This window comes from Streptomyces sp. NPDC002676 (assembly GCF_053592455.1).
The window spans coordinates 220,544-275,122 of sequence record NZ_JBSFVT010000007.1 but is presented as its reverse complement, the minus strand read 5'-3'; the positions used below and the strand labels follow the sequence as shown (position 1 = coordinate 275,122).

53 protein-coding genes, 7 tRNA genes and 2 pseudogenes (2 of these 62 only partly in view) are annotated in these 54,579 nt (G+C 71.9%); 26 read left to right on the top strand and 36 right to left on the bottom strand.

The window, feature by feature from the left end; translation table 11 throughout:
• Positions 1–209, top strand: the final stretch of a protein-coding gene (locus tag ACWD3E_RS22025; protein WP_451389226.1) for a hypothetical protein. 1,438 nt of this gene lie to the left of the window's left edge; 209 of the gene's 1,647 nt are visible here — the last part of the coding sequence; its start codon lies off the left edge, out of view; the stop codon is at positions 207–209.
• Between the two features lie 31 nt (positions 210–240).
• Here the strand turns inward: ACWD3E_RS22025 and ACWD3E_RS22020 are convergent, their stop codons facing one another.
• From ACWD3E_RS22020 to ACWD3E_RS22005, 4 genes are all read right to left on the bottom strand, one after another.
• The gene (locus tag ACWD3E_RS22020; protein WP_451389225.1) at positions 241–798 is read right to left on the bottom strand and encodes an HIT family protein; all 558 of its coding nucleotides are present in this window, start codon (positions 796–798) and stop codon (positions 241–243) included.
• Positions 799–916: 118 nt separating this feature from the next.
• Entirely contained in the window at positions 917–2,893 is a 1,977-nt protein-coding gene (gene thrS / locus ACWD3E_RS22015; RefSeq protein WP_451389224.1) for a threonine--tRNA ligase, read from the bottom strand.
• Between the two features lie 99 nt (positions 2,894–2,992).
• Positions 2,993–4,234 carry a hypothetical protein gene (locus ACWD3E_RS22010; protein WP_451389223.1) on the bottom strand — a complete coding sequence of 414 codons (1,242 nt, stop codon included), beginning with the start codon at positions 4,232–4,234 and terminating at the stop codon, positions 2,993–2,995.
• Positions 4,231–4,797, bottom strand: a complete 567-nt coding sequence (locus ACWD3E_RS22005) for a DUF4365 domain-containing protein (RefSeq protein ID WP_451389222.1) — start codon at positions 4,795–4,797, stop codon at positions 4,231–4,233. The genes ACWD3E_RS22010 and ACWD3E_RS22005 overlap by 4 nt, the downstream gene beginning before the upstream one ends.
• Before the next feature lie 168 nt (positions 4,798–4,965).
• Between ACWD3E_RS22005 and ACWD3E_RS22000 the strand changes: the two genes are divergently transcribed.
• Complete coding sequence (locus ACWD3E_RS22000) at positions 4,966–5,691, top strand: exonuclease domain-containing protein (protein WP_451389221.1); 726 nt, start codon at positions 4,966–4,968, stop codon at positions 5,689–5,691.
• A gap of 38 nt (positions 5,692–5,729) precedes the next feature.
• Here the strand turns inward: ACWD3E_RS22000 and ACWD3E_RS21995 are convergent.
• From ACWD3E_RS21995 to ACWD3E_RS21980, 4 genes are all read right to left on the bottom strand, one after another.
• Positions 5,730–5,801, bottom strand: a tRNA-Val gene (locus tag ACWD3E_RS21995).
• A gap of 39 nt (positions 5,802–5,840) precedes the next feature.
• Positions 5,841–6,296, bottom strand: coding sequence for an SRPBCC family protein (locus ACWD3E_RS21990; RefSeq protein WP_451389220.1), 456 nt, complete (start codon positions 6,294–6,296; stop codon positions 5,841–5,843).
• A 338-nt stretch (positions 6,297–6,634) separates the two neighbouring features.
• Positions 6,635–6,706, bottom strand: a tRNA-Val gene (locus ACWD3E_RS21985).
• A 61-nt stretch (positions 6,707–6,767) separates the two neighbouring features.
• On the bottom strand, positions 6,768–7,247 hold the full coding sequence (locus ACWD3E_RS21980; protein ID WP_451389219.1) for a TIGR02611 family protein: 480 nt from the start codon (positions 7,245–7,247) through the stop codon (positions 6,768–6,770).
• A gap of 191 nt (positions 7,248–7,438) precedes the next feature.
• Between ACWD3E_RS21980 and ACWD3E_RS21975 the strand changes: the two genes are divergently transcribed.
• Together ACWD3E_RS21975 and ACWD3E_RS21970 are read left to right on the top strand one after the other, a co-directional pair.
• A complete protein-coding gene (locus ACWD3E_RS21975) occupies positions 7,439–7,852 on the top strand; it encodes an SsgA family sporulation/cell division regulator (RefSeq protein WP_004002642.1) in 414 nt (137 codons plus the stop codon).
• Positions 7,853–8,161: 309 nt separating this feature from the next.
• Complete coding sequence (locus ACWD3E_RS21970; protein WP_451389218.1) at positions 8,162–8,734, top strand: CGNR zinc finger domain-containing protein; 573 nt, start codon at positions 8,162–8,164, stop codon at positions 8,732–8,734.
• A gap of 83 nt (positions 8,735–8,817) precedes the next feature.
• On the opposite strand, the gene ACWD3E_RS21965 is transcribed toward ACWD3E_RS21970, so the two are convergent.
• Positions 8,818–8,970, bottom strand: a complete 153-nt coding sequence (locus ACWD3E_RS21965) for a hypothetical protein (protein WP_167345734.1) — start codon at positions 8,968–8,970, stop codon at positions 8,818–8,820.
• A 176-nt stretch (positions 8,971–9,146) separates the two neighbouring features.
• On the bottom strand, positions 9,147–9,581 hold the full coding sequence (locus ACWD3E_RS21960; RefSeq protein ID WP_451389217.1) for a hypothetical protein: 435 nt from the start codon (positions 9,579–9,581) through the stop codon (positions 9,147–9,149).
• Positions 9,582–9,784: 203 nt separating this feature from the next.
• Between ACWD3E_RS21960 and ACWD3E_RS21955 the strand changes: the two genes are divergently transcribed.
• Entirely contained in the window at positions 9,785–10,306 is a 522-nt protein-coding gene (locus ACWD3E_RS21955) for a DsbA family protein (RefSeq protein WP_451389216.1), read from the top strand.
• Between the two features lie 3 nt (positions 10,307–10,309).
• Here the strand turns inward: ACWD3E_RS21955 and ACWD3E_RS21950 are convergent, their stop codons facing one another.
• Genes ACWD3E_RS21950 through ACWD3E_RS21940 form a run of 3 tightly spaced genes read right to left on the bottom strand, consistent with a single transcriptional unit; the run spans position 10,310 to position 13,062 of the window.
• Entirely contained in the window at positions 10,310–11,134 is an 825-nt protein-coding gene (locus ACWD3E_RS21950; protein ID WP_451389215.1) for a GNAT family N-acetyltransferase, read from the bottom strand.
• A 54-nt stretch (positions 11,135–11,188) separates the two neighbouring features.
• Complete coding sequence (locus ACWD3E_RS21945; RefSeq protein WP_451389214.1) at positions 11,189–12,010, bottom strand: aminotransferase class IV; 822 nt, start codon at positions 12,008–12,010, stop codon at positions 11,189–11,191.
• Positions 12,007–13,062: a chorismate-binding protein gene (locus ACWD3E_RS21940; RefSeq protein WP_451389213.1), complete on the bottom strand. Its 1,056-nt coding sequence runs from the start codon at positions 13,060–13,062 to the stop codon at positions 12,007–12,009. Before ACWD3E_RS21940 ends, ACWD3E_RS21945 begins: the two co-directional genes overlap by 4 nt.
• Positions 13,063–13,240: 178 nt before the next feature.
• Between ACWD3E_RS21940 and ACWD3E_RS21935 the strand changes: the two genes are divergently transcribed.
• The 5 genes from ACWD3E_RS21935 to ACWD3E_RS21915 all read left to right on the top strand — a co-directional run bounded on the left by ACWD3E_RS21935 (position 13,241) and on the right by ACWD3E_RS21915 (position 13,718).
• A tRNA-Gly gene (locus ACWD3E_RS21935) sits at positions 13,241–13,313 on the top strand.
• A gap of 38 nt (positions 13,314–13,351) precedes the next feature.
• Positions 13,352–13,425 (top strand) — tRNA-Cys (locus ACWD3E_RS21930).
• 1 nt (position 13,426) lies between these two features.
• Positions 13,427–13,498, top strand: a tRNA-Val gene (locus ACWD3E_RS21925).
• A gap of 47 nt (positions 13,499–13,545) precedes the next feature.
• Positions 13,546–13,617, top strand: a tRNA-Val gene (locus tag ACWD3E_RS21920).
• A 29-nt stretch (positions 13,618–13,646) separates the two neighbouring features.
• A tRNA-Val gene (locus ACWD3E_RS21915) sits at positions 13,647–13,718 on the top strand.
• A gap of 47 nt (positions 13,719–13,765) precedes the next feature.
• Here the strand turns inward: ACWD3E_RS21915 and ACWD3E_RS21910 are convergent.
• The 4 genes from ACWD3E_RS21910 to ACWD3E_RS21895 all read right to left on the bottom strand — a co-directional run bounded on the left by ACWD3E_RS21910 (position 13,766) and on the right by ACWD3E_RS21895 (position 16,302).
• On the bottom strand, positions 13,766–14,074 hold the full coding sequence (locus ACWD3E_RS21910) for a TFIIB-type zinc ribbon-containing protein (RefSeq protein ID WP_451389212.1): 309 nt from the start codon (positions 14,072–14,074) through the stop codon (positions 13,766–13,768).
• Positions 14,075–14,154: 80 nt separating this feature from the next.
• Positions 14,155–15,159, bottom strand: coding sequence for a phosphotransferase (locus ACWD3E_RS21905; RefSeq protein ID WP_451389211.1), 1,005 nt, complete (start codon positions 15,157–15,159; stop codon positions 14,155–14,157).
• Positions 15,156–15,953, bottom strand: a complete 798-nt coding sequence (locus ACWD3E_RS21900; protein WP_451389210.1) for a hypothetical protein — start codon at positions 15,951–15,953, stop codon at positions 15,156–15,158. The genes ACWD3E_RS21905 and ACWD3E_RS21900 overlap by 4 nt, the downstream gene beginning before the upstream one ends.
• A 172-nt stretch (positions 15,954–16,125) precedes the next feature.
• Positions 16,126–16,302, bottom strand: a complete 177-nt coding sequence (locus ACWD3E_RS21895) for a hypothetical protein (protein WP_451389209.1) — start codon at positions 16,300–16,302, stop codon at positions 16,126–16,128.
• 605 nt (positions 16,303–16,907) lie between these two features.
• Between ACWD3E_RS21895 and ACWD3E_RS21890 the strand changes: the two genes are divergently transcribed.
• Positions 16,908–18,392 carry a serine/threonine-protein kinase gene (locus tag ACWD3E_RS21890; RefSeq protein ID WP_451389208.1) on the top strand — a complete coding sequence of 495 codons (1,485 nt, stop codon included), beginning with the start codon at positions 16,908–16,910 and terminating at the stop codon, positions 18,390–18,392.
• Here ACWD3E_RS21890 and ACWD3E_RS21885 read toward each other — a convergent pair.
• The 9 genes and pseudogenes from ACWD3E_RS21885 to ACWD3E_RS21845 form a co-directional block, all read right to left on the bottom strand.
• Positions 18,359–19,177 carry a TrmH family RNA methyltransferase gene (locus ACWD3E_RS21885; protein WP_451349476.1) on the bottom strand — a complete coding sequence of 273 codons (819 nt, stop codon included), beginning with the start codon at positions 19,175–19,177 and terminating at the stop codon, positions 18,359–18,361. The genes ACWD3E_RS21890 and ACWD3E_RS21885 overlap by 34 nt on opposite strands.
• Before the next feature lie 88 nt (positions 19,178–19,265).
• Positions 19,266–20,498, bottom strand: coding sequence for a uroporphyrinogen-III C-methyltransferase (gene cobA / locus ACWD3E_RS21880; protein WP_451389207.1), 1,233 nt, complete (start codon positions 20,496–20,498; stop codon positions 19,266–19,268).
• A 154-nt stretch (positions 20,499–20,652) separates the two neighbouring features.
• Entirely contained in the window at positions 20,653–24,615 is a 3,963-nt protein-coding gene (cobT, locus tag ACWD3E_RS21875; RefSeq protein ID WP_451389206.1) for a nicotinate-nucleotide--dimethylbenzimidazole phosphoribosyltransferase, read from the bottom strand.
• A 347-nt stretch (positions 24,616–24,962) separates the two neighbouring features.
• Positions 24,963–26,180: a precorrin-6y C5,15-methyltransferase (decarboxylating) subunit CbiE gene (gene cbiE / locus ACWD3E_RS21870; RefSeq protein WP_451389205.1), complete on the bottom strand. Its 1,218-nt coding sequence runs from the start codon at positions 26,178–26,180 to the stop codon at positions 24,963–24,965.
• Positions 26,181–26,299: 119 nt separating this feature from the next.
• Positions 26,300–26,938 (bottom strand): GNAT family N-acetyltransferase, encoded by a 639-nt coding sequence (locus ACWD3E_RS21865; protein ID WP_451389204.1) that lies wholly within the window; start codon positions 26,936–26,938, stop codon positions 26,300–26,302.
• 143 nt (positions 26,939–27,081) lie between these two features.
• A complete protein-coding gene (locus ACWD3E_RS21860; RefSeq protein ID WP_451389203.1) occupies positions 27,082–27,915 on the bottom strand; it encodes a MetQ/NlpA family ABC transporter substrate-binding protein in 834 nt (277 codons plus the stop codon).
• A gap of 67 nt (positions 27,916–27,982) precedes the next feature.
• Complete coding sequence (locus ACWD3E_RS21855; RefSeq protein WP_451389375.1) at positions 27,983–28,705, bottom strand: methionine ABC transporter permease; 723 nt, start codon at positions 28,703–28,705, stop codon at positions 27,983–27,985.
• A gap of 20 nt (positions 28,706–28,725) precedes the next feature.
• Positions 28,726–29,760 carry a methionine ABC transporter ATP-binding protein gene (locus ACWD3E_RS21850; RefSeq protein WP_451389202.1) on the bottom strand — a complete coding sequence of 345 codons (1,035 nt, stop codon included), beginning with the start codon at positions 29,758–29,760 and terminating at the stop codon, positions 28,726–28,728.
• 351 nt (positions 29,761–30,111) lie between these two features.
• Positions 30,112–30,210, bottom strand: a pseudogene (locus ACWD3E_RS21845) (HAD family hydrolase); the annotation flags it as partial.
• A gap of 76 nt (positions 30,211–30,286) precedes the next feature.
• Between ACWD3E_RS21845 and ACWD3E_RS21840 the strand changes: the two are divergent.
• Both ACWD3E_RS21840 and ACWD3E_RS21835 read left to right on the top strand, forming a co-directional pair.
• Positions 30,287–30,646, top strand: a complete 360-nt coding sequence (locus ACWD3E_RS21840) for a hypothetical protein (RefSeq protein ID WP_451389201.1) — start codon at positions 30,287–30,289, stop codon at positions 30,644–30,646.
• Between the two features lies 1 nt (position 30,647).
• Positions 30,648–31,067: a hypothetical protein gene (locus ACWD3E_RS21835; RefSeq protein ID WP_451389200.1), complete on the top strand. Its 420-nt coding sequence runs from the start codon at positions 30,648–30,650 to the stop codon at positions 31,065–31,067.
• On the opposite strand, the gene ACWD3E_RS21830 is transcribed toward ACWD3E_RS21835, so the two are convergent.
• The 3 genes from ACWD3E_RS21830 to ACWD3E_RS21820 form a co-directional block, all read right to left on the bottom strand.
• Positions 31,057–31,554, bottom strand: a complete 498-nt coding sequence (locus tag ACWD3E_RS21830) for a GNAT family N-acetyltransferase (RefSeq protein WP_451389374.1) — start codon at positions 31,552–31,554, stop codon at positions 31,057–31,059. The two genes, ACWD3E_RS21835 and ACWD3E_RS21830, sit on opposite strands and share 11 nt — an antisense overlap.
• A gap of 45 nt (positions 31,555–31,599) precedes the next feature.
• Complete coding sequence (locus ACWD3E_RS21825) at positions 31,600–32,106, bottom strand: RNA polymerase sigma factor (RefSeq protein WP_451389199.1); 507 nt, start codon at positions 32,104–32,106, stop codon at positions 31,600–31,602.
• Between the two features lie 144 nt (positions 32,107–32,250).
• Positions 32,251–33,426, bottom strand: coding sequence for a glycerophosphodiester phosphodiesterase (locus tag ACWD3E_RS21820; RefSeq protein WP_451389198.1), 1,176 nt, complete (start codon positions 33,424–33,426; stop codon positions 32,251–32,253).
• A 352-nt stretch (positions 33,427–33,778) separates the two neighbouring features.
• Here ACWD3E_RS21820 and ACWD3E_RS21815 point away from each other — a divergent pair, with 352 nt between their 5' ends.
• Together ACWD3E_RS21815 and ACWD3E_RS21810 are read left to right on the top strand one after the other, a co-directional pair.
• Positions 33,779–34,450, top strand: a complete 672-nt coding sequence (locus tag ACWD3E_RS21815; RefSeq protein WP_451389373.1) for a lysophospholipid acyltransferase family protein — start codon at positions 33,779–33,781, stop codon at positions 34,448–34,450.
• Between the two features lie 167 nt (positions 34,451–34,617).
• Positions 34,618–36,285 carry a multicopper oxidase family protein gene (locus ACWD3E_RS21810; RefSeq protein ID WP_451389197.1) on the top strand — a complete coding sequence of 556 codons (1,668 nt, stop codon included), beginning with the start codon at positions 34,618–34,620 and terminating at the stop codon, positions 36,283–36,285.
• Between the two features lie 19 nt (positions 36,286–36,304).
• Here ACWD3E_RS21810 and ACWD3E_RS21805 read toward each other — a convergent pair whose 3' ends face one another.
• From ACWD3E_RS21805 to ACWD3E_RS21785, 5 genes are all read right to left on the bottom strand, one after another.
• Positions 36,305–37,828 (bottom strand): MFS transporter, encoded by a 1,524-nt coding sequence (locus ACWD3E_RS21805; protein ID WP_451389196.1) that lies wholly within the window; start codon positions 37,826–37,828, stop codon positions 36,305–36,307.
• The gene (locus ACWD3E_RS21800) at positions 37,825–38,376 is read right to left on the bottom strand and encodes a TetR/AcrR family transcriptional regulator (protein ID WP_451389195.1); all 552 of its coding nucleotides are present in this window, start codon (positions 38,374–38,376) and stop codon (positions 37,825–37,827) included. Before ACWD3E_RS21800 ends, ACWD3E_RS21805 begins: the two co-directional genes overlap by 4 nt.
• An 84-nt stretch (positions 38,377–38,460) precedes the next feature.
• Complete coding sequence (locus ACWD3E_RS21795; protein WP_451389194.1) at positions 38,461–39,432, bottom strand: aldo/keto reductase; 972 nt, start codon at positions 39,430–39,432, stop codon at positions 38,461–38,463.
• Positions 39,433–39,529: 97 nt separating this feature from the next.
• Positions 39,530–40,957, bottom strand: a complete 1,428-nt coding sequence (gene argH / locus ACWD3E_RS21790; RefSeq protein ID WP_451389193.1) for an argininosuccinate lyase — start codon at positions 40,955–40,957, stop codon at positions 39,530–39,532.
• A gap of 47 nt (positions 40,958–41,004) precedes the next feature.
• Positions 41,005–42,222, bottom strand: coding sequence for an argininosuccinate synthase (locus ACWD3E_RS21785; protein ID WP_451389192.1), 1,218 nt, complete (start codon positions 42,220–42,222; stop codon positions 41,005–41,007).
• Positions 42,223–42,335: 113 nt separating this feature from the next.
• On the opposite strand from ACWD3E_RS21785, the gene ACWD3E_RS21780 reads away from it, so the two are divergent.
• From ACWD3E_RS21780 to ACWD3E_RS21770, 3 genes are all read left to right on the top strand, one after another.
• A complete protein-coding gene (locus tag ACWD3E_RS21780) occupies positions 42,336–42,923 on the top strand; it encodes a pyridoxamine 5'-phosphate oxidase family protein (protein WP_451389191.1) in 588 nt (195 codons plus the stop codon).
• Between the two features lie 105 nt (positions 42,924–43,028).
• A complete protein-coding gene (locus tag ACWD3E_RS21775) occupies positions 43,029–43,796 on the top strand; it encodes an HD domain-containing protein (RefSeq protein WP_451389190.1) in 768 nt (255 codons plus the stop codon).
• Positions 43,797–43,811: 15 nt separating this feature from the next.
• A complete protein-coding gene (locus tag ACWD3E_RS21770) occupies positions 43,812–44,027 on the top strand; it encodes a hypothetical protein (RefSeq protein WP_451389189.1) in 216 nt (71 codons plus the stop codon).
• Positions 44,028–44,867: 840 nt separating this feature from the next.
• Here ACWD3E_RS21770 and ACWD3E_RS21765 read toward each other — a convergent pair.
• Positions 44,868–46,331, bottom strand: coding sequence for a sensor histidine kinase (locus tag ACWD3E_RS21765; protein WP_451389188.1), 1,464 nt, complete (start codon positions 46,329–46,331; stop codon positions 44,868–44,870).
• Positions 46,332–46,336: 5 nt separating this feature from the next.
• Positions 46,337–47,077 (bottom strand): response regulator transcription factor, encoded by a 741-nt coding sequence (locus ACWD3E_RS21760; RefSeq protein WP_451389187.1) that lies wholly within the window; start codon positions 47,075–47,077, stop codon positions 46,337–46,339.
• A gap of 140 nt (positions 47,078–47,217) precedes the next feature.
• Here ACWD3E_RS21760 and ACWD3E_RS21755 point away from each other — a divergent pair, with 140 nt between their 5' ends.
• The 8 genes and pseudogenes from ACWD3E_RS21755 to ACWD3E_RS21720 form a co-directional block, all read left to right on the top strand.
• Positions 47,218–48,570: a ferredoxin reductase family protein gene (locus tag ACWD3E_RS21755; protein WP_451389186.1), complete on the top strand. Its 1,353-nt coding sequence runs from the start codon at positions 47,218–47,220 to the stop codon at positions 48,568–48,570.
• A gap of 10 nt (positions 48,571–48,580) precedes the next feature.
• A complete protein-coding gene (locus ACWD3E_RS21750; protein WP_451389372.1) occupies positions 48,581–49,159 on the top strand; it encodes an FMN-binding protein in 579 nt (192 codons plus the stop codon).
• A gap of 59 nt (positions 49,160–49,218) precedes the next feature.
• On the top strand, positions 49,219–50,601 hold the full coding sequence (locus ACWD3E_RS21745) for a ferredoxin reductase family protein (RefSeq protein WP_451389185.1): 1,383 nt from the start codon (positions 49,219–49,221) through the stop codon (positions 50,599–50,601).
• A 16-nt stretch (positions 50,602–50,617) separates the two neighbouring features.
• Positions 50,618–51,058, top strand: a pseudogene (locus ACWD3E_RS21740) (FMN-binding protein); the annotation flags it as partial.
• A 37-nt stretch (positions 51,059–51,095) separates the two neighbouring features.
• Positions 51,096–51,836, top strand: coding sequence for an FAD:protein FMN transferase (locus ACWD3E_RS21735; RefSeq protein ID WP_451389184.1), 741 nt, complete (start codon positions 51,096–51,098; stop codon positions 51,834–51,836).
• An 82-nt stretch (positions 51,837–51,918) separates the two neighbouring features.
• On the top strand, positions 51,919–52,104 hold the full coding sequence (locus ACWD3E_RS21730; protein ID WP_451389183.1) for a hypothetical protein: 186 nt from the start codon (positions 51,919–51,921) through the stop codon (positions 52,102–52,104).
• Positions 52,105–52,177: 73 nt separating this feature from the next.
• Positions 52,178–54,013 (top strand): ABC transporter ATP-binding protein, encoded by a 1,836-nt coding sequence (locus tag ACWD3E_RS21725; RefSeq protein WP_451389182.1) that lies wholly within the window; start codon positions 52,178–52,180, stop codon positions 54,011–54,013.
• Positions 54,010–54,579, top strand: the 5' portion of a protein-coding gene (locus ACWD3E_RS21720) for a serine/threonine-protein kinase (RefSeq protein WP_451389181.1). The gene runs 282 nt beyond the window's last position; the window shows 570 of its 852 coding nt (coding positions 1–570); its start codon is at positions 54,010–54,012; its stop codon lies off the right edge, out of view. The genes ACWD3E_RS21725 and ACWD3E_RS21720 overlap by 4 nt, the downstream gene beginning before the upstream one ends.

Below are 54,579 nucleotides of genomic sequence, written 5' to 3'. Positions count from 1 at the left end.
CCTGGGCCGACCAGCCCTGGCGGCACCGCTTCATGGCCGACGACGCGCTGCGCGCGGCCACGCCGGTGCTGCGGGTGGTGCACTCGGCCGCGATCAAGGTCCTGACGGAGAACGGCGTGGACACCGAGAAGTTCGGCTCCCGCTCGGCGTTCCTCAGCGGCCAGGTGCAGGACCCGACGCCGAAGAAGGCCGACCTCTACGACGCGTAGCGGTGCCCCTGGCGGAGGGCACCGGGCCCGTCTACGCGGGCCAGGCCTCCGCCAGCATCTTCCTGGTGTCGGCCAGCAGCTGCGGCAGCACCTTCGTGTGGCCCACCACCGGCATGAAGTTCGTGTCGCCGCCCCAGCGCGGGACGATGTGCTGGTGCAGGTGGGCCGCGATGCCGGCACCGGCCACCGTGCCCTGGTTCATGCCGATGTTGAAGCCGTGCGCGCCGGACGCGGTGCGCAGGGCCGACATCGCCTCTTTGGTCAGCTCGGCCAGCTCGGCCGTCTCCGGGCCGGTCAGCTCGGTGTAGTCGGCCACGTGCCGGTACGGCACGGTCATCAGGTGGCCGCCGTTGTACGGGTAGAGGTTGAGCACGGCGTACACGTGCTCGCCACGGCGGACGATCAGCCCGTCCTCGTCGGACTTGGCCGGGATCGAGCAGAAGGGGCAGCCGTCGCCGGCCCCCGGGCCGGTCGGCTTGTTCTCACCCTGGATGTAGGCCATCCGGTGGGGCGTCCACAGGCGCTGGAACGCGTCCTGCGTCCCCACTCCGATCTGCTGCTCCGGCTCACTCGTCATGCCATGCAGCATATGGCTTCGCCCGTTCGTGGCGTGTCGCCGGGGCGACCGGACGACGATCTCCGGACACGGGCGAGACGCAGGAGGGCCCCCGGGAACGCGGTGTCCCGGGGGCCCTGCCGTGCACGGGTCAGACCTGAGCCCGCTCCTCCACGACCTGCGCGATCTTCGCGATGGCCTCGTCGAACGGGATGCCGTTCTCCTGCGAGCCGTCGCGGTAGCGGAAGGAGACCGAGCCGTTCGACATGTCCTCGTCGCCCGCGATGACCATGAAGGGCACCTTCTGCTTCTGGGCGTTGCGGATCTTCTTCTGCATGCGGTCCGAGGAGGAGTCCACCTCGACGCGCAGGCCCTTCTTGCGGGCCGCCGCGGCGAACTTCTCCAGGTACTCGACGTGCGCGTCGCCGATCGGGATGCCGATCGCCTGGACCGGGGCCAGCCACGCCGGGAACGCGCCCGCGTAGTGCTCCAGCAGCACCGCGAAGAACCGCTCGATGGAGCCGAACAGCGCACGGTGGATCATGACCGGCTGCTGCTTGGAGCCGTCCGGGCCGGTGTACTCCAGGTTGAAGCGCTCCGGCAGGTTGAAGTCGAGCTGGATGGTCGACATCTGCCAGGTGCGGCCGATCGCGTCCTTGGCCTGGACGGAGATCTTCGGACCATAGAAGGCGGCACCGCCCGGGTCGGGAACCAGGGGCAGGCCCTGCTTCTCGGCGACCTGGCGCAGCGTCTCGGTCGCCTCTTCCCAGACCTCGTCGCTACCCACGAACTTCTCGGGGTCCTTCGTCGACAGCTCCAGGTAGAAGTCGGTCAGACCGTAGTCCCGCAGCAGGCCCAGGACGAAGGTGAGCGTCTTGTCCAGCTCCTCGGACATCTGCTCACGGGTGCAGTAGATGTGCGCGTCGTCCTGCGTGAAGCCGCGCGCGCGGGTCAGGCCGTGCACGACGCCCGACTTCTCGTACCGGTACACGGTGCCGAACTCGAACAGGCGCAGCGGCAGTTCACGGTACGAACGCCCGCGCGCGTCGAAGATCAGGTTGTGCATCGGGCAGTTCATGGGCTTGAGGTAGTAGTCCACGCCCTCGTCGAGCTGCATGGGCGGGTACATGCCCTCGGCGTACCAGTCCAGGTGCCCGGAGGTCTCGAAGAGCTTCCCCTTCGTCGCGTGCGGGGTGTAGACGAACTCGTAGCCCTCTTCCTCGTGCCGGCGGCGCGAGTAGTCCTCCATCACGCGGCGGACGATGCCGCCCTTGGGGTGGAAGACGGCGAGGCCGGAGCCGATCTGCTCGGGGATCGAGAAGAGGTCCAGCTCGGAGCCGAGCTTGCGGTGGTCGCGCTTCTCGGCCTCGGCGAGGAAGTCGAGGTACGCCTTCAGCTCGTCCTTGGACGGCCAGGCGGTGCCGTAGATGCGCTGGAGCATCGGGTTCTTCTCGCTGCCGCGCCAGTAGGCGGCGGCGTTGCGCATCAGCTTGAACGCCGGGATCAGGCGGGTGGAAGGCAGGTGGGGACCGCGGCAGAGGTCCTTCCAGCACAGCTCGCCGGTCTTGGCGTCCAGGTTGTCGTAGATCGTCAGCTCGCCGGCGCCGACCTCGACGTCCGCGCCGTCGTCGTGCGACGCCGAGCCCTTGAGACCGATCAGCTCCAGCTTGTACGGCTCGTTCGCCAGCTCCTCGCGGGCGGCCTCGTCGGTCACCACGCGGCGGGCGAACTTCTGCCCGCGCTTCTGGATCTCCTGCATCTTCTTCTCGATGGCCTTGAGATCCTCGGGCGTGAACGGCCGCTCGACGTCGAAGTCGTAGTAGAAGCCGTCCTTGACGGGCGGGCCGATGCCCAGCTTGGCCTCGGGGAAGATCTCCTGCACGGCCTGCGCCATGACGTGTGCGGTCGAGTGGCGCAGGATGCCCAGGCCGTCCTCGGAGGAGATCTCGACCCCCTCGACGGTCTCGCCGTCCTGGAGCTCGTACGCGAGGTCCTTCAGCTCGCCGCCCACACGCGCGGCGATGATCGAGCGCTCGCCCGCGAAGAGGTCGGCGGCCGTAGTGCCCGTCGTCACCACGCGTTCTTCCCGCTCGGAATCGCGTTGGATGATCACACGGACGTCTGACACCGGTCTCTCCTGACTGAAGGTGGAATGCGGCGCCATACCAGGAGCGCGCGCACTGGCGATCGTACCGACCCGACGGCACCGACCGCGAAACGGTCACCCTCAGTCCTCGGCCCCGTACGCCTCCCCGCACGCCTCCTCGAAGAAAGCCCCTTCCTCGACGGTCCCCTGCAGGAACTTCATCAGCCGGTCCCGCTCCGCCTCGTCCACCTGTACCGGTACGACACCCGAGGCGCCGGTGAGCCTGCGGAAACCGCCCCGGCGTTCCAGTCGGCCGTGCACCCGCACCGGGAGGCCGACGAGGTGGGCGTGGCCGGCGATGCGGTAGTCCTCCTCGCCGAGGGTGACGCGGACGTGCGGTATCTCGGCGCCGGCGAGCACCCGGAGCCGGACGGTGCCCTCGCCGCGCGGCGCGGAGCGGCGCATGCGGACCACGGTCCCGGTGATCCGGACCGGCACGGACGGTTCGTCGCGCAGATAGCGGGCGCCGGCCGCGTGCAGCGCGGGCAGGTCGCCGGGGGAGAACTCGACGGGTTCGGCGGGGGCGGTGCAGCCCTCGGGGACACCGGCCGCGGGCGCCCACTCGACGGCGATCCGGGCGCCCTCCGTGCCCCGCACCAGGACACCGATCGCCTCGGTCAGCTCGCGGCTGACGCCCGCCTCGACGGCGCCGTCGAAGGCGTCCATGCCGCCGGTGGCGCGCTGGTAGTCGATGGCCTCGCGGACCGCGTACAGCGCCTGGTGGAGACGGACGGCGAGCGGGCGGCCCGCGTGCACGGGCACGAAGGCGGTGAGCCGGCGGCCCTCGGCGGCGGGGCCGACGAGGGCGTTCTCCAGCAGGGCGGCGGCGGGGCGGCGGTGCCGGGCGCCGTAGTAGCCGGCCCGTGCGCGGGTGGCGAGGGCGGCGGCGAGCATCATCTGCCGGGCGGCGCCGCGCAGTTGCTCGTCGACGCTCCAGGGCGCGGCGCCCACGGGGCCGCTCGGGGTGTCGCGCCACCAGCGGATCTCGTCGCTGGGCACGGCGAGGGAGATCAGCACTTCGCGCGCGGAGGGCGTCTCACTGCGGGCAAGGGCGTCGAGCGCCTCGCCGAGCAGGTCGTCGCTGTCGGGGAAGGAGCGGCTCTCGGGCACCAGCAGGCTGGTGGCGCCGCCGGAGGGTCCGGGCGGGGTCCAGCGGCCGTAGCGCCCGGCCGCTCCCCCGCGACGCCGCCAGCCGTGCCGGTGCAGCAGGGCGCCGAGCACGGCGGGGTCGACCTCGCCGGGCTCGGGGGGCCGGTTCCAGGGGAGGCCGTCGGGGTGCGGGCGCACCAGCCGCACCGGCTCGTCGTAGGGACGGCTTCTCATGGCCTGCCTCCCGTCCCGGCCCGCGTCATGATCTCGCACAGCGCCCGGTCGTCGAAGATGCGTGAGGTCGGTATCCGCACGGTGGTCCGGTGCCGGCCGGTGACGGGGTGGCCGGCGAGGTTGACCCAGTAGCAGCAGTGCCTGAGGTCGAGGCGGTCGTGGCTGGCGCGCAGCCAGTCGTCCTGGGAGCGCGGGACGAGCATGACGACCAGGATCTTGTGCACCGAGACCGGGGTGCGGGCGAGTTTGCGCAGGTGGTCGTTGTCGAGCGTGAAGGAGAAGAAGCGGCCCGGGGGGTTGGGCGCGACCTGGTAGGTGGCCTTCAGCTGGACCTTGATGGTGACCTCGTCGTCGACCGTGTGCCCGGGCGCGCTGTGGCTGACGTGCCAGTCGATGCCGTTGTCCGGGAAGGGCTGGGACAGCGAGCAGCCGGCCGCGGCGGCGACCGCGTGCAGATAGCCGACCTGGAGTGTCTCCATGCACGCGGTGGTGGCGAGCGTGCCGCGAAGGAGGCCCGTGCGTTCGGGCAGCAGCCCGCCCCGCTCGGGCTGCGCTATGGCCATGACCAACAGCCTTCCAAGCAATGAGTTTCCCCGCTGCGGGCCGCTGAACTGCAAAGACCCGTACTCCTGTTGTGTCCTTCCGGCGTACGGCGCAAACGGCCCGGGTATCACCAAACAGGCAGAAGACGGAACGTCATCTGCCCGAGGTGAACGAGGAGTTGGATTGCGATGACGTGCTGGTACGAGGGGCCGCTGGCCGCCTTCGACACGGAGACGACGGGCGTCGACGTCGAGACCGACCGGATCGTGTCGGCCGCCGTCGTCGTCCAGGACGCGCCGGGCACCCGGCCTCGGGTGACCCGCTGGATGGTGAACCCGGGGGTGCCGGTGCCGGAGGCGGCGACGGCGGTGCACGGGCTGACGGAGGAGCAGTTGCAGCGCAACGGGCGCTGGCCGGCGCCGGTGATGTACGAGATAGCCGAGCAGCTGGCGGAGCACGCGGCGATGGGCCGGCCGCTGGTGGTGATGAACGCACCGTTCGATCTCACGCTGCTGGACCGGGAGTTGCGCCGGCACCGGGCGTCCTCGCTGGACCGCTGGTTCGAGGCGAGGCCGCTGCACGTGCTGGATCCACGGGTGCTGGACAAGCACCTCGACCGCTACCGCAAGGGCCGGCGCACGCTGACCGACCTGTGCGCCCACTACGACGTGACGCTGGACGGCGCGCACGACGCGGCGGCGGACGCACAGGCCGCGCTGGAGGTCGTACGGGCCCTGGGCCGCCGCTTCGCGACCCGGCTGGAGCGCCTCTCCCCCGCCGAACTGCACACGCTCCAGGCGAACTGGCATGCGGCGCAGGCGCGGGGGCTGCAGGCGTGGTTCGCGCGCAGCGGCTCGGAGGAGACGGTGAGCACGGACTGGCCGCTGCGCCCGGAGCTGTCGACCGCGGCATGAAGAAGGCCGGCCCGCTGCTGCGGACCGGCCTTTCCCGGTGGGCGATACTGGGTTCGAACCAGTGACCTCTTCGGTGTGAACGAAGCGCTCTCCCACTGAGCTAATCGCCCGGGAACGCACTGAACAATACAGGTACCGGCGCGCTTCCTTCAAATCCCTCCCGGCACTTCCAGCCGCCGCAGCAGCCCGCGCCGCCCGGCGCGCATCATCAGCCGGTGGTTGACGCGGAAGACGGGCCGCCCCGGCACGGCCAGCCGTCTGAGCAGTGGCTTGTTGACGTGGACGGCCTGGTCGTAGCGCACCAGCGTCCCCGCCCCCTCGGGCGTGACCGTCCAGCGGGCCCAGCCCTCGATGTCCCCGGACACAGCGATCTCCAGGACGCCGGCGGCCGGATCATGGCGGGTCTCGCGGGCGGTGAAGGTCATGGCGTACGGCAGCACGGAGCGGATGGTGAGGACGCCGGTGCCGTCGTCGCGCCGGGTCACCGACCGTACCTGTGGCCACCAGCGGGGGTAGTCCTCGGCCCGTTCGAGCACCGCGAACACGGCGGCGGGCGGGGCGGGCAGGGACCACAGGGTGCGGAAGCGGTAGTGGGTCCAGTCCATGGACAGAGTCTGCCCCCTCGCACGGAAGTGATTCAGCCTCAGATTGGCGGCTCGTCCTTGTGAGTTGAGGACGAGAAGAATTCCTCGCTTGTCGTACTTCCGAAGGAAAGTGACGGCGTTTTGGAAAAGGTCCGGGGGATTTCCGCCGCGCCTGCGTCCGGAACTTCCCCCAGAACGATTGGCACGCCTGAAAGTCGGTCTCGACGTAACGGATCGTTACCGTCCGTTCCCGGAGACCGGGCTGCGGGCACGGGCACAGGCACAGGCACAGGCACAGGCACAGGCACGCAAACACCGGCGGCCCGCCTGCTTCTCGCAGACGGGCCGCCGGTTCCGGGTGGGCGATACTGGGTTCGAACCAGTGACCTCTTCGGTGTGAACGAAGCGCTCTCCCACTGAGCTAATCGCCCGGGCGCAGGAAGAACATTACCCCATGTCAGGGGGTGCCCATGACCACTCCGGGGCGCCGGATCACTGGCTCTTGATCTTCCACGGCATCACGATGCCGAACTTCCACACGTAGACCCCGACCAGCACGGCCACGATCACCAGGCCGATCACGGTCAGGGTGATGTTGCGACGCCGGACCTGGGGGTCGAGAGCCCGCTGGGCCGCCTCCGTGACCTTGCGCTTGGTCCAGCGGAGCACGAGCTGGGCCCAGACGAACTCGGTCGCCCAGATCGCCATGCCCGCGAAGATCACCACCCAGCCGGGTCCCGGCAGCGGCAGCATGATGATGCCGGCGACGACAACCGCGAGACCGACAACGAAGACGCCGACCTGCCAGCTCAGGTGCAGGACCCGGCGGGCCTTGATGAATTCCGGCGCACGGGAGCCGAGCCCTCGCTCCGGCCGCTCCCCGTCCGCCTTCACCTGATCCGCCCTCGCCTGATCCGCCCTCGCCTGATCCACCACGGCAATCTCGCCCGGATCGTCACTCCCCGTATTCATGCCGACAAACCCTACCGGAGTGAATCCGGTCACTGGAATGGTGGCAGGTCTCGTACGAGTTCTCGGCCGGAAGAGTTACGTAAAGGCACGCAAAACCCTCAGAGGGGTTTACAACGGCACCGTAGGTGGCATGTCGATTTCGCCGACGTGCGAATCCCCGAGCGCACACTGAGCGAAAGGCCCTGGCGCTTATGAACACCACGGTCAGCTGCGAGCTGCACCTGCGCCTCGTTGTGTCGAGCGAGTCCTCCCTGCCTGTCCCCGCAGGCCTGCGGTACGACACGGCCGACCCCTACGCCGTGCACGCCACCTTCCACACCGGAGCCGAGGAGACCGTCGAGTGGGTGTTCGCCCGCGACCTCCTCGCCGAAGGCCTTCACCGGCCGACCGGCACCGGCGACGTCCGCGTCTGGCCATCCCGCAGTCATGGTCAGGGCGTCGTATGCATCGCCCTGAGCTCCCCGGAGGGGGAGGCACTGCTCGAGGCCCCGGCGCGGGCCCTGGAGTCCTTCCTGAAGCGAACCGACGCCGCCGTGCCGCCCGGCACGGAGCACCGGCACTTCGACCTGGATCAGGAGCTCTCGCACATCCTGGCGGAAAGCTAGGCCCGCCCCCAGAACCGCCCGGCGCCGTCCACTCGGGGAGACGGCTCGGGCCAAAACAACCGCATACGGCCCGGACCGGCGTCGTCACCGTGAGCACTCACGGGACGGCGCCGCTCTGGCGTGCCGCCCCGGAGGCCGGTTCCAGCCCCTGCGGCCGGTTCGTGGGCCGCTGTCCGGGAACCCTTGTGGGTGCGGAGGCGTCTTACGGGCGACCACGGATCGGGGGGCCCGGTGCGGTGGGCGCGGTTGTCGCTACCATCGGCCAGCATCGGCGGGCGCCTGCCCGACCCCCAGGCCAGGGAGCGAAACGTGCTGATCACCCACGACACCCGGTGCGCCCTCGACACCGTGGTGGATCTGGTGAACACCGCGCCGGAGAACGACGCGGCGGCAGAGGGACTGCCCGATGTCCCGGCTCTCACCGATTTCGTACAAAGGCACAAGATAAGCGATGTCGGGGTGCTCTCGGAGTTCGACCTGTCGGCGGTGCGCAGGGTCCGGGGACGCTTCGCCGCGATCTTCGCCGCCCCGGACGCACGGTCCGCCGCCGGGTTGATCAACGAGCTGGTGGCCGCGGCGGGCACCACCCCGCGCCTGACGGACCACGACGGTTACGACTGGCATGTGCACTACTTCGCGCCCGGTGCCTCCGTGGCCGATCACCTCGCCGCCGACTGCGGGATGGCCCTCGCCTTCTTCGTGGTGGCCGGGGAGGAGGAGCGGCTGCGCCGCTGCGAGGCACCGGACTGCCGGCGCGCCTTCGTCGACCTCTCCCGCAACCGCTCCCGCCGCTACTGCGACAGCCGCACCTGCGGGAACCGGCTGCACGTGGCCGCCTACCGGGCCCGGCGCAAGGAAGCGACGGAAGCGACGACGGGCTGATCCCGCGGTGCTCGCGCCGGTCGGACCGCGGGCGCGGGGCGACGCCGGTCCCGGCGGGTGGCGCCGGGACGGACGTGTACGGCTCACAGCAACAGCAGGTCGTGCAGCGCGGCCATGAGGAGCAGACACCCGATCACCGCAAGGAAGATCATCAGCGGTGGCTGGGAAAGGGCGAAGAGGCACCCGCGCGGCTCGTCCTTCGGCGGCGCGGCCTCGCTCTGTGTCGTGTCCAGCATCTCGCGGTGATGATGACCCAGGCAGCACCCCGTACGCGATCAACACGCCCGTGAAGTGCGGGAGTTCGCCGAATTCAGCGCTGTCCCGTCCGACTTGCGTCGGGTTGTGAACGGTTTCCGTGTACGCGGAGTCGGTCTGTGTCGTTCAGTCCGTCATGCACTCGGCATCTGCCTGGTCATATGCCGTGCTTCTTGAGGATGGCCTCGATGTCGCTGAAGTCCTCGGCGGAGCCCGTGCCGCGCGAAGCGGAGCCCTTCGAACGGCCCCCCGCACCCAGGGAGGGCGCCGAGGCCGCCGGGGCCACCGCGCCGGTCCCGCCGCCGCGGGCCGCCTTGCGCTCGGCACGGGTGCCCAGGCGCCGGCGCTCGGCGGCGCGGGTGCCCGCGAACAGCACCCAGGCCAGGCCGAGGACGCCGAAGCCCGCCCAGGCCGTGGGGCTGAAGGCCTTGTCGGCGACCCAGCCGACGATGCCCGTCATCACCAGGCCGACCGGCACCAGCGCGTAGGCCGCGATGCGGAGGGCGGACAGGAAACGCTTGCGGTAGGCCGTGACCCCCGCGATGCCCAGGCCGGTCGCGGAGACGGCGGAGCAGACGGTCTCGGCAATCATCCGGTCCTCCTGGCGGGCACGGTCTGGTGAGGCGGGGCGCAGGGGTGCGCTTCGTCCCTTCCATCCTGCACCGCCCGGTCCTCGCGATGCCATGCCGCGGCCCGACATCAGGGAGATCTCCGGGTCGTCTCCTCCCGAGGTGCCGGTGGATGCCGTACCGTCCCGATTCGGTCACCGGGGTCACGCCTGGAAGACTGGTACGCATGAGTGACTCCTCCCCCGCCCGCGCCGAAGCCCTCGTCCTCGACGTCTGGTGCGAACTCCAGTGCCCCGACTGCCGCAGCGCCCTGGACGACGTCCGAGCCCTGAGGGCCCGCTACGGGGACCGGCTGGAGGTGCGGCTGCGGCACTTCCCGCTGGAGAAGCACAAGCACTCCTTCGCCGCCGCACAGGCCGCCGAGGAGGCGCTGGAGCAGGGGCAGGGCTGGCCCTACGTCGAGGCGGTCCTCGGCCGGGTCGAGGAGCTGGACCGTGAGGGAGAACCCTTCCTGGTCGAGATGGCCCGCGAACTCGGGCTGGACGCCGAGGAGTTCGACACCGCACTGATCGACGGCCGGCACATCCTGATCGTGGACGCCGACCAGGCCGAGGGCAAGGCGATCGGCGTCACCGGCACGCCGACGTATGTCATCGGCGGCGAACGCCTCGACGGCGGCAAGAGCCAGGACGGGCTGCGCGAGCGCATCGAGGAGATCGCGGACCGGCTGCTGGCCGAGGGTACGTGACACTCAGAGCAGGCCCTTGAACAGGTTGTAGTGCGTCGTCTCGTAGCCGAGCGACTCGTAGAGCCGCTCGGCCGGGGTGTTGTCCGCGAAGACATGCAGGCCGACCCGGTCCTTTCCGCCTTCGGCCGCCTGGATCTCCGCGAGCAGCATCAGCGTGCGGCCGTGGCCATGGCCCCGCCAGTCGGCGTAGACCTCGACGTTGAAGACGTACGCGGTCTCGGGCAACAGCCCGACCCACACGGTGCCGACCGGGACGCCCTCCTGCTCCAGGACGCTGATCAGCGTGTTCTCGGTCGCCAGGCCGTCCGGCAGGAGCCGGTCGTGACCCTGCTCGGCCTTGGCGTACGCCTCGGCCTCGGGCACGCCCCGCTCGATCAAGCCGGCCGCGAAGCGGGCGCCGTCCGAGGCCAGCCAAGGCCCGTACTCGGCCTCGGTCATGGGCCGGGCGGCACTGCCGGCCGGCAGCCGGGGCAGTGCCCCGGTGGACCGCTTGGCCATGTTGCGGCTGCGCAGGACGTACCCCAGCGCGGTGGCGAGCCGGAAGGCTGCCCCGGCGTCGCCGGGAACACTCACCTCGACCCGCTTGCAGCCCCAGCCGCGCAGGACCTCCTCGGCGGCCAGCGCGGCCACCGTGCCGCGGCCCCGCCCGCGGTCCGGTTCCTCGATGTGCAGCTCCGTGACCTTGCCCACGGCCGGGCCGTACTCGGAGTGCGTGGAGAGTCGTATCCCGCCCACCGGACGGCCGTTCACGCACACCTCGTAGCGGCGTGAACGCGTCCCGTCGGCGTTGTCCTGAAGCGGCTCGGCCGGCCGCAGGGTCGTCGTCATCACGGGTGTTCTACCCGCTCCGGAGCCCCGGGTCAGCCGAATTTCCCGAGTCTGTCAGGGATCCAGGTCCTCCCCCGACCGCTCGTCGAAGATCCGCATCGCCTTGGCGGTCACCGGGCCCGGCGCACCCGGCAGTTCGCGGTCGTCGACCCGGTGCACCGCCTGGACGTCCCGGAGGGTGGAGGTCAGGAAGACCTCGTCGGCCCGCTCCAGGACGTCCAGCGGCAGGTCGGTCTCCTTGGTGCCGGTCCACTCCACGGTGAGGGCGCGGGTGATGCCGGCCAGGCAGCCGGAGGCGACCGGCGGGGTGTGGATCTCGCCGTCCAGGACGACGAAGACGTTCGACCCGGTGCCCTCGCAGAGCTGTCCGACCGTGTTGGCGAACAGCGCCTCGGAGGCGCCGTGTTGGTGGGCGCGGGCGAGGGCGACGACGTTCTCGGCGTACGAGGTGGTCTTCAGGCCGGTGAGGGCGCCGCGCTCGTTGCGGGTCCACGGCACGGTGATCACGGCGGTGGTGTCCGGGCGGCGGGTGGTCTCGCCGAGGGCGACCACGAGGGTCGGCCCGTGCTCGCCGCGGTCGGAACCGAGGGGGCCGTGGCCGCCGGTGTAGGTGATGCGCAGCCGGCCCAGCGGCATCGGGTTGGCCTCCAGGACGGCCGTACAGGCGCGGCGGACCTCGTCGTGGTCGGGGTCGGGCAGGCCGAGGCCCCGGGCCGAGCGGGTCAGCCGGTCCAGGTGGCGGGTGAGCGCGAAGGGCCTCCCGTCCACCGCCTTCACGGTCTCGAAGATGCCGTCGCCCACGGTCAGCCCGTGGTCGAAGACGGAGACGCGGGCGGACTCGATGTCCTGCAGCGCGCCGTCGAGCCAGATCCTCATGAAACTGCCCCTCCACTCACCTCGTACGCTCCCGACGCTACCGCGAGCAGCCGGGACGCCTTCAGTTCGGTCTCCCGCCACTCCCCCTCGGGGTCGGAGCCCCAGGTGATGCCGGCGCCGGTGCCGAACCTGAGGACACCTTCCGCGCGGTCGATCCAGAAGGTGCGGATGCCGACGGCCAGCTCGCCGGTGCCCCGGTCGGCGTCGACCCAGCCGATGCCGCCGCAGTACGGGCCGCGCGGGGCGGTCTCCAGGGCGTCGATGATCCTGAGGGCGCTCGACTTCGGGGCGCCCGTGACCGAGCCGGGCGGGAAGGCCGCGGCGAGCAGCTCGGGCCAGCCGGCACCGTCGCGCAGCTCACCGCGGACGGTGGAGACAAGGTGGACCAGCCCGGGGTGCTTCTCCACGGCGCACAGGTCCGGGACGGTGACGCTGCCGGTGGCGCAGACACGCCCGATGTCGTTGCGGACGAGGTCCACGATCATCACGTTCTCGGCGTAGTCCTTCTCCAGGAGGTCCGCCTCGGTGCGTCCGGTGCCCTTGATGGGGCCGGACTCGACCACCCGCCCGTCCCGGCGCAGGAACAGCTCGGGCGAGGCGGTGGCTATCTCCACGCCGTGCCCGGGCAGCCGGATCGTGCCCGCGTACGGCGCCGGGTTGCCGCGGGCCAGCAGGGCGGTCAGGGCGTCCACGTCGGCGTCGGCCGGGACGGGCGCGCTGAGGACCCGGCAGAGGTTGGCCTGGTAGACCTCGCCGGCCGCGATGTGCTCGCGGATGCGCCGTACGGCCGCGATGTACGCGTCGCGGTCCAGGGAGGAGGTCCAGTCCGTCACGGCGGGGCCGTGCCAGCCGCCCGGTGCCGGGACGGGCACGGGCTGTTCGCGTACGTCGGCGAAGCGGGCGCAGGTCAGGCGGCCCTCGAAGTCCGCGCAGACGGCCCAGAAGCCGGTGGAGTCCAGGGCGGCGGGATCGCTGGTGACGTCGAGGAGGCCGGTGGCGACACGGTCGCCGAAGCGGGCCAGTGGAGGGAGGCCGGATGGGTGGTGGAGCACGTGGTCGAGTCTAGGTCGGGTGTCCGAAAGGTGGCCCGGGCGTGTCCCCGAGGGGACCCCGACCAGGTCGTCCGCGGAGTGCACCGCAGCACGCTGCGCAAACGCGTTTTTGTACTGGCCCGGGAATCCGCTAGAGTTCAACACGTCGCCGGGACGCGGAAGCGGACCGAAACGACAAGCGGACGTAGCTCAGTTGGTAGAGCGCAACCTTGCCAAGGTTGAGGTCGCGAGTTCGAGCCTCGTCGTCCGCTCGAAGGAAGAAGGGGTCATCCCGATCCCCTACACTCCTGGTGGAGTGGCCGAGAGGCGAGGCAACGGCCTGCAAAGCCGTCTACACGGGTTCAAATCCCGTCTCCACCTCCAAGGACGATTAGCTCAGCGGGAGAGCGCTTCCCTGACACGGAAGAGGTCACTGGTTCAATCCCAGTATCGTCCACTGGATCTTCTCGTAAGATCCATGGGTCTTCTCGAAGATCCCCACCCGCGCGATTAGCTCAGCGGGAGAGCGCTTCCCTGACACGGAAGAGGTCACTGGTTCAATCCCAGTATCGCGCACTGCCTGTGACCCGCGGGTCACAGCCTGCGGACGATTAGCTCAGCGGGAGAGCGCTTCCCTGACACGGAAGAGGTCACTGGTTCAATCCCAGTATCGTCCACACACCGAAGCCCCCGGTCCTGCGACCGGGGGCTTCTTCGTACCGGCTCAGCTGGAGAACAGCATGTGGCCGAAGCTCTTGTGGCGGTGGTGGCCGCCGTGACCTCCGTAATGACCGCCGTGGTGATCACCACCGTGACCACCGTGCGGGGCGCCCCAGGCGGGGGCGGCCGGGGCCGGGTACGGGGCGGCGGGCGGGGCCGGCGGGACCGGCTTGGACCACTGGGCCTCCAGCTGGGTCAGCGCCTCCAGCTCGCCGTAGTCGAGGAAGATGCCGCGGCAGCCGCTGCACTGCTCGATCTGGACGCCGTTGCGGTTGTAGGTGTGCATCGGCGCGTGACACTTCGGACACTGCATGCTCGGCTCAACTCCTCGCCGTGTGGACGTGCTTCGTACTACCCCAGGACAGACTCCGTCCGGCCCCGGTCGGTTGCAGCCTAGCCGGACGAGCCCCGCGTCAACTGGGGCGGTACCGAGGTCATTCGCGCGCAGGCGTCGACCATGGCCTGCTCCACCTCGTCCAGCGGACGGCCGGCCGCGAGCGCCTTCGTGAGCGCGCGGGCGGCGGTCTGCACGGTGAGCGCGCGGGCCGGGACGTCCAGGGCCGGCCAGGGATCGCCGCCGGCGGGTACGGCCGGACCGCCGGCCGCGCGGTAGGCGGTCAGGAAGCGGGTCCACTCGTCGGGCGGGAGCAGCCCGCAGGCGTACCAGGCGGCGGGGCGGGCCAGGTCCCAGGCGGGGACGCCGCTGCCGAGATCGTCCACGTCGATCAGCCGCCAGGGCCCGTCGGGCGCCGGATGGCGGACGAGCTGGCCGAGGTGCAGGTCGCCGTGGCACAGGGCCGCGGGGCCGGGCATGGGCACCTCGGCACGGGCCCAGGCGGGGAGGGCTGCCCAGGCCCGCAGGACGGGGAGGGCGGCCGGGTGGGGGCCGGGCGCTTCGGCGAGGACGGCGCGGAGGCGGGCCATCGCGTGGGCGGCCTTCGCCGGGCCGCGCATCGTGGGCAGCGGGGCGGGGACGGGCGTGCGGTGGAGGCGGGCGAGGAGGATGGCCGCCGCTTCCCAGGGGGCCGCATCCGGGTCGTCGGGGTCCACGGGGGCGCCGTAGGGCCAGAGGGTCACCTGGCGGTCGTGCAGCGGGGCCGGGGCGGTGGCGAGCGGCGGCAGCAGGACGTCCGGGAGGCGGGCGGCCGTCGCGAGGCGCTGGGCCAGCTCGGTGGGGTCGGTGCCGGAGGCGTGGGCCTTCGCGACGGTGTCGGCGTGCCGGACGACGGTGGCGTCCGGGCGGTCGGCGAGGGTGACGTCCGGGAGGCCGGCGAGGGTGGCGGGTGGCGTGCCGCAGGCGCAGGGGGCCTCCCCCGCGCCGGGGTGGGCGGCGGCTCTGGCCGTGGCGGTGAGCGCCGGGACGAGAGCGCGGCTCTCCGGGGGTGGGGAGGGCCTCACAGGGGGAGCACCGGCCGGGTGGAACAGTTCTCGAAGAGGTCCTCGCCGTCGGGGCCGTAGACGAATTCCGCCGTCTGCGGGTTGCGGTTGGCGGTGGCCAGGGGCAGCCATCCCAGCAGGCTGCCGTAGCCGCCGCACACCGACTCGCCGCCGTCTCCCCCGTGCACAGCGCCGGTGTCGCTGGTCAGCTCCGAGCGGTAGGTGTCGTAGGCGATGCGCAGGCCGAAGGCGTTCGGGGTGCTCTGCGGGCCGGCGGGGTCGGTGTAGGGGACACGGTCCAGGGGGCAGGTGTCGCCCCAGCGGAACAGGCTGCCGGCGCCGGCTCCGCAGGCGTGCTCCCACTCGTCGGAGCTCGGCATGCGCAGGCCGCGCTCCGCGAGGACCGCCGGCATGGCGGCGGGCGGCTCGGTGAGGTCCTCGTCCGTGACGGCCATGAGCACCGTGTCCAGGACGACGCTGCGGCGGGGGCTGAGCAACTGGGCGAGGTGCGCCCGCAGGTCCGCGACGAAGCCGAAGCCCGCCGCCACGCTCTCGGCGTAGTCGGCGGTCTGCCCGGGCGCCGGCCGCCAGGCGTCCGGGTCGAAGCCGAGGGACACCGGGCCGCCGGGTATCAGGGCGAACTCCTGTCCGTCGCGCTCGATCCGGACCCGGTGCAGCGGGGCACCGAGGTGCTCGGTGGTCTCGAAGGCGCTCACCCGGCCGTTCACCAGGTCCGCCGCCTGACGGGCCACACCGCGGGCGGTCTCGTCGTCGAGGGACCGCCATCGGCCGAGCGTGAGTTCAGCGAGGGACATGGGCGCAGTGTGGCACGGGGGTACGACAACGCCCTACCGGAGAACGGCGCAATGCCGGCGCAGCTCCCCAGCTGCGCCGGCATCATGTGCCGTCCGCCGCACCCCCGTCCCCACGGGGTTTCCTGGATGGATGTCCCCGCCCGGACCGCTCTTCCGGGCCTGGGGTCGCCGCTCAGCGCCCCAGCATCGCACCCACGGACGACGCCTGTGTGGCCACCGTCTCCCAGCCGTCGAAGACGACGAGGAGCAGGGCCGCCAGGGGAAGGGCCATGAGCGTCGCCACCAAGGGGTGGCGGCGGCCCGTCCGGTGCGGGCGGTGCGTCGTGCGCCGCGGTGCCGGGTGGGCCATGGTCCCTCTCCTGACCGTTTTGGTGTTGTCGTCTGCAGCGGCGGATGTCTGACCTCGGGGGACGAGTGCTGCACCCGCCGCTTGTCCTCAAATCTAGGCGCGCGGCCCACACGGGACGTCATGCCTTCGTACCGAATGGCGGGCCTCCCGGAGGATGAGCCGTACGCCCCCGAGTACTCCCCTGGGTGGAGACCCGGGCTCCGGTCTAGGGGTCTTCCCGGAGGGGTCGCCCCTTGTGTCCGGCCATGTCGGAAGCGTCCGAGGGGCCGGACGGAGTGACTTCGATCACTTCAAGTGGCATCGGGAGGCCCGCCGGGTCCGCCCGGCCGGTGCCCCGGCCTCGCACCCCCGCGCCCGCGCACGGCACCTCCGCGACGGCCGCCACTTCCGGCGTACGGCGACCCGGCACCGGTCCAACCCCCCTGTCCGGTCGGCCGGTTGATGTCGCCGTCGGCTCAAGGGCTGCGCCGGGCAAGGTCTCCTGACCGCGCCTCACATCGTCGGCCCGGCGCCGACAATCCATCGGTGCGAGAGGGCGCGGCCTCTGCGCGCAGGCGGCCGTGGAAACGTAAGCTGAGCCCCGTCACAGGGACCGGGCAGCGGGGATGAACATGGCGATGATGCGCCTGAGGCGCGAGGACCCGCGCGTCGTCGGCTCGTTCAGGCTTCACCGACGGCTCGGCGCGGGCGGGATGGGCGTGGTCTATCTCGGCTCCGACAAGAAGGGGCAGCGGGTCGCGCTGAAGGTGATCCGGCCCGATCTCGCCGAGGACCAGGAGTTCCGGTCACGGTTCGCGCGCGAGGTCTCGGCGGCCCGGCGCATCCGGGGCGGCTGCACGGCCCGGCTGGTGGCGGCCGACCTGGAGGCCGAGCGGCCCTGGTTCGCCACCCAGTACGTCCCTGGACCCTCCCTGCACGACAAGGTCGCCGACGAGGGTCCGCTCGGCGCGGCCGACACGGCGGCGGTCGGCGCGGCCCTGTCCGAGGGACTCGTCGCCGTCCACGAGGCCGGTGTCGTCCACCGGGACCTGAAGCCCTCCAACATCCTGCTGTCCCCCAAGGGGCCGCGGATCATCGACTTCGGCATCGCCTGGGCCACCGGCGCCTCCACGCTCACGCACGTCGGTACGGCGGTCGGTTCCCCCGGCTTCCTCGCGCCCGAGCAGGTGCGCGGCGCCGCGGTCACCCCGGCGACGGACGTCTTCTCGCTGGGCGCGACGCTCGCCTACGCCTCCACCGGTGACTCGCCCTTCGGGCACGGCAGTTCCGAGGTGATGCTGTACCGCGTGGTGCACGAGGAACCGCACCTGCAGGGCGTGCCGGACGCGCTCGCTCCGCTCATCCGGGCGTGCCTGGCGAAGGACCCCGAGGAGCGGCCCAGCACCCTTCAACTGTCGCTGCGGCTCAAGGAGATCGCGGCGCGCGAGGCCCAGGGCCTGGCCGACGTACGGCCGCCCGGGCCGCGCGCGGCAGAGGCGGACCGGCCCACCGGGCGGCTCGTCGACACCTACCCCGAGCAGCAGCGCACCCAGCGGCGGACCCAGCCGGGCACGCCGGTGCCGCGGGGCGGCACGCCGTCCCGGGGCGGTGGGCCCGCGCGGGGCGGCAGCGCCTCGCGGGGCGAGGGTGTCGCCTCGCGCGGCGGGAGCGCTTCGCGCGGCGGCGGTGTCGCCTCCCGGCCGGGCACGGCGCGCCCGACCCCCGCCCCGCGCGGCGGCGGCCCGCGCTCCGGCAGCGGCAGCCGGCCCGTTCCGCGCAGCGGTGCCGGGCGGCCGGCGTCGCGTACGACGGGGACGGGACGGACGGGAGCGGGGCGGACAGGAGCGGGGCGGCGGCCGGCCAATCCCCGGCTGCTGCGTCAACGGCTGTTCGTGTTCGTGGTGGTGACCCTGCTCGTGGCGCTCGGCATCGCGCTGGCGCAGGGCTGTCAGGGTCCGGCGCGCGGACTGGGCGGCGACGGCGTACAGCGGCAGCAGCACGCACAGCCGGCGCGACCGGCACAGCCCTCGGCTCTCGGGACCGGGCCCTCAGGACCGGCCTCCCGGGAATCCGGCTCTCAGGACTCCGGCCGTCCCGTGGCCACCGCGTAGAAGGCCACGGCAGCCGCCGCGCCCACATTGAGCGAGTCGACGCCGTGGGCCATCGGGATGCGGACCCATTCGTCGGCGGCGACCAGGGCCTGGGTGGACAGCCCGTCGCCCTCGGCACCGAGCATGAGCGCCACCCGGTCCATCCGGTGCGGGGCGGCCTCGTCCAGGCTGCGGGCCTTCTCGTCCGGGGTCAGCGCGAGCAGGGTGAAGCCCGCCTCGCGGACCGAGTCCAGGCCCTTGGGCCAGGTCTCCAGGCGGGCGTAGGGCACGGCGAAGACCGCGCCCATCGAGACCTTCACGCTGCGCCGGTAGAGGGGGTCCGCGCAGTCCGGTGACAGCAGCACCGCGTCCATGCCGAGAGCCGCCGCCGAACGGAAGATCGCACCGATGTTGGTGTGGTCGTTGACCGACTCCATGACCGCGACCCGGCGGGCGGAGCGCAGCAGTTCGGCCGCCGTCGGCAGCGGCTTGCGCTGCATGGAGGCGAGGGCGCCGCGGTGCACGTGGTAGCCGGTCACCTGCTCGGCGAGTTCCGGACTCACGGCGTACACGGGGGCCGGCAGTTCGTCGATGACGTCGCGCATGACGTCGATCCACTTGGCCGAGAGCAGCATGGAGCGCATCTCGTAGCCTGCGTCCTTGGCCCGGCGGATGACCTTCTCGCCCTCGGCGATGAACAGGCCCTCGGCGGGCTCGCGCTTGCGGCGCAGCTCGACGTCGGTCAGGCCCGTGTAGTCGCGCAGGCGCGGGTCGTCGGGATCCTCAATGGTGATGAGATCGGCCACAGGGTGATACTGCCTTGTCCTGGGTGTGGTGCCAACGGCTGGGTAGGGGTGCGTTACCCCGGGTTACGTGTGATCAAGCCACACGTGCTCAAGACAGGGATGCCGGACCGACACCGACGACCTCGCCGATCACGATGACCGCCGGGGGCTTCACGTCCTCGGCCTTCACGGTCTCCGCCACGGTGGCGAGGGTCGCGTCCACCCGGCGCTGCGCGGCCGTCGTGCCCTCCTGGACCAGGGCGACCGGGGTCTCGGGGGACTTGCCGTGCGCGACGAGCGTCTCGGCGATCTTCCCGATCTTGTCGACGCCCATCAGGATCACGAGCGTGCCTGTGAGCTTGGCCAGCGACGGCCAGTCGACCAGGGAGCGCTCGTCGTCGGGGGCCACATGGCCGCTGACCACGGTGAACTCGTGGGCGACACCGCGGTGGGTGACCGGGATGCCGGCCGCGCCGGGCACCGAGATCGAGCTGGAGATGCCGGGGACGACCGTGCACGGGATACCGGCCTCGGCAAGCGCCTGGACCTCCTCCATGCCCCGGCCGAAGACGAACGGGTCGCCGCCCTTGAGCCGGACGACGGACTTGCCCTGCCTGGCGTGCTCGATCAGCGCGTTGTTGATGGCCTCCTGGGCCATGAACCGGCCGTACGGGATCTTCGCCGCGTCGATCACCTCGACGTGCGGCGGGAGTTCGGCGAGCAGGTCGCGCGGGCCGAGCCGGTCGGCGATGACGACGTCGGCCTCGGCGAGCAGCCGCCGCCCGCGCACGGTGATCAGGTCCGGGTCGCCGGGGCCGCCGCCGACCAGGGCCACGCCGGGCGTGCGGGTGCGGTGGTGCGGGGCGACGAGGGTACCGTCGCGCAGCCCCTCCACGACCGCGTCCCGGATCGCGGCGGTGTGCCGCGGGTCCCGGCCACGCGCCTTTGTGGTCAGCACGGCAACGGTGACGCCCTCGCTGTGGCCGGTGGCAGGGGTCCAGGCCGTCGCCAGGTCTGCGTCGTCGGAGCGCACGCACCAGACGCGGTGCCGCTCGGCCTCGGCGGAGGCGGCGGTGTTGGCCTCGGGGTCGCTGGTGGCGATGAGGGCGTACCAGGCGTCGGCGAGGTCGCCGTCCGCGTACGGGCGCCTGATCCACGTGATCTCGCCCGAGTCCGCCATGGCCTCGACCGAGGGCGTCGCCTCCGGAGACACGAGGACGACGTCCGCACCGGCCGCGATGAGCGCCGGAAGGCGGCGCTGGGCGACTTGGCCACCGCCGAGGACGACCACACGGCGGCCGGAGAGACGGAGACCTACGGGGTACGCGGGGTGTTCGGCCATGAGGGACGGCTCCTCGTGCAGGGCGGTGCGGTGGGCGCGCTGCGGCGTCGGAGCGGCCCTGACGTGCGGATTTTAGCTGTGGGCAGGGCTCGGGGCACGGGGTGGTCCGGCTGCTGGAACGCCGGACCACCCTCTCCTGTGCCTGCTGTGCCCGCTACTTCTCGGTGACTCCGGCCGAGTCGAACGTGGCCACCTCGTGCATGGCCCGTGCCGTGCTCTGCACCAGCGGCAGCGCGAGCAGCGCGCCCGTGCCCTCGCCGAGGCGCAGGTCGAGGTCGACCAGCGGGCGCAGGCCCAGCTTGTTCAGCGCGGCCACGTGGCCCGGCTCGGCGCTGCGGTGGCCCGCGATGCAGGCCGCCAGCACCTCGGGGGCAATGGCGCGGGCGACGAGGGCGGCGGCACCGGCGCTGACGCCGTCCAGGATCACCGGCGTGCGCAGCGAGGCACCGCCGAGCAACAGACCGACGATCGCCGCGTGTTCGAAGCCGCCGATCGCCGCGAGGACGCCGAGCGGGTCGGCCGGGTCCGGCTGGTGCAGCTCCAGGGCGCGGCGGACGACCTCGGTCTTGCGGGCCAGCGTCTCGTCGTTGATGCCGGTGCCCCGGCCGGTGACCTCCGCCGGGTCGGCGCCGGTGAAGACGGAGATCAGCGCGGCGGACGCCGTGGTGTTGGCGATGCCCATCTCGCCGGTGAGGAGCGCCTTGTTGCCGGCCGCGACGAGGTCGCGGGCGGTCTCGATGCCCACCTCGATGGCGGCCTTGGCCTCCTCGCGGGTCATCGCCGGGCCGGTGGTCATGTCGGACGTACCGCCGCGGATCTTGCGCGGCAGCAGGCCCGGCGTGGCCGGCAGGTCGGCGGCGACACCGACGTCGACGACGCACACCTCGGCGCCGACCTGGCCCGCGAAGGCGTTGCAGACCGCGCCCCCGCCGAGGAAGTTGGCCACCATCTGGGCGGTGACCTCCTGCGGCCAGGGGGTGACGCCCTGGGCGTGCACGCCGTGGTCGCCGGCGAAGATCGCGACGGCGGCGGGCTCCGGGATCGGCGGCGGGCACTGCCGGGAGAGCCCGGACAGCTGGGCGGAGATGATCTCCAGCATGCCCAGCGCACCGGCCGGCTTGGTCATGCGCTTCTGGCGCTCCCAGGCCTCGCCGAGCGCCTTGGCGTCGAGCGGGCGGATCTGCGCGACGGTCTCGGCAAGCAGGTCGTGGGGTTCCTCTCCGGGCAGGGCGCGGCGGCCGTATGTCTCCTCGTGCACCACCCAGGACAGCGGGCGGCGCTTGGACCAGCCGGCCTGCATCAGCTCGGGCTCGTCCGGGAACTCGTCGACGTACCCGACGCACAGGTAGGCGACGACCTCCAGGTGCTCGGGCAGGCCGAGCGTGCGGACCATCTCCCGCTCGTCGAAGAAGCTGACCCAGCCGACGCCGAGGCCTTCGGCGCGGGCGGCGAGCCAGAGGTTCTCCACCGCGAGCGCCGAGGAGTAGGGCGCCATCTGCGGCTGGGTGTGGCGGCCGAGGGTGTGCCGGCCGCCGCGGGTGGGGTCGGCGGTGACGACGATGTTCACCGGGGTGTCGAGGATGGCCTCGATCTTCAGTTCCTTGAACTGCTTCGCCCGGCCCTTCGGCAGCGACTTGGCGTACGCCTCGCGCTGACGCATCGCCAGTTCGTGCATGGTCCGGCGGGTCTCCGCGGACCGGATGACGACGAAGTCCCAGGGCTGCGAGTGGCCCACGGAGGGCGCCGTGTGGGCCGCCTCCAGGACGCGCAGCAGCACGTCGTGCGGGATCGGGTCGCTGCGGAAGCCGTTGCGGATGTCGCGCCGTTCGCGCATCACCTTCAGGACGGCCTCGCGCTCGGCGTCGGCGTAGGCGGGGGCGGCCGGTCCGGTGGACTGTCGTACGTCTTCCACGGCGGCCGTGCCCTCCTCCTGGTCGGCGGCCCTGGTCTCCAGGTCCTCCGCGTGCTGTACGACTTCGGGCGCGGGCCCGTCGGTGGCCTCGGCCTCGGCCTCGCGGGGCGCCGGGACCACGGCCACCGGCTCCTGCGGCTCCTGCGGCTCCGCCGTGGGCAGCACGATGGGCTGCGGCGGGGTCGGGGCCAGGTGCGGCGCGGTCGGCACCTGCCCGGTCACCGGCACGAACTGCCCGAGCGGCTGCTCGGGGTGCGGTTGCGCCGGGATGCCGGAGGGCAGGGGCTCCGGGGTTTCGGCGGGGGCCGGGGCGGGCTGCTCCGGGGCCTCGGGGTGCGCGGCGGGCACGGCTGCCTCCGCTACGGCGGCGGGCGCGGGTGCCGGCACAGGCTCGGGGGCGGGCGGTACGGGCGTCGCATCGCCGGGAGTTGCCGCGAGGGGCTGGAGCTGCGGGCCGGCGGGGACCGCGACGGCTTCGGGTGCGGGTGCGGGTGCCTGCGGCTGGGGCTGGGGCTGGGGCTGGGGCTGCTGGGGCGCGTCCGCCGGGGCCTCGGCCTGAGCACCGGCAGCGGCACCGGCTTCGGCGAGCTGCGGGCCCTGGGCCTGGAGGAGGGCCGGGCCGGGGACCTCGGCGGGCGCGGGCACGGCGTCCTGGGCCTGGGCCGGAGCGGCCGGGGCCTGGGCGGGCTGCTCCTCGGGGGCCTTGACGGGCTCGGCGGCGACGGGGGTCTGCGCCTCGGGCTGGGCCGGAGCTGCGGGAACGGCGGCTCCGGCAACGTCCTGTACGGCACCCGCGTCGGCGGCGGCCACGGGCTGGACGGCAATGGCCTCGCCGGCACCCGCCGGAGCCTGCGCTGCCGGCGCGGCCTCGGCGACCTGCGTGCCCTCGGCCCGCTGGACGGCCTCCACCGGTTGAGCGCCCTCGACCGGCAGCGCACCTTCGCTCACCTGGACGACCTCGGACGGCTGAACGGGCTCGGGCTGCTGAGCAGGCTCGGGCTGCTGAGCAGGCTCGGACGCCTGCGGGACCTGCGCGACCGGACCGGCCTCCGCGCTCTGCGCGACGTCCGCGGCCTGCGCCGCTTCCGGTACGGTCCCGAGCGCGATGGCCTGCCCCGCCGTCTCCTGAACGCCCTGGCCTTCCTGGACCTCTTGAGCCTGCGCGGCTTGCTGCACCACCTGGACCGGCTGGACTTCCTGAACGGCAGCGGCCTCTTCCACAGGCTCCGCCACAGCTTCCGCAGGCTCCGCCACAGCCACGGGTGCCTCCGGCGCGGGCACCGGCTCACCGTTCACCGGCTGACCGGCGACCGCCTCCGCGGCCTGCGCGGGCTCGGCGACCACTGGGACCTCGGCGGCGGGCGGCACGGCTTCGGCCACCGGCAGCGTCTCCGCCACGGGAGCCACCGGAACCTCGGCCACGGCCTCCGCCGGAACCTGAGCCGCGTACACCCCGTCGTGACCGTGGGCGGGCTGCATCCCGTCGTGGGCGTGTACGACCTGGTCCTGACCCGCCGGGGCCTGGCTGCCCTCGACCTGCACGGGTGCCGCAGCCTGGTTCGCGAGGCGGGCCACGGCGGCCTGGGCGGCGCCGGACGGGTCGGCCACGGGCTCCCCGGAGGGGGCCGCGGCAGGGGCGGCCTCTTCCGCGGCAGGGGCCTGGACGGTACCCCAAGGGGCCGCGTTCTGCGGGGCCATGTCGCGCAGCGGCTGCGCGTCGAGGTATTCGGGACCGGCCGGCGGCGGACCGGGCTGCCGTACCGGCGCTCCCGCGGGGCCGCGGTCGGCGAGGGAGCGGACCGGGCTGGCGGAGGCGTCGGGGATCGGCGGGCCGAGGTGCAGGGGTCTGCGCGCGGCCTGCTGGGCCGCCGCGGGGTCGTGCGGCGCGGCGAGGACGGGGGAGGGCGGCACGGGCCCCGCAGCCGGGTTCGGGATGCGGACGCCGCCGAGGTCGACGGAGCCGGTGTCCCGGCCGGCCGTCTCGTGCGGGCCCGGCTCGTGCACGGCTTCAAGGACCGGTTCCGGGGCAGGCGGCGGCACTTCGTTGCCCCAGGCGCCCTGGGCGCCCGGCAGCAACAGGTCTTCGTCCTCGGCTGGCGCTTCGGAGAGGTAGGTGTACGCGCCGTGCGCGGGGACGCCCGGCTGTTCCACCATGCCTGCGCTCTCCGGCTGCCCCTCGCCCGGGACCTGGCCGGTGTCGGTCATGCGTACCCCTCGCCCATCGGTTAGTGCTTCTAGGACCAGCTCACCCGGGAACGGCGCACCGACCGCCCCGTAGTGAAGAACGAGCGTGCGTGCCCAGCGGCACGAACGAGCCGCCGGAAAAGGCGACAAAGCCATTCAGTGGCATTGTCCCGGCCGTTCCGCCGTCGCGACAGCATGATCCGCGACAGCCCGCTGTGGACTGCGCCACGTTGCGCGTCCTCGGGTTTTCGCCGTATCACACCCACCCCAAAAGGGGCACGTTTTCCGGACATTGGCGAACGAATTTCCGGGCCACCCGGTGCGGTACAACGATCGGCCAGCCTACCGCGCGCAGTACGACAACAGGATCACGGGGCGCGTTCCGGTAGGACCGCACTGAGCAGGAACGCCACGTTCCGTTCGGTCTCCGTCCAGGTCCGGGTGTCGAGTTCGACGGACTGGAGCAGGGCGCACTCGACCTGGTATCCGTGCTCGGTCAGGTCGCGGCCCACTAGTTCGGCGGCGTCCCGGGTCGCGGCGTGCGTGACGATGCGCTGCGGGCGGCGGTCGGCGACCGCGGAGACGACGGCCGCTCCCCCGCCTCCCACCCGCACGACGTCCGGTTCGGGCAGGTTTTCGAGGACGTGCGGGGCGGTGCCGTGGACGACCTGGAGCTGGACGCCGAAGCGGCGAACGGAGGCTGTGGTGCGGGCGCAGGCGTCGGCGTCGCGGTCGACGGCGATGACGGCGGCTCCGGCGCGCGCGGCCTCGGTGGCGAACGCGCCGCCGCCGCAGCCGATGTCCCAGACGAGGTCGCCGACCCGGGGCCCGAGGCGGGCGAGTTGGGCGGCGCGGAGCAGTTCCGTCTCGCCCTCGCCGAGGACGCCGTACGTCTCGTCGGGCTGGACCCAGCCGCGCGGGCCGGTGCCCGGGTCGCGTCCGGCGATCCAGCCGCCGCCCTCCGCCGGGACACCTGGTCCCGCGGGGCCGCCGATGACGATGACGACGTTCGGGTCGCGCCAGGAGTGATCGGCGGCGTTGTCGGAGGTGACGACGGTGACCTGTTCGCGTTCGGTGCCCAGTTCCTCGCAGATCACGAAGGTCCGGTGGACCCCGTCGAGCAGCAGTCCGAGTTCGGCGGGGCCGGCGCCCGGTGCGGTGAGGACGGCGACCTTGGCGTGGGCGCGGCACACGTTCACGGCCCGGCGCAGGGTGCGCGGGTGGGCGACGACCACCTGGGCGTCGTCCCAGGGCATGCCGGCGCGGGCGAAGGCGGCGGCGACGGAGGAGACGGCGGGGACGACCTCGATCTCCAGGCCGAACTCCGGCGCGCGCAGGGTGCGTACGACACCGAAGAAGCCGGGGTCGCCGTCGGCGAACACCACGGCGGTGCCGCGGTGGGCGGCGATACGACGGGCGGCGAGCGCGACGCTGCCGAGGCGGACGCGTTCTGCGGCGGGCGGGACCTCGGGCAGTGCCAGGTGGTGGGCCGCGCCCGCCACCAGCGTGGCGGCGCCGAGGGCGGCGCGGGCCGCCTCGGTCAGGGGCGAGCCGTCCCAGCCGATCACCGTGACCCGGTCGGCCATCGTCGTCAGTCTCCAGGTTTTCGCAGGTCGTCAGGGGTATGAGGCCCGGGGGCCGGCTTCGTGAGCGTACCTGGTGGAGCTGCCGGCCGCGCGGCTGGGCCGGGCCGTGGCGGCGCGCCTCAGTTCCAGTCGGAGTAGGCGGTGAACCCTCCGGTGTCGGCGAGCTGCCCCTCGGCGCCCTCCAGGTCCTCCGGGAGGAGGCTCCACACGATGTAGTCGGTGCGCACGTCGGTCCAGGTACCGTCCTCGGCCCGGACGTGCACTATGCAGGCGTTGCGCAGCACGCCCTCACTGATGCAGCCGATCTTCTGGGCGACCTGCTGGGAGGCGGTGTTGTCGGCGGCGGTGCGCAGCTCGATGCGCTCGAACTTCTGGTCGCCGAAGAGCCATTGGGCCGTGGCGAGCGCGGCCTCGGAGGCGTAGCCCTCGCCGCGGGCCCAGGGGGCGACGATGTACGACAGCTCGGTGGACCGGACGTGCCAGTTGGTCTTGGCGAGCTGGACGATGCCGACCAGGCGCTGGGTGAGGAACTCGGTGACCGCGAGGTCGAGGCCGCGGCCCCTGGTGCGCTCGGCGGGGGCGTACTCGGTGACCCAGCCCCGGGCGGCGTCCTCGGAGTAGGGCTGCGGGACGTCGGTCCAGGCCCCGACCTGCTCGTCGTTCATCATCTCGGCCAGAGCGGGCACGTCGTCCTCGTCGAGGGGACGCAGCACCAACCGCTCCGTGCTGATGGAGATGTTGGGGAAGGTGCTAGTCATGCGCCACTCCGTAACCTTCGGAAAATCCGTGAGAGACCGTCAGGCCCCGCTGAACTGCCCAGCATGCAGCATGAAACCACCGAACCGCACAACGGGGTCCACACCCGGTGAGGGAGGGGACCCCGCTGGGGGGAGCGGCCGGCTCAGAAGGACGCGATGACCGAACCCTGGTACTTGTCCTCGATGAACTTCTTGACCTCGGGCGAGGTGAGGAGCTTCGCGAGCTTCTTCACGCGCGGGTCCTTCTCGTTGCCCTTCTTGACCGCGAGGAAGTTGCCGTACGGGTTGTTCTTCGCGGACTCCAGGACGAGGGCCTCCTTGGCGGGCTTGAGGCCGGCGGAGATGGCGTAGTTGCCGTTGACCACGGCCGCGTCCACGTCGTCCAGGGAGCGCGGGGTCTGGGCCGCCTCGACCTCCTTGAACTTGAGGTTCTTGGGGTTCTTGGCGATGTCCTGCGGGGTCGCCTCGGTGCCGGCGCCGGCCTTGAGGGTGATGAGCCCGTTGTCGGCGAGCAGCTTCAGGGCGCGGGCCTCGTTGACGGCGTCGTTCGGGACGGCGATGGTCGCACCGCTCTTGAGGGCGTCGGCCTTCTTCACCTTGTGGGAGTAGAGGCCGAGCGGCTCCAGGTGCACCGTGACGACGGGCACGATGTGGGTGCCGCGCTTCTGGTTGAAGTCGTCGAGGTACGGCTGGTTCTGGAAGTAGTTGGCGTCCACCGAGCCGTCCTCGGTCGCCGTGTTCGGCACGATGTAGTCCTGGAACTCCTTGACCTCCAGGTCGAGACCGGCCTTCTTCGCCAGGTGGTCCTTGACGAAGTTCAGGATCTCGGCGTGCGGGGTGGGGCTCGCGGCGACGACCAGCGGGCCGCTGTAGTCGGCGGAGGAAGAGGAGTCCTTGCCCGAGCCGCAGGCGGTGAGCCCGGCGGTGAGGGCTCCGGCGGCGAGGACAGCGGCGGTGATCTTGGCGGTGTTACGCACGAAAAGTGCCTTTCCTTAAGGGTGGTGCAACCCCGTCCTGGGTATACGGGGAGTTCTGGGGTGGCGCTTACGCGACCTTGTCGACCTCGGACGCGGTCGGCTCCTCGGTCTTCAGCAGCCGCAGCTTCGGCGCGGGGCCGGAGCGTCCGCCCCGGTGGTGCAGCGAGCGGGCCGCGAAGTCGCCGGCGAACTGGATGACCGAGATGACGACGGCGAGGATCGCCACGGTGATCCACATCAGCTGCGTCTCGAAGCGCTGGTAGCCGTAGCGGATGGCGATGTCGCCGAGGCCGCCGGCGCCGACCGTGCCGGCCATGGCGGAGTAGCCGATGAGGGCGACGATCGTGGTCGTGGTGCTGGAGATGAGGGACGGCAGGGACTCCGGTACGAGCACCTTCCGTACGACGGTCCAGGTGTTGCCGCCCATCGACTGCACGGCCTCGACGAGCCCGCCGTCCACTTCACGCACAGCCGTCTCGACCAGGCGGGCGAAGAACGGGATCGCGCCGATGGCGAGCGGCACGATGGCGGCCTCGCGGCCGATGGTCGTCCCGGTGATCGAGCGGGTGAAGCCCATCAGCGCGACCATCAGGATGATGAACGGCATCGAGCGGGCGACGTTCACGATCTGCCCGATCACCTTGTTGGCGACGAGGTTCTGCAGCAGTCCGCCCCGGTCCGTGAGGACGAGCAGGATGCCGAGCGGAAGCCCGCCGACGACGGCGATGAAGGTGGACCAGCCGACCATGTAGAGCGTGTCCCAACACGCCTGGGAAAGCAGGGGCTGCATCTCAGACCAATCGGTCCCGGTCACTTGGCACCATCCTTCACCAGCAGAGCCTCCTGGCCCACTACGTCGATCTGCAGGCCCTGTTCGCGCAGGAACCCGATCGGCACCACGTTCTCCTCGTAGCGGCCGGGCAGTTCGATGCGCATGCGGCCGACCTGGAGGCCGCCGACGGTGTCGATGGCGGCGCCGAGGATCGAGATGTCGATGTTGTAGGTGCGCGACAGCTGGGAGATGACCGGCTGGGTCGCGGCCTCGCCGTGGAAGGTGACGTCGACGACGGTCCGGTCGGTGCCGGAGGCCTCGCCGCCCACCGGGAACAGCGCGGCGGCCAGCTCGGAGCCGGGGGTGGCCAGCAGCTCGCTGACGGTGCCGGACTCGACGATGCGGCCCTTCTCCATGAGCGCGGCCGAGTCGCAGATGCTCTTGACGACGTCCATCTCGTGCGTGATGAGCAGGACGGTCAGGCCCAGCTGCCGGTTCAGGTCGCGCAGCAGCTGGAGGATGGAGCGGGTGGTCTCCGGGTCGAGGGCGCTGGTGGCCTCGTCGGACAGCAGCACCTTGGGGTCGCCGGCGAGGGCGCGGGCGATGCCGACGCGCTGCTTCTGGCCGCCGGAGAGCTGGGCCGGGTAGGCCCTGGCCTTGTCGGCCAGGCCTACCAGGTCGAGGAGTTCGAGCGCCTTGCGGGAGCGTTCCTTTCCGGACTTGCCGAGGATCTCGAGCGGCAGCTCGATGTTGTCCTGGACCGTCCGGGAGGACAGCAGGTTGAAGTGCTGGAAGACCATGCCGATCCGGCTGCGGGCCTGGCGCAGTTCCTTGCCGGCCCGGGGGCCGCGCCCGGCGAGGGCGGTGAGGTCCTGTCCGGCGACGGTCACCGTCCCGGATGTCGGACGCTCCAGCAGGTTGACGCAGCGGATGAGCGAGGACTTGCCGGCGCCGGACTGGCCGATGACGCCGTAGACCTCGCCTTCGCGGACGTGAAGGTCGACGCCGTCGAGGGCGGTGACCTCTCGGCCGCGAGAGCGGTAGACCTTGGTGAGGCCCGATGTGGTGATCACTGGATTTCCGTCACTGTCGAGTGCGCGGGCGTGGGTGTGCCCGGACACGGGTGCATGCGGTCAGGCATGGAAAGAGGTCTGTGCGTCTCGTACGGCCCTACGGCGTACGGACATGCCACGGCTCTCGCTTCGGGGCGCGAGGCTCAGGTGATGCGGGGGCCCTCTAGAAGGCGCACATTCGGCGCATCGTGCGACACATACAACGAGCACCGGGCGTCATGGTCGCCTCGGTCGCAAGGGTGCGGTTGCTCGTCGTGCTCATGCGATCAGTAAACCAGACGTACGGTGCTGACAGGCCGCCACTGTCCGCATACTGGACAGCCGTGGACACCCCTCGGCCGCCGCTCGGCCCCGGACGGCGAACTCCACGCCCGCGTCGGTGACCAGTGCGGACAAGGCCGACAGGCCCCTGACCACCGGGTCGGCATCCAGCTCCTCGGCCCGATGGCTGTGGCCAACGCCACGGGACGGAGTCGGGGGCGGGGTCGGCAGCGGCCGGTCGCTTCGGCCGTAATAAAGTCTCGGCATGCTTTATGCCCTGACGCTGGCGACCGGGGTCGCCGCGCTGCTCCTCGCCGCCTGGTGCGGCTGGGCCGCCTATCGCGACCAGCCGACCAAGGACTGGCACTTCATCGGCATGGCCGTGGTCTGGCTGCTCTCCCTGGTCCAGCTGGTGACCGGGATCGTGCAGCTCGCGCGGGGCGAGAAGCCGGAGCAGGGTACGACGATCTACGTGGCGTATCTGGTGGGGGCGTTCGCGTGCATGCCGGCGGCGGGACTCATGTCGCTGAGCGAGCGCACGAAATGGGGTTCGGTGACGGCGGCTGCGGGCGCTGTCGTGCTGGCCGTCCTCGAAGTGCGGCTGTACGACATCTGGGGAGGCTGAGATGACGTCGGTGGAGGAGAAGCCGGGCCGGCTGATCGGCGGGCCGGGACTGCTGCTCGTCTGGTTCTACGGCGTGATGGTGGTGGGCGCGGTGTCGCGTTCCGCCTACCAGATCGCGACGGACTTCGACCGGGCGCCGCTGGCGTACTCGCTGTCGGCGGTGGCGGGCGTGGTGTACGGGTTCATCACCTACACGCTGGTCCGCGGCGGGGAGACGGCCCGCAGGGCGGCACTGGTGTGCTGTGCCGCCGAACTCGCGGGTGTGCTGATCGTCGGTACCTGGACCCTGATCGAGCCGTCGGCCTTCCCGGACGCGACCGTGTGGTCGGACTACGGCATGGGCTACATCTTCATTCCGGTGCTGCTGCCGCTGTCGGCGATCTACTGGCTGCGCAAGGCGCAAAACGCCGTCACGCCGTAGTCGCGTACGCCCCGGCCGGCTTCTCCAGCACGATCAGCTCGACGCCGTCGGCGCCCTTGGTCCGGCCCACCGCCTCGTAGCCCACCCGGCGGTACAGGCGCAGGTTGCCCTCGCTGCGGTAACCGGTGTGGAGGCGGAACCGGGTGGCGCCGCGCTGCTCGGCCAGCGCCGTCTCGGCCGCGCGCAGCAGCCTCGCGCCGATGCCGTGGCCCTGCAGGCGCGGGTGGACGCACAGCCGGGCGATGTCCGCCGAGCCGTTCTCGTCGGCCTTGCCGCGCACCGAGCCGACGACCTCCTCGCCGAGCCGGGCGACGATGACGCAGTCGGCGGCGACCTCCTGGCGGACCGAGTCGAGACTCTGGACGAGCGGGTCGATGCGGTAGTTGCCGTACAGCGCCGCCTCGCTCTGGAAGCACAGGTACTGAAGCTTGAAGATCTGCTCCGCATCCTGCTCGGTCGCCACCGAGATGGTCACGCTCATGCCCATGTGCGCATGCCTCCCGCTCACCTGATCACCTGTCGTCCCTCACTCCTATCCCCGCGCTTCGAGAGCCGCAACCTCCGGTGTGAGCAATCGCCGCAGACAACCGAGACATCTGGAACGTTCCGGTCCGAGGCTGCCCTGTGAGATACCCAACTCCCCCGCGATCTCCCGGTATGTCAGGTCCTTCGGGGACAGCAGTGCCTCCAGGAGCCGCGGGCAACGGCCGGGCAGACGGCGGACCGCCTCCCGCAGGGCGCGGTGCCGGGCGGCGGTGATGACGGACTGTTCGGGGCCGGGCCGGGTGTCGTCGGGCGGCTCGAAGCCGTACGGCCGTTCGCGGCGGGTGGTACGGCGGCTGCGGCGCGCCTCGGCGCGGACGGCCTTGCGCAGCCAGCCCTGCGGATCCAGCGGCGGCCGGTCCGCCGCGAGCCGCTCCAGCAGCCGGAGCCAGACGGCCTGCTCCAGGTCGCCCGGCTCGCCTCCGGAGGCATATGCCTCGGCGGAGGCCTCGGCGGTGAGCAGCGGGCTCAGGGTGGCTACCAAGTCGTGCGTCATATGCGGAACGACGAACCGCCCCGGCGGCAGGTTGCCGGGGCGGCTCGTAGTCACCCCGAACGGGGTGCGGTTCGGCTCCGCCGTTGACGCGGCGGGCCGGGCTCAGTGGACCAGACTGAGCGTTTCAGGCTGAGCGGTCGGGGCTCAGCCGGCCTGGAAGTCGGCGCGGGCGAGCACACCGGTGTCGGCGTTGTCGGTGAAGACGCCGTCGATGCCGGTCGCGAAGTACGTCTTGAAGGCACCGAAGGGGTCACCGTAGGCGTCCGCCGCGGTGCCCTTGCGGTACTCCGCCGGCAGGAAGGGGTTCTCGTTGCGCATGGTGTACGGGTGCAGGACCAGGCCCACCTTGTGCGCGTCGGTGACCAGCGTGGTCGGCCGGCCCAGGGTGCCGTCGGCGTTCTTGGGGATGACCAGGTCCAGCGTGGGGCCGATGCCCTGCGCGTAGCCGGCTATCTCGCGCAGGCCCGCGGGCGTGATCAGGTCGGCCACCGTGCGCGGGTCGCCCGCCTCGACGAAGTCGTAGGGGCGGCTGGTCGCCGAGGAGAGCAGGACGACGAGCGGGTTGTCGACCAGCTGGTTCAGCTTCTGGATGCTGCTCGGCTCGAAGGACTGCAGGATGACCGGCGAGTACCGGCTGTCCTTGCCGTACTTGCGCAGCAGCTTCGCCACCCGCTCCTCCAGGCCGAGGCCCAGCTTGCGGAAGTAGGTGGGGTGCTTGGTCTCGGGGTAGATCCAGACCTGCTTGCCGCGCTTGCGGGTCTGCTCGTCCTGCCACTGCAGGACCTCTTCGAAGGTCGGTATCTCCCAGCGGCCGTTGTAGAGCGTGTTGTGCGGCCGGTTGGCCGGGATGCGCTCGACGGCACGGAGGGTCTTCAGCTCGGCGAGCGTGAAGTCCTCGGTGAACCAGCCGGTGACGGACACGCCGTCGACGACCTTGGTGGTCTTGCGGTCGGCGAACTCGGGGTGGGCGGCGACGTCGGTGGTGCCGCCGATCTCCGGCTCGTGCCGGCACACCAGATGCCCGTCCTTGGTGGGCACCAGGTCACCGGCCTCCACGACGTCGGCGCCGAGGTCGAGGGCGAGGTTGTACGAGCCGAAGGTGTGCTCGGGGCGGTAGCCGCTGGCGCCCCGGTGGCCGATGATCGTCGGCACCGGCAGGCTCTTGAGCCCGCGGCCGGCGTAACCGGTCGTCGAGGCCTCGGCCGCCCGGGCCGCGCCGGGCAGCCCGAGGACCGCTCCGCCCGCGCCGAGCACCGCGGCGCCGAGAAGCGCCCGCCGTCCGGTTCCCTGCGTCTGTCCGTTCCTCTGGTCGCTGTCCATGAGCGCCCCTCCTGCCGTCCGCGTCTTCCTGCCGTCCGCGTCTTCCGTGCGGGCCGATCTCGTGAGTTCTCGTCAGTGCTGGGCGATCGTAGGGGTGTCCACATGACGGACGGGGGACCTCGGTTCGAACACCGGGGTGACGTCGGCTGTCGGATGGGAGAGGGCGATGTCCGTCACATCGCCGCCCGCGCGTTCCGCGGGGCCACCGACGCGCCACCGCAGGTAAACCCGTGTCAACAGTGCGTAAGACCTCGGTGAACCGGGCGCTCCCGATGTGCGTTACCCGCGAAGCCGCGAGTAATGTCCTCACCTGCACAGACTCATAACGCTCACCTTGACGTCGGAGGACCCGTTGTCCCGCTTCGCGCTCATCAAGGCAGTGCTCGGACCGATCATGCGTCTGATGTTCCGCCCACAGGTGGAGGGCGCGGAGCACATCCCGGGGGACGGGCCGGTCATTCTGGCCGGTAATCACCTGACGTTCATCGACTCGATCGTGCTGCCGATCGTGACGAAGCGGCAGGTCTTCTTCATCGGCAAGGACGAGTACGTCACCGGCAAGGGCATCAAGGGCCGCCTGATGGCGTGGTTCTTCACCGGCGTCGGCATGATCCCGGTGGACCGGGACGGCGCCAGCGGCGGCGTCGCCGCGCTGATGACCGGCCGGCGGATCCTGGAGGAGGGCAAGATCTTCGGGATCTACCCGGAGGGCACCCGCTCGCCCGACGGCCGCCTGTACCGGGGGCGCACGGGTATCGCGCGGCTGACGCTGATGACGGGCGCGCCGGTGGTGCCGTTCGCGATGATCGGCACGGACAAGCTGCAGCCGGGAGGCCGGGGCATCCCGCGCCCGGGCCGGGTGACCGTCCGCTTCGGCACGGCCATGGAGTTCTCCCGCTACGAGGGGATGGACCGGGACCGTTACGTGCTCCGGGCCGTGACCGACTCGGTGATGGCCGAGGTCATGCGGCTGTCCGGGCAGGAGTACGTGGACATGTACGCCACGAAGGCGAAGGCCGCGTAAGCCCTTCGGTACCTGCCGAGTACCTGCCGAGTACCTTCCGAGTACCTTCCGGCGGACCGGCGCGGTGGCTCGCGCCCCTCCGCCCGCCGAAGGAATCTCCCCCCGATACATCCGGCATTCGGCCGTATTAACCGGCCATATGAGCACACATCATGTCTTATTCAGACATGCAGAAAGCTTCCCGCCGTACCGTGCTCCGTGCTCCGTTCGCCGCCGCCGGCGCGGGGCTCCTGGGTGCCTGCTCCGGTTCCGGCGCAGGCACCGGTTCCCGTTCCGGCACAGGCACCGGCTCCGAGCCCCGCTCGGGCTCCGGACGCTCGGGCATCGAGAAGGAGTTCGTCCCGCAGGGGCCCGCGGGATACGTGAATCCGTCGGATCCGGAGGTCCGTGCCGCCGAGCGCAAACGCGGGCCCGGCCCCCTGCGCACGGTCAGGTTCACGGCTGCCGAGTCCATGCTGGACCTGGGCGGGCGGTCCGTCCGGACCTGGGCCTACAACGAGACTCTGCCGGGCCCGCTGGTGCGCGTCACCGCCGGTGACGTGCTCAGCCTCACCCTCGCCAACCGGCTGCCCACCAAGACCACCCTGCACTCCCACGGGGTGCGCCTGCGCTGCGACATGGACGGCGCGCCGGACCTGACCCAGCTGGCCATCCCCCCGGGGTCGGACTTCGACTACCGCTTCAAGGTCCCCCATCCGGGAACGTACCTGTTGCACTCGCACCAGGGCCTCCAGGCCGACCGTGCCCTGTATGCGACGCTGATCGTCGACGACCCCAAGGAGCCCCTCCACTACGACAAGGAATGGATCGTCGTCCTGGACGACTGGCTCGACGGCGTGGACGGCTCCACCCCCGACCAGGTGTTCGCCGAGCTCATGCCCGGCTCGTCCGGGAAGACGGGCGGCATGGCGATGGGCCCCGGACACGGCGGCCGGCGTGCCGGCGGATCGGCGGGCATGCGCCCCTCGCCGTCCCCCAGGAAGTCGGCGAGCCCCTCCCGGATCCTGCACCACTCGCACAGCAAGATGCTCCACTCGGAGGCCGGCAGCGTCGCCTACCCCTACTACCTGGCCAACGGGCGCCTGCCCGGCAACCCCTCGGTGTTCCGCTGCCGTCCCGGCGAGCGCGTCCGGCTGCGCATCATCAACGCCGGTTCCGAAACGGCGTTCCGGGTCGCGCTGGGCGACCACAGGATGACCGTCACGCACACCGACGGCTATCCCGTGCAGCACAAGAAGACCGACGCCCTGCTCATCGGCATGGCCGAGCGGTACGACGTCCTGATCACCGCCCGGGACGGCGTCTTCCCCCTGGTCGCCGAGCCCGAGGGCAAGCCCGGCAGGGCCGCCGTCGCCGTCCTGCGCACCGACAAGGGCAATCGTCTTCCCGCCCTCGACGCCCGCCCGGACGAGCTCGACGGGAAGTGCGTCCCCGCGCGCCGTCTCGTTCCGGACGACGCCGTGGCCTTCGACGACGACCACCCCGACCGCGAGCTGCGCATCCGGGTCACCGGCAACATGCACAAGTACAACTGGGGGTTCGACCACCGGCCCTACGACGTGCGGCAGCGGCACCCCGTCCGGTTCGGTGAGCGGGTACGGCTCACCCTCATCAACGCGACCGACATGTGGCACCCGCTGCACCTGCACGGGCACACCTTCGCGCTGACCGGTCTGGATGCGGTGGGCGCGCGCAAGGACACCGCGATCGTGCTGCCGCACCGGAAGCTGGTGGTCGACTTCTACGCCGACAATCCCGGGTTGTGGATGCTGCACTGTCACAACCAGTACCACTCGGAGGGCGGGATGATGACGATCCTCGGGTACAAGAAGTGAGGTCCGGGGCGGTTCGCCCCTACCCGGCGTTCTCCAGTTTCTGCCCCCTCAGCAGGAACCAGGCTGACGCCGCCGTCGCCAGCAGGACTGCCGCTCCCGCGCCGGAGGCCAGGTGCAGGCCGTGGACGAAGGAGTCCCGTGCCGCTTCGAGCATGGCCTGCGCCGAATGCGCCGGCATGTTCCTCGACGCTTCCACCGCCGCCCCCAGTGACTCATGGGCCTGTGCCGGGGTTCCGGCCGGGCCCGTGAAGTCGCGGTAGACGCCCGTCACGATCGAGCCGAGCAGGGCGATGCCCAGGGCCGCGCCCAGTTCGTAGGCCGTTTCGGAGACGGCGGAGGCGGCGCCTGCCTGGTCCTTGGGGACCGTGGAGAGGATGACGTCCGCGGTGACCGTGAACGAGAAGCCCGCGCCGACGCCGACGACCAGGAGGGCGGCGCCGAGCACCGGGTAGCCCGTGGACACGCCCAGGGTCGTGAGCGCGGCCAGGGCCAGGCCCACCGCCGCCAGGCCGCCCGAGACCACCACCCGCACCGAGTAGCGGCGGGCGGCCCGGCCCGCGACCAGGCCGGCCGCCACCGCGCCGACGGCGGCGGGCAGTTCGGCCAGGCCTGCCTCGAACGGGCGCCTTCCCTGGACGAGTTGCAGGTACTGGGAGAGGAAGAACACCAGGCCGGACATGCCGAGGACGGTCAGCAGGTCGGCGAGGACCGCTCCGCTGAAGCCGCGGCGCCGGAACAGCCGCATGTCCAGCAGCGGGGTCGGCAGGGTGAGCTGGCGGTGGACGAAGCCGTAGAGGGCGGCTGCGCCCAGCAGGCCGGCGACCACCGTGGCCCAGGTGAAGCCGTGGGTCGCGGCCTCCTTGACCGCGTACACGATGCCGATCATGCCGACGAGCGACAGCACGACGCCTGCCAGGTCCCAGGGGCCGGGGTTCGGGTTGCGGGACTCGGGCAGGGTGCGGATGCCGACGAGCACCAGGACCGCCATCACCGGCAGGTTGATCAGGAAGACCGAGCCCCACCAGAAGTGTTCGAGGAGGAAGCCGCCCGCTATCGGGCCGACGGCCGTACCGGCGGAGGCGGTCGCGCCCCAGATGCCGACGGCGAGGCTGCGCTCGCGCGGGTCGTGGAAGAGGTTGCGGATCAGGGCGAGGGTGGCGGGCATCAGGGTCGCGCCCGCGACACCGAGCAACGCCCGCGCCAGGATCATGAGTTCGGGTGTCGTCGCGTAGGCGTTCAGGACGGATATCGCGCCGAACGCCGTGGCACCGACGAGCAGGATGCGCTTGCGGCCGATGCGGTCGCCGAGGCTGCCCATGGAGACGAGCAGACCGGCGATGACGAAGGAGTAGACGTCGCCGATCCACAGGAGCTGGGTGCCGGAGGGGTTGAGGTCTTCGGTGATGTAGGGGGTCGCCAGGCCGAGGACGGTGGCGTCGACGGCCACCAGCAGCACGGCCAGGACGAGGACGGAGAGCGCGAGCCAGCGGCCCGGACGCTTCTCCGCCGCCGCTGTGCCGGCCGGCTGCAAGGTGCTGGTCATGGTTCCTCTCTTCGTAGCGCGCCGCCGAGCAGCAGCTCGGCGACCATCGTGGGGAAGTCCCGGGAGGCCACACGGCCGTCCAGGGTGGCCCAGGCGCAGGAGGCGATCAGTCCGTACAGCGCCTCGGTGAGCCAGACGGGAGTGAGGTCGATCCGCAGCTCGCCGCTCTGCTGACCGCGCTGGAAGACCCCGCTGATGCGGGCGTCCAGCTGCTGCCAGCTTTCGTTCTGGAGGTCGCCCTCCCACAACTGGCTCTCGCCGTACAGGAAGGCGAGCAGCCCGGCGGAGGGCTCGATCTCGCGCACCATCCTGCGTACGGCCTCAGCTGCGGGCCCTTCGTCCAGCCGGGCCCGGTCCAGCGCCGCGTCGCACTCCGCGATGCCGAGCTCCTCCAGGGCCCGTACGAGCGCGAAGCGCCCGGCGAAGTGGCGGTGCAGCGTGGCCCGGCTGATCCCGGCGGCCTTGGCGACCTCGTCCATGGTCGCGGTGGACTTGCGGGTCAGCAGGGCGGCTGCGCTGCGCAGCACGTGGTCACGATCCAGGGCCATGAGACAAGACTAGCCCATGTGAGACACATCTGTCTCACCATGGGCATGCGTGACTCATCGATGCTGGTCAGCGGGCAGGGCCCGTCAGTGCCAGGGCAGCCGGCCCCGCTGCTCCCAGTAGGCGCGCGGGTCCTCCACCAGGGTGGCCAGCCGGGTCAGCTGGTCCTCGTCCAGGTCGACCACGGGGGCGTGCAGGTTGGAGGCGAGCTGGGTGACCGTCGCGGCGCCGGACAGGACTACCCCGGCCCAGGGCTGGCGCAGGATCAGGCCGAGGGCCACGGCGTCACACCCGAGGAAGTTCTCGTCGGCCACGGTCTTCAGCAGGTCCGGCGCATGCGGCTCGGCCAGCCGGCCGTTCGCCATGCCCTCCTTGACGATCACCGTGAGACCGGCGTCGTGCGCCTCGGCGAGCGCGGGACCGGCCGAGGTCTCCAGCGCGTTGTACGTCGACTGGACCGTACGGAAGAGGGGCTCGCCGTCGACGGTCACGGCGAGGGCGGCGCGGATCGTGTCGGCCTGCTCGGGGCCGCTGGTGGAGAAGCCGATGGTCAGACCGCCGGCGGCAGCCTCCGCCAGCATCGCGTGGAGGTCCTTGTCGGTGAGGGCCGGGCTGTCCGGGGTCATCGAGTGGATCTGGTAGAGGTCGAGCCGGTCTCCTAGCAGGGCGTCGGTCTCGGCGCGCTGCCGCTCGTAGGTGGCAACGCTGTGGTCCTTGACCTCGTGCTGTTCGGCGTCGGTGGACCAGCCGGCGGTGTAGGTGTAGCCCCACTTGCTGCCGACGACGACGTCGTCGACCTCGGGGTGGGCGTTCAGCCAGCCGGCGAGGAACTCCTCCGAACGGCCGTAGGAGCGGGCGACGTCGTAGTAGCGCACGCCCTGGGCGTAGGCGGCGTCGAGGAGTTCGTGGGTGCGCTCGCGCAGGGCCTCGACGCTGCGGTCGTCTCCGAGGTCCTCCTCGCGGCCCAGGTTGATGTAGCCGGGACGGCCGACGGCGGCGAGCCCCAGGCCGATGTGGCAGGTGGGAGTCGTGGCTGAGGCCAGTCGGGCGAAGGGCATCGCGGGCTCCGTTCGGTCGGCTCCTTGGGGCTCCTGACCAACGTAACCCGCGATGCCCCTACGACACCGGACCTGCTGCTTCTACGACTCCGGACCGCTACTTCCTGGCGTCGGCCCACCCGTGCTGTGCCGCCACGTCCGCCTTGACCTCGGCGAGCTGGACGGCGACCGCGCTCGGTGCCGTGCCGCCGCGGCCGTTGCGGGAGGCGAGGGCGCCGGGGACGTTGAGGACCGTGCGGACCTCCGGAGTGAGATGCGCGGAGATCTTCGCGAACTGCTCGTCCGTGAGGTCGTCCAGCTCCTTGCCCTCGGCCTCGGCGACCTTCACGCACTCCCCCGCGACCTCGTGAGCCACCCGGAACGGCACGCCCTGCCTGACCAGCCACTCGGCGATGTCGGTGGCGAGCGAGAAGCCGGCCGGGGCCAGCTCCTCCATGCGCTCGCGGTTGACCGTGAGCGTGGCGATCATGCCGGTGAAGGCGGGGAGCAGCACCTCCAGCTGGTCGCAGGAGTCGAAGACCGGCTCCTTGTCCTCCTGGAGGTCGCGGTTGTAGGCGAGCGGCAGGGCCTTCAGGGTCGCCATCAGGCCCGTCAGGTTGCCGATCAGCCGGCCGGACTTGCCGCGCGCCAGCTCCGCGATGTCCGGGTTCTTCTTCTGCGGCATGATCGACGAACCCGTGGAGAACGCGTCGTGCAGGGTGACGAAGGAGAACTCCTTCGTGTTCCAGATGATGATCTCCTCGGCGATCCGGGAGAGGTTGACCCCGATCATCGCGGTGATGAAGGCGAACTCGGCGACGAAGTCACGGGAGGCGGTGCCGTCGATGGAGTTGCCCACACTGCCGTGCTCGAAGCCGAGGTCCTCGGCGACGGCCTCCGGGTCGAGGCCGAGGGAGGAGCCCGCGAGGGCGCCGGAGCCGTACGGCGACACGGCCGTCCGCTCGTCCCACTGGCGCAGCCGCTCGGCGTCCCGGGACAGGGACTGGACGTGGGCGAGGACGTGGTGGGCGAAGAGCACCGGCTGGGCGTGCTGGAGGTGGGTGCGGCCGGGCATCGCCACGTCCGGGTGGGCCTCGGCGAGGCCGATCAGGGCGTCCTGGAGGTCGGCGATCAGGCCGCCGATCGTACGGGCGTGGTCCCTGAGGTACATCCGGAAGAGGGTCGCGACCTGGTCGTTGCGCGAGCGGCCGGCGCGCAGCTTGCCGCCGAGGTCGGGACCGAGGCGCTCCAGCAGGCCGCGCTCCAGGGCGGTGTGGACGTCCTCGTCGGCGATGGTGCCCACGAAGGAGCCGTCCGCGACGTCCGCTTCCAGCTGGTCGAGCCCCGCGAGCATCCGGGTCAGCTCGTCCTCGGTGAGCAGGCCCGCCTTGTGCAGCACGCGCGCGTGGGCACGCGAACCGGCGAGGTCGTACGGCGCGAGCCGCCAGTCGAAGTGGACGGACGCGGACAGCTTCGCCAGGGCCTCGGCGGGACCGTCGGCGAAACGGCCGCCCCAGAGCCGTACGTCACCGCTGTTGCTGCTCACTTGCGCTGCTCCTAGGGAGGGTTGGTCGGTGTGACGCGAGGTCACGCTTACGCGAGGTCCACGTCAGGCTCTGCCTGCAGATCACGCCGTGCCGCGAGCTTCGACGACAGGCTGTAGATGTCGATGAAGCCCTTGGCCGCGGACTGGTCGAAGGTGTCGCCGGTGTCGTAGGTGGCGAGGTGGAAGTCGTACAGCGACTCCTCGGAGCGCCGGCCGGTGACGACCGCGCGTCCGCCGTGCAGGGTCATCCGGATGTCGCCGCTCACGTGCTCGTTGGCCTCGTCGACGAAGCCCTCCAGGGCGCGCTTGAGCGGAGAGAACCACTGGCCGTCGTAGACCAGTTCGCCCCAGCGCTGCTCGACCTGCCGCTTGTAGCGGGCGAGTTCGCGCTCGACGGTGACGTTCTCCAGCTCCTGGTGGGCCGTGATCAGCGCGATCGCACCCGGGGCCTCGTACACCTCGCGGGACTTGATGCCGACGAGGCGGTCCTCGACCATGTCGATCCGGCCGACGCCCTGGGCGCCGGCGCGCTCGTTGAGCTGCTGGATCGCCTGGAGCACGGTCACCGGCCTGCCGTCGATGGCGACGGGGACGCCCTGCTTGAAGGTGATGACCACCTCGTCGGGCTCCCGCGCGACGGCCGGGTTCTGGGTGTACTCGTAGATGTCCTCGATCGGCGCGTTCCAGATGTCCTCCAGGAAGCCCGTCTCGACCGCGCGCCCGAAGACGTTCTGGTCGATGGAGTACGGGGACTTCTTGGTGGTGGCGATCGGGAGCTGCTTGGCCTCGCAGAAGGCGATGGCCTTGTCCCGGGTCATCGCGTAGTCGCGGACCGGGGCGATGCACTTGAGGTCGGGGGCGAGGGCGACGATGCCGGCCTCGAAGCGGACCTGGTCGTTGCCCTTGCCGGTGCAGCCGTGGGCGACGGTCGTGGCGCCGTGCTTCTTCGCGGCGGCGACGAGGTGCTTGACGATCGCCGGCCGGGAGAGGGCGGAGACCAGCGGGTAGCGGTCCATGTAGAGGGCGTTGGCCTTGATCGCCGGAAGGCAGTACTCGTCGGCGAACTCGTCCCTGGCGTCCGCGACCTCGGCCTCGACGGCTCCGCAGGCGAGGGCGCGCTTGCGGATGACGTCCAGGTCCTCGCCGCCCTGGCCGACGTCCACCGCGACGGCGATGACCTCGGCGCCCGTCTCCTCGGCGATCCAGCCGATGGCGACGGAGGTGTCCAGACCGCCCGAGTAGGCGAGTACGACGCGCTCGGCCACGGGTTTCTCCTCACACTGCAAGCACTGGCATGCATGAGTATGCAGAACCATGCATGATTCGTCAATCGAGATTCCTGGGACGGCCGAAGGGGTTTTGACGATAATCCTTAGACATGGGAAAGACTTATGAGCGTATAGACGGCCGGCTGCGGACCTTCATCGAGGAGCAGCCCATGTTCTTCACCGCGACGGCGCCGCTGTCCGGTGACGGCACGGTCAACCTCTCCCCCAAGGGTCTCAAAGGCTCCTTCGTCGTGCTCGACGAACTGACCGTGGCCTACCTGGACTTCGCCGGGTCCACCGCGGAGACCATCGCCCACCTGCGCGAGAACGGCCGGATCACCCTCATGTGGTGTGCCTTCCAGGGCCCGCCCAACATCGTGCGGGTGCACGGCCGGGGCGAGCCGGTCTTCCGCGACGACCCCCGCTTCGGGGGGCTGCTCAGCCGCTTCCCGGACATCGACCACCGCACGCACGGGCTGCGCGCGGTCATCGTCGTCCACGCCGAGCTGGTCCGGGACAGCTGCGGCTTCGCCGTCCCCTTCATGGCGTACGAGGAGGACCGTGACCTGCACGGCAAGCGCTTCGCCCGCGAGGACGACACCTCGCTGAGCACCTACTTCGAGAAGAAGGAGCACGTCGCGACGAGCCTGGACGGACTGCCCGGGCTGCCGCTCCCACTGCCCCCGTCCACCGCCTGAGCCATTCCCACCGTCCGAGTCCTGCACTACTGAGCGCCGTCGTGCACTCGCTGTCCGTGCGCGGTGTCATCATGTTCTCCTGCTCGCGGGAGGGGGACGAGGGACATGGACGAGCAGTACGAGCGGGTCGCGCGCAAGCCGGCCGACTGCCGGGTCCGGGACCGCGTCGAGGACGCGGGCGCGATCACCCTGTGGCTGGTGCACCGCTGGATCGCCGACCGCTTCCAGACCGACGACGAGGGGGTGCCCGCCGGTCCCGGCGAGGCCCTGGCCACCCGGCTCGGCGTCCCGGACCTGCGGGTGCACGAACTCTCCGAGCTGCTGCGGGCGGCGGCATCGGCCCCGGCGATGGACGAGCCGTTCGACGACTCGCACACCTGGGCGTCCGGCAAGGTGTTCCTGCCCGGCGGGCACCGGATGCTGCGGATCCGCCCGCCGGCCGCCCTCCTGCGGCTCGCGGGCCTGCTGGCCGTGGACGTCCGCACCCTCCCGGACATCGTGGCCGAGCACCTGGCCGTGACCGACCCCGTCCTGCCGCAGCAGATCGTGGGGATGGCCCGCGGGCTGAGCCGGCACCGGGACGGCAGCGCCCTGCACCTGGACGCGCCGTGCCAGCACCAGGCCATGCACGCCGCCCTCACCGAAGTCGCCGACGAGGCCGATCAGTTATCCGCGCAGATCGGTCAACTCGGCGGGGGCCTACGCGAGTCGGAGGCCGCACTCCTCGCGGCCGTCCCCGCCCGCGTCACCAACCGCGACCTGCGCCCGATGCGCGTGGGCAGCCGGTCCGCCTACGAAGTGCCCCTGCTGCGCCTCCACCTCGCGCAGACCGAGGTGCGGGACCTGCCGATGGGCGAGCAACTGTACGGCTGACTCCCTGAGTTGGCCTTGCGCGAGCTGTACCAGAACGCCCTCGACGCCTGCCGCTACCGGGCGATGCGCCGCGACTACCTGCGCTCCATCGGGGCCCCGCCCGCGGAGTGGGCGGGCCGGATCACCTTCACCCAGGGCCGGGAGCGCTCGAAGCGGCTGCCCGCGCGTGTGAAGGTCTGCTTGAGCTGTTCCGCGCTCATGCCGACGCCGTTGTCCCGGCACTCGACGTAGCGGCCCCGCCTTCCGCAAGGAGCAGTCCCGCCGGCTGCGCCACGATCCGGCGCTGCGGCTGTACCCCAACAGCCGTTTCGGGATCGGCGTGTTCAGCTACTTCATGCTCGCCGACGAGATGACCATCGTGACCCGCCAGGTCAGCCCCGAGGGCATTCTTCAGGGTGAGTGAGTTCGCCCTGGAGGCGCGCACGGCAAAGGGGCAGGCGCACGTCTGGTGTCCGGGGGTGCTGCAACCCCTGCCGGGCGGCGACCCGGACGCACGGGACTGCTCGGCGCACGGGGCTCACCGGGCAAACCGCACTGCTCGCCGTCCTCGTCACGCTCAAGGGACGGGACGACCTCACCCAGCTCCCGGACGCCGCACGGCAGACCGTGGGTGTCCTGCTCGGGCTGGCCTTCCTGATCCTGCTGCTGGGCTCCGTCCTCGCCGTGCGCGCGGCCCACGGCGTGCCCGGCGAGCGGGTACTGCTGGCCGGACAGGCCCTGCGCGACTGGACCCGGCGGGAGATCGACCGCGTCTGCGAACGGCTGCTCCAGGCCGCCGTGTGCTGCGTGTGCGGGGTGACGCTGGTGGCCGCTGCCGTGCTGGTCGCCTGGGTGACGACCGGTTCGTCCCCGGATCACCTCGTCCGGGTGGTGACGACGAGCGACGAGCGCTGCGGGGAGCTCCTCGGTTCCGGGCCGGACAGCGTGGTGCTCCGCGCGGACGGGCACGGGGACGGGGACGGGGACGGGGACGGGGACGGGCGGATCGTGCTGCCGACGCGCACCGTCACGTCGGTGACCCCGGTCAAGGGGTGTGACTCCGGGACGGCTGAGACGGACGTACGCCGGGGCTCAGGCAGGAGCGCAGGGCAGCCGCACGGTGAACGTCGTGGCCCCGGTCCGGCTCTCCAGCCCTACGCTCCCGCCGTGCGCCTCCGCCACCGCCGTCACGATCGACAGGCCCAGCCCCGCCCCGCCGCCGGAGGCGCCCGGGTGGCGGCGGTGTTCCGCTCGCGTGAAGCGCTCGAAGACGTGCGGCTGGACGTCCTCGGGGACGCCGGGGCCGTCGTCATGGACCGAGAGACGGGCCGCGCGGGCCTCGGTCTCCAGGGTGACCGTCACCTTCGTGCCCACGGGCGTGTGCAGACGCGCGTTGGCCAGCAGGTTGGCCAGCACCTGATGGAGGCGATGGGCGTCGCCGGGGACCGTGACCGGGTCCTCCGGGAGGTCCAGCATCCAGCGGTGGCCGGGGCCGGCCGCGCGGGCGTCCGTCACCGCGTCCAGGACCAGCCGCGTGAGGTCCACCGGAGCGCGCTCCAGCGGGCGGCCCGCGTCGAGGCGGGCCAGCAGAAGGAGGTCGTCGACCATCTCGCCCAGACGGGAGGACTCGGCGGTGATGCGTTCCAGGGCCCGGGTGACCTCGGGGGGCACCGGGCCCGGGTGCAGGAGGGCCAGTTCGGCGTGGCCGCGCACCGAGGCCACCGGGGTGCGCAGCTCGTGGCTGGCGTCGGCGGCGAAGCGGCGCAGCCGATCCTCACTGGCGTGGCGTTTGGTCAGGGCGCCCTCGACATGGCCCAGCATCCGGTTGAAGGCCGCTGCCACCTGGCCGATCTCGCTGCGGGCGTCGAGTTCCGGGGCTCGGGACGGCAGGGCGACCTCGCCGCTGGCCAGCGGAAGTTCACTGACGCGGGTGGCGGTGGCGGCGACCCGGCTGAGCGGTCGCAGTGACCAGCGCACCCACAGTGCCCCGGCCACACCCGTCGCGACGAGCGCCAGACCGAAGACGATCGCGGCCACCAGTTCCAGCCGGTGGACGGCGGCCCGCACCGGCTCCAGCGGCAGGCCGACGACCAGTACGTCGCCGTCCCGGCCCCGGGTGGCGATCACCCGGTAGTCGTCGAGGGCGGACAGGCCGATGGAGTGCGGCCTGCCGTCCACCGGTAGCGCGGCCAGCACCCTGCGGTCCGCGGTGGTCAGGTCGACGCTCAGGTCGGCGGCCGGGTCGCCGGAGCGGACGACGGCCTTGTTGGTGACGGTGCCGTCGACCAGGCGGGCGCCGAAGGTGCCGGTGGCCTGGGTGCGGGTGTCGCCGTGTTCGTCGCCGTCGTGGTCGTCGTGCGGTGGTCCCTTGTGCTCCAGGCTCTCCGGGAAGCGGGTGCCGACCTGGACGAGTTGCTCGTCCAGGCGCCGGGTGAGGAAACCGTCCAGTTCGAGGACGGCGGCGAGTCCGACGGCCGCGCAGCTGGCCGCGAGCAGGACCACCAGGCCCACCGTGAGGCGGGCGCGCAGGGTGCGCGGGCGGGGCAGCTGTCCCATGGAGATCACCTGGTCACCGGCTTCAGGACGTAGCCCGCCCCGCGCACGGTGTGGATCATGGGTTCGCGGCCCGCGTCCACCTTCTTGCGCAGGTAGGAGATATACAGCTCGACCACGTGGGCCCGGCCGCCGAAGTCGTAGGACCAGACCCGGTCGAGGATCTGGGTCTTGCTGAGGACGCGGCGCGGATTGCGCATGAGGAAGCGGAGGAGTTCGAACTCGGTCGGCGAGAGTTCGATCAGCTCGCCGGCCCGGGTCACCTCGCGGGCCTCCTCGTCCATGACCAGGTCACCCACGACCAGCCGCGGCCCCTCCTCCATCTGGCGGGCCATGCCCGCGCGGCGCAGCAGTCCGCGCAGCCGGGCGACGACCTCCTCCAGGCTGAACGGCTTGGTGACGTAGTCGTCGCCGCCGGCCGTGATGCCCGCGATCCGGTCCTCCACCGCGTCCCGGGCCGTGAGGAAGAGCACACACACGTCCGGCAGCACCTCGTGCAGCCGGCGCAGCACCGCGAAGCCGTCGGTGTCCGGGAGCATCACGTCCAGCACGACGGCGTCGGGCAGCAGCTCGCGCGCCGTGGCGAGGGCGGCGGCGCCGTCGCCCGCGGCACGCACCTGCCAGCCCTCGTACCGCAGGGCGCCGGTCAGCACCTCCGCGAGGTCGGGGTCGTCGTCCACGACGAGGACGCGCAGCGGGGTGCCGTCGGGTCGGGTGAGGGCCGGGCGGCCGGAACGGATCGTGTTCATCGCGTCCCCCAGCATCGCCCGCGCCGGGCGCGAACGGTGCCGGGGGCGGCTGTGAGTTTCCTCTGAGTGACCCCGCTCATAGGTCCCTCAGAGCTTCGGCACGCACAGTGGCCTGGCACGACGAACGAAGGATGGCACTCATGACCACCCTGCACGCACGGCGGGCCGCCCCGCTCCTCCCCCTCACCGGCACGTGCTCCCCGGCCGGGCCGGTACTGGCTCTGCTGTGGGCCGGGGCCGCGGCCGTGGTCGCGATGTGGTGGGCGGACACGGGCTCCGTGGTCGGTGCGGCGGGCTGGCTGACCGGGGCCGGGCGGATCGCCGGACTGCTGTGCGGCTACGCCTGCGCGGTGGTGGTCGGCCTGATGGCGCGGGTCCCGCTGCTGGAGGTGCGCATCGGCTCCGACCGGGTGGCCCGCTGGCACGCCATGGCGGGCCGGTACACCGTCTGCCTGCTCGCCGTGCACGTCGGACTGGTCCTCACCGGGTACGCCGCCCAGGACCGGGCCTCGCTGTGGCACGAGACGGTGACCGTCGTCCTGGACTACCCGGAGATGCTCAAGGCCACCGCCGCCACGGTGATCCTCTTCGCGGTCGGCCTCACCTCGGCGCGGGCCGCGCGCCGCCGCACCCGGTACGAGTTCTGGTACTACGTCCACCTGCTCACGTACGCGGCCGTCTTCCTGGCCTTCGGGCACCAGCTGGCCCTGGGTGAGCAGTTCAGCGGCAGGCCGGTGGCCACCGCCGCCTGGTACGTGCTCTACCTGGGCGTCGCGGCACTGGTGCTCTGGTACCGCGTCCTCGCCCCCGTGCGGCTCAACCTGCGGCACCGGCTGCGCGTGGACTCGGTGCACAGGGAGGCGCCCGGCGTGTACTCGGTCGTGATGGGCGGACGGCGGCTCGACGAACTGGGGGCGCGGCCGGGGCAGTTCTTCCGCTGGCGGTTCCTCGGCGAGGGCCTGGGCTGGACGTCGACGCCGTACTCGCTGTCGGCGCCGGCGCGCCCCGGCCTGCTGCGGATCACCGTGAAGGCGCTCGGCGACCACAGCGCGGCCGTCGCGCTGCTGCGGCCGGGCACCAGGGTGTGGGCCGAGGGCCCGTACGGCTCGCTGACCGCCGACCGGGCCACCAGCCACCGGGCCCTGCTGATCGCGGCGGGCGTCGGCGTCACCCCGCTGCGGGCCCTGTTCGAGACCCTGCCCGGCGAGGTCACCCTGCTGTACCGGGCACGCACCGCCGAGGACCTGGCGCTGGGCGGCGAGCTGGAGGCGATCGCCCGCCGGCGGGGCGCCCAGGTGCTGTACGCGCTCAACGGACCCGGAGGCGAGCGCCCCGCCATCACCGCGGAGGCGCTGCGCGCGACCTTCCCCGGACTGGGCGGCCACGACGTCTACATCTGCGGCCCGCACGGCTTCGCCCAGGACGTGTACGCAGCGCTGCGGACGGCCGGGGTGCCGGACCGCCGCATCCACCACGAGTCGTTCGAGCTGTGAGGCGATGCCCGTGCACGCGTTGAAGAAGAACCGTCCATTGCGCCGCATCGTGCTGGCGAGTGCGGCCACCGTCTCCGGGATGGTGCTTCTGCTGTCGCTGAAGCCGCACACCACTCCCACGGTGGTGGCGGCGAGCACCAAGCCGCCCACGCGGTCGAGCAGCCCCAGCAGCGCGAGCGGTTCGAGCAGCCCCAGCAGTCCTAGCGGTCCCAGCGGTTCCAGCAGCCCGGGCCGTTCGAGCAGCCCCAGCAGCGCCCGCAGTCCCAGCAGCCGAAGCAGCTCCGCGCCCCGTGGCGGAGCCACCACCTCTGCGGCCAGGACGGCCACCGGGGACACCGTCCAGACCCGCTGGGGCCCGGTGCAGGTGCGGGTCACGGTCAAGGGCGGCAGGCTCACCGACGTCGCCGCCGTCAGCTACCCGCAGGGCAACCCGCGCGACCAGGAGATCAACAGCCGCGCCCTGCCCCAGCTGCGGCGTGAGGCGCTGGCTGCCCAGAGCGCGCAGATCGACACGGTGTCGGGAGCGACGTACACCAGTGACGGCTACCGCCAGTCGCTCCAGTCCGCGCTCGACTCCGCGGGGCTCTGAACGGTCGGCGGACGCGGCACGTATCTGTGGGCCGAGGGTCAAGTCCCCACGGAGGAACCGTGACCACCACGCTCGCAGGCGGACGCGCAGCCCGCCGGCAGACGATGCGCCGCATCCGCCCACGCCGCTCCCCGGCCGTCCCGCTGCTCCTCGCCGTCGGAGCCGGTGGGGCGGCGGTGCTGGGGCTGTGGTGGCACACCACGCCGTCCATCGCGGACGACGACGCCAGAGTCCTGAACGCGGGCCGGATCACCGGACTGCTGGCCGGCTATCTGATGGCACTGGTCGTGCTCCAGATGGCGCGCGTCCCGGCGCTGGAGCGGCGCGTCGGCTCCGACCGGGTGGCCCGCTGGCACGCGATGAGCGGCCGATACACGCTCTGCCTGATCCTCGCCCACGTCTTCCTCACCATGTGGGGGTACGCACTCCAGGCGGGCCGGTCGCTCGGCGACATCGTGCAGCAGACCATCGACTCCATCAACGACCTGCCGGACATGGGCAAGGCAGCCGTCGGCGCGTCCCTGTTCCTGGTGATCGGACTGATGTCGATCAGCGGGATCCGCCGCAGGCTGCCGTACGACCTCTGGTACCACGTCCACCTGCTGATGTACGCGGCGGTGTTCCTGACGTTCTGGCACCAGATCAGCAACGGCAACGAGTTCGCGGTCGAGCCCGTGGCCAGGACCTTCTGGTACGGCCTGTACGGCACGGTCACCGCGCTGCTGGTCTGGTACCGGATCCTCACTCCCGTCCGGCTGAACCTGCGGCACCGGCTGCGCGTGGAGGCCGTCGTCGAGGAGGCGCCGGGTGTCGTGTCGGTGCTGATCGGTGGGCGGAAGCTGCACCGGATGGGCGCGGAGGCGGGCCAGTTCTTCCGCTGGCGGTTCCTCGCACCCGGGCTGCGGTTCAGCTCGCACCCGTACTCCCTCTCCGCGGCTCCCCGCCCCGGCATGCTGCGGATCACCGTGAAGGCGCTCGGCAATCACAGCGCCCGGCTGCGCGAGCTGCGCCCCGGCACCAAGGTGTGGGCCGAGGGCCCGTACGGGGCGCTCACCGCGCAGCGGCGCAGCCGGGGCAAGGTGCTGCTGGTCGCGGGCGGGGTGGGCATCACGCCGATGCGGGCGCTGTTCGAGACGCTCCCCGGGGCGGCCGGTGACCTCACCCTGCTCTACCGGGCCGACAGCACCGACGATCTGGCGCTGTGGGACGAGCTGGCCGCGATCGCCGGGGAGCGGGGCGCCCGGCTGATGTACGCGGTCAACAGCCCGGACGGCGAACGTCCGGACATCTCCGCGCAGAACCTGGAGCGGAAGATCCCGGACATCGACCGGCACGACGTCTTCCTGTGCGGCCCGCCCGGGTTCGCGCGGTCCGTGTACGAGGCCCTGCGCGGCGCGGGGGTTCCCGCGCGCCGCATCCACCACGAGTCGTTCGAGCTGTGAGCGGAGCTGCCACGCGATGAGGAAGAGCCATCCCGTACGGCGGGTCATGCTGGCCACGGCGGCGACCGTGTCCGGTGTCGTCCTGCTCCTGTCGCTGAAGCCCGCCTCGCAAAAACCCGCGCCGGACCCGGCGAACGCGTCGGTCGCGGGCCAGAGCCAGGCGCAGCAGGGCGGTCAGCAGAGCGGTCAGCAGGGGCGTACGTTCACCGGAAGCGTGGCCCAGACCCAGAAGGGGCCGGTCCAGGTGCGGATCACGGTGAGCGGCGGGAAGATCGTCAAAGCGGAGGCGGTACAGGCGCCCAGGGGCGGGCTGAGCGACCAGAAGACGGCGATGGCGATCCCGAAACTCAACCAGGAGGCCGTGGCGGCGCAGAGCGCGCGGATCGACACGGTGTCCGGAGCGACCTACACCAGCACCGGCTACAGACAGTCGCTGCAGTCGGCTCTGGACCGGGCCGGTGGCTGAGGCCGCGTTGCGCCACGCGGAGGAGGTCATGGGGACCGTCTTCTCCTTCGACGTCCGCGGCGGCGAACCCGGTGCGGTGCGGGCGGCCCTGCGGGAGGCGGTCGCGGGGCTGCACCGGGCGGACGCCGTCTTCAGCACGTACCGCGAGGACAGCGAGGTGTCCCGGCTGGCGCGCGGCGAGCTGACGCAGGCCGGGTGCGCCCCCGAGCTGGCCGAGGTGCTGGAGCTGGCGGCCGAGGCGGAGCGGGTGAGCGAGGGCTGGTTCAGCACCCGGTACCGGGGCGGACTGGATCCCACCGGCATCGTCAAGGGCTGGGCGGCCGAGCGGGCCGCGCGGCTGCTGGCCGCGGTGGACGGTGTGTGCGGGGTCAGCGTGAACGGCGGCGGGGACGTTCAGCTCCTCGGCGTGCCCGAGCCGCACCGGGCCTGGCGGATCGGGGTGTCGGACCCGCTGCGGCCGGGTGGTCTCGCGGCGGTGATCTCGGCTGCCGGAGTCCCGGAACTGGCGGTGGCGACCTCCGGTACGGCCGAGCGCGGCGATCACATCGTGGACCCGCGCACCGGCAGGCCCGCCGTCACCGACCTGCTGGCGGTGACGGTCGTGGGCCCCCGCCTGACCTGGGTGGACTGCTGGGCGACGGCGGCGTTCGCGATGGGTTCGCGGGCGGGACTGGCGTGGCTGGAGTCGCTGCCGGACACCGAAGCGCTGCTGATCACCGCGGGCGACGAGGTCCGCTGCACCGGCGGGCTGGCGGCCCGGCTCGGCTGAGAACGGCTTTTTTGCCCGAACCGCCATCCGACTTCCGCCCTGAGACGTATCCCAGGGGAAGCAAGTTTCAGGAGGCACGCATATGGCTATCTTCAGCCGCCTCATGCCCGCCATGCGCCACGACGACGAGAGGGACTCCTCGCGCGACGACGACGGTCGGCATGGGCACGACCACGGCGACCACGACCACAACGGCCGCCACGGCCACGGCCACGGTCACGGGCACAGCCACGGACATGGCCACGGACACGGACACGGCGGTTACTGATCCCATGGAGGGCTGAGCGGACCGGAGTCCGGGGGATCCGGTCCGCTTCGCCGATCCCCGAGGAACGCATGCCATGGTGCAGGTCCTGCGACGTCTGCTGTCGGTGGGCGAGTCCTCCGACGCCGTGGTCGCCGCCGCACCCGCGGTGCGCCCGCGCGAGGTGTTCCGGCGGTTCTGGCCGTACACGCGCGGCGGACGGCGCTGGCTCGTGCCCGTCGTCCTGTTCAGCGTGCTCGGGCCGGCCGTGGACGCGGCGGAGATCTGGCTCTTCAAGATCGTCGTGGACGACGTGCTCGTCCCCCGGGATCTGCGGCCGTTCCTGTGGATCGCGCCGGCCTATCTCGGGCTCATCGTCTGCTCCGGCATCCTGGGCTTCGCCGACGACGTGACGTCCACCTGGGTCAGCGAACGCTTCCTGCTCTCTCTTCGCTCCGATGTGTTCCGGCACGTGCAGGGACTGTCCCTCGGCTTCTTCGAGCGGCGGCGGCTCGGGGACGTACTGTCGCGGGTCACGGGCGATGTGGACGCGGTCGAGACGTTCCTGCTCTCTGGCGTGGCGGACGCCCTGTACTACGTGATCCGCCTGGGCGTCTTCCTCGGCCTGCTGTTCTACCTGCGGTGGGACCTGACCCTGCTCGCCCTGGTCATCGTGCCCCTGTTCTGGGGCGCCGCCCGGCACTTCTCGCGGCTGATCAAACAGGCGGCACGGGAGCGCAGGCGGCTGAGCGGTTCGATCAGCGCGATCGCCGAGGAGTCGCTGGGCAACGTCGCCCTGGTGCAGGCGTACAACCGGCAGGGGTGGGAGGAGCGCCGGTTCGAGCGGGAGAGCGTCGGCAGGTTCCGGGCGGCGATGGCGTCGGCGCGGATCCGTGCCGTGTACGGACCCGTGGTCGAGATCATCGAGGTGTCCGGCGGTCTCGCGGTGATGGGTCTCGGCACCTGGAAGCTGGCCCAGGGACAACTGTCGCTGGGCGGGCTGCTGGTGTTCCTGGCGCTGATCGGCAAGCTCTACGGCCCGGTCCGCGACCTGTCCCACCTGGGCACCACCTTCTACGCGGCGTCCGCCTCGGCCGAGCGGATCATCGAGCTGCTGGACCAGCGCCCCCAGGTGGCCGAGGCCCCGGATGCCCGCAGGATCGGCCGGGCGCGGGGTGCCGTGGAGTTCGACGGCGTCTGGTTCCGCTATCCCGGTACGGCGAACTGGGCGCTGTCGGACGTGTCCTTCCGCGTGGCGCCCGGGGAGACGCTGGCGCTGGTCGGGGCCAGCGGGGCCGGCAAGTCGACACTCGCGAAGCTCCAGTTGCGCTTCTACGACCCCGACCGGGGGGCGGTCCGCCTCGACGGCACGGACCTGCGCGAGCTGCGGCTCGCGGACGTACGGGAGAACGTCGCCGTGGTGCTCCAGGAGACGCTCGTCTTCCACGGCACCGTGCGGGACAACATCGCCTACGGCCGGCCCGAGGCCACGGAGGCGGACATCGTCGCGGCGGCGCGTGCCGCGGACGCGCACGAGTTCATCGAGCGGCTCCCGGACGGCTACGACACGATGGTCGGCCAGCGCGGCCGGACGCTCTCCGGCGGGCAGTGCCAGCGTCTGGCGATCGCCCGCGCGATGATCAGGGACGCGCCCGTGCTCCTCCTCGACGAACCGACCACCGGGCTCGACGCCGGCTCGGGCCGGCGGATCATGGATCCGCTGCGCCGGCTCATGGCCGGGCGGACGACCGTCGTCATCTCCCACAACCTGCTGACCGTCCGGGACGCCACGCGCATCGTGGTCCTCGACCACGGCCGGGTCGTCGAGCAGGGCCCCCACGCGGAGCTGCTCGGGCGCGACGGGGCGTACGCCCGGCTGCACCGGCTGAACGCCCCGGGCGGACCGGCCCCGGGGAGGGTGGTGCTGTCATGAGTGTGTCCACGGTCGCGGCGGCGCCCCTGCCGCCGGGCGCGAGACCGGTACCCGGCTACGAGGTCCTGGCGCACCTGACGCGCACCGGCTGGCTCGACGTCTACGACGCCTGGAGCGAGGAACGGGACTGCCGCTGCGTGCTCAAGGCGGTGCGTCCGGACCGCCGGGGCGAGGAGTGGCTGGGTGAGCGGCTGCTGCGGGAGGGCCGGTGGCTGCGGGAGTTCACGCATCCGCACCTGGTCCGCGCCTACGAGACCTTCACCTCGCCCGAGCCGCTCGTCGTCCTGGAGACGCTGACCGGGGAGACGCTGTCCCACCTCGTCCACCGCTTGCGGCGCCGCCCCGCCGCCGCCGACGTGGCCCTGCTCGGTGTGCAGTTGTGTTCGGCGGTCCACTACCTCCACGGCCGGGGTCTGCTGCACCTGGACCTCAAGCCGTCCAACGTGGTGGTGGAGCGCGGTCACGCGAAGGTGCTGGACCTCAGCGTCGCCCGGCCACCGGGGCCCGCGCCCGCGGGGGTGGGCACGTGCTGCTACCTCGCTCCGGAACAGGCCCGCGGCGCACAG

Bases quoted from the DNA above. Each gene is read 5' to 3' on its own strand.
- ACWD3E_RS22005 (WP_451389222.1), bottom strand. From the start codon at position 4,797: ATGGCCATAGCGCAGCCCGAGCGGGGCGGGCTGCTGCCCGAACGCACG.
- ACWD3E_RS21760 (WP_451389187.1), bottom strand. From the start codon at position 47,077: ATGAACACGATCCGTTCCGGCCGCCCGGCCCTCACCCGACCCGACGGC.
- ACWD3E_RS21805 (WP_451389196.1), bottom strand. From the start codon at position 37,828: ATGACCAGCACCTTGCAGCCGGCCGGCACAGCGGCGGCGGAGAAGCGT.
- ACWD3E_RS21830 (WP_451389374.1), bottom strand. From the start codon at position 31,554: ATGGGCATGAGCGTGACCATCTCGGTGGCGACCGAGCAGGATGCGGAG.
- ACWD3E_RS22020 (WP_451389225.1), bottom strand. From the start codon at position 798: ATGCTGCATGGCATGACGAGTGAGCCGGAGCAGCAGATCGGAGTGGGG.
- ACWD3E_RS22010 (WP_451389223.1), bottom strand. From the start codon at position 4,234: ATGAGAAGCCGTCCCTACGACGAGCCGGTGCGGCTGGTGCGCCCGCAC.
- ACWD3E_RS21900 (WP_451389210.1), bottom strand. From the start codon at position 15,953: ATGTCCCTCGCTGAACTCACGCTCGGCCGATGGCGGTCCCTCGACGAC.
- ACWD3E_RS21945 (WP_451389214.1), bottom strand. From the start codon at position 12,010: ATGAGGATCTGGCTCGACGGCGCGCTGCAGGACATCGAGTCCGCCCGC.
- ACWD3E_RS21855 (WP_451389375.1), bottom strand. From the start codon at position 28,705: ATGCAGCCCCTGCTTTCCCAGGCGTGTTGGGACACGCTCTACATGGTC.
- cobT (WP_451389206.1), bottom strand. From the start codon at position 24,615: ATGACCGACACCGGCCAGGTCCCGGGCGAGGGGCAGCCGGAGAGCGCA.
- ACWD3E_RS21835 (WP_451389200.1), top strand. From the start codon at position 30,648: ATGACGTCGGTGGAGGAGAAGCCGGGCCGGCTGATCGGCGGGCCGGGA.
- cobA (WP_451389207.1), bottom strand. From the start codon at position 20,498: ATGGCCGAACACCCCGCGTACCCCGTAGGTCTCCGTCTCTCCGGCCGC.
- ACWD3E_RS21895 (WP_451389209.1), bottom strand. From the start codon at position 16,302: ATGGCCCACCCGGCACCGCGGCGCACGACGCACCGCCCGCACCGGACG.
- ACWD3E_RS21955 (WP_451389216.1), top strand. From the start codon at position 9,785: ATGAGTGACTCCTCCCCCGCCCGCGCCGAAGCCCTCGTCCTCGACGTC.
- ACWD3E_RS21730 (WP_451389183.1), top strand. From the start codon at position 51,919: ATGGCTATCTTCAGCCGCCTCATGCCCGCCATGCGCCACGACGACGAG.
- ACWD3E_RS21780 (WP_451389191.1), top strand. From the start codon at position 42,336: ATGGGAAAGACTTATGAGCGTATAGACGGCCGGCTGCGGACCTTCATC.
- ACWD3E_RS21965 (WP_167345734.1), bottom strand. From the start codon at position 8,970: ATGCTGGACACGACACAGAGCGAGGCCGCGCCGCCGAAGGACGAGCCG.
- ACWD3E_RS21865 (WP_451389204.1), bottom strand. From the start codon at position 26,938: ATGACTAGCACCTTCCCCAACATCTCCATCAGCACGGAGCGGTTGGTG.
- ACWD3E_RS21775 (WP_451389190.1), top strand. From the start codon at position 43,029: ATGGACGAGCAGTACGAGCGGGTCGCGCGCAAGCCGGCCGACTGCCGG.
- cbiE (WP_451389205.1), bottom strand. From the start codon at position 26,180: ATGGCCGACCGGGTCACGGTGATCGGCTGGGACGGCTCGCCCCTGACC.
- ACWD3E_RS21825 (WP_451389199.1), bottom strand. From the start codon at position 32,106: ATGACGCACGACTTGGTAGCCACCCTGAGCCCGCTGCTCACCGCCGAG.
- ACWD3E_RS21980 (WP_451389219.1), bottom strand. From the start codon at position 7,247: ATGAATACGGGGAGTGACGATCCGGGCGAGATTGCCGTGGTGGATCAG.
- ACWD3E_RS21725 (WP_451389182.1), top strand. From the start codon at position 52,178: ATGGTGCAGGTCCTGCGACGTCTGCTGTCGGTGGGCGAGTCCTCCGAC.
- ACWD3E_RS21795 (WP_451389194.1), bottom strand. From the start codon at position 39,432: ATGCCCTTCGCCCGACTGGCCTCAGCCACGACTCCCACCTGCCACATC.
- ACWD3E_RS21950 (WP_451389215.1), bottom strand. From the start codon at position 11,134: ATGACGACGACCCTGCGGCCGGCCGAGCCGCTTCAGGACAACGCCGAC.
- ACWD3E_RS21810 (WP_451389197.1), top strand. From the start codon at position 34,618: ATGCAGAAAGCTTCCCGCCGTACCGTGCTCCGTGCTCCGTTCGCCGCC.
- ACWD3E_RS21820 (WP_451389198.1), bottom strand. From the start codon at position 33,426: ATGGACAGCGACCAGAGGAACGGACAGACGCAGGGAACCGGACGGCGG.
- ACWD3E_RS22000 (WP_451389221.1), top strand. From the start codon at position 4,966: ATGACGTGCTGGTACGAGGGGCCGCTGGCCGCCTTCGACACGGAGACG.
- ACWD3E_RS21735 (WP_451389184.1), top strand. From the start codon at position 51,096: ATGGGGACCGTCTTCTCCTTCGACGTCCGCGGCGGCGAACCCGGTGCG.
- ACWD3E_RS21840 (WP_451389201.1), top strand. From the start codon at position 30,287: ATGCTTTATGCCCTGACGCTGGCGACCGGGGTCGCCGCGCTGCTCCTC.
- ACWD3E_RS21960 (WP_451389217.1), bottom strand. From the start codon at position 9,581: ATGATTGCCGAGACCGTCTGCTCCGCCGTCTCCGCGACCGGCCTGGGC.
- ACWD3E_RS21800 (WP_451389195.1), bottom strand. From the start codon at position 38,376: ATGGCCCTGGATCGTGACCACGTGCTGCGCAGCGCAGCCGCCCTGCTG.
- ACWD3E_RS21910 (WP_451389212.1), bottom strand. From the start codon at position 14,074: ATGCAGTGTCCGAAGTGTCACGCGCCGATGCACACCTACAACCGCAAC.
- ACWD3E_RS21765 (WP_451389188.1), bottom strand. From the start codon at position 46,331: ATGGGACAGCTGCCCCGCCCGCGCACCCTGCGCGCCCGCCTCACGGTG.
- ACWD3E_RS21990 (WP_451389220.1), bottom strand. From the start codon at position 6,296: ATGGACTGGACCCACTACCGCTTCCGCACCCTGTGGTCCCTGCCCGCC.
- ACWD3E_RS21975 (WP_004002642.1), top strand. From the start codon at position 7,439: ATGAACACCACGGTCAGCTGCGAGCTGCACCTGCGCCTCGTTGTGTCG.
- ACWD3E_RS21890 (WP_451389208.1), top strand. From the start codon at position 16,908: ATGAACATGGCGATGATGCGCCTGAGGCGCGAGGACCCGCGCGTCGTC.
- ACWD3E_RS21755 (WP_451389186.1), top strand. From the start codon at position 47,218: ATGACCACCCTGCACGCACGGCGGGCCGCCCCGCTCCTCCCCCTCACC.